This window comes from Alkanindiges illinoisensis (assembly GCF_004377485.1).
GTDB classification, from domain to species: Bacteria; Pseudomonadota; Gammaproteobacteria; order Pseudomonadales; family Moraxellaceae; genus Alkanindiges; species Alkanindiges illinoisensis_A.
In genome coordinates this window covers 1-42,067 of the sequence record NZ_SNTY01000020.1, presented here as the reverse complement: position 1 = coordinate 42,067, position 42,067 = coordinate 1, and the positions used below count along the sequence as shown (strand labels likewise).

General features: G+C 46.2%; 40 protein-coding genes and 1 pseudogene. 32 read left to right on the top strand and 9 right to left on the bottom strand.

The window, feature by feature from the left end:
• The first annotated feature begins 162 nt into the window (after window positions 1-162).
• Window positions 163-867: a riboflavin synthase subunit alpha gene (locus E2B99_RS06550; protein ID WP_134244142.1), complete on the top strand. Its 705-nt coding sequence runs from the start codon at window positions 163-165 to the stop codon at window positions 865-867.
• A 24-nt stretch (window positions 868-891) separates the two neighbouring features.
• Here the strand turns inward: E2B99_RS06550 and E2B99_RS06545 are convergent, their stop codons facing one another.
• From E2B99_RS06545 to E2B99_RS06530, 4 genes are all read right to left on the bottom strand, one after another.
• Entirely contained in the window at window positions 892-1,737 is an 846-nt protein-coding gene (locus E2B99_RS06545) for a carbon-nitrogen hydrolase family protein (protein WP_134244144.1), read from the bottom strand.
• A gap of 36 nt (window positions 1,738-1,773) precedes the next feature.
• Window positions 1,774-2,304 carry an STAS domain-containing protein gene (locus E2B99_RS06540; protein WP_026471819.1) on the bottom strand — a complete coding sequence of 177 codons (531 nt, stop codon included), beginning with the start codon at window positions 2,302-2,304 and terminating at the stop codon, window positions 1,774-1,776.
• Window positions 2,305-2,409: 105 nt separating this feature from the next.
• Window positions 2,410-3,375: a PP2C family protein-serine/threonine phosphatase gene (locus E2B99_RS06535; protein WP_134244141.1), complete on the bottom strand. Its 966-nt coding sequence runs from the start codon at window positions 3,373-3,375 to the stop codon at window positions 2,410-2,412.
• Window positions 3,376-3,408: 33 nt separating this feature from the next.
• On the bottom strand, window positions 3,409-4,542 hold the full coding sequence (locus E2B99_RS06530; protein ID WP_134244140.1) for an MlaA family lipoprotein: 1,134 nt from the start codon (window positions 4,540-4,542) through the stop codon (window positions 3,409-3,411).
• Between the two features lie 271 nt (window positions 4,543-4,813).
• On the opposite strand from E2B99_RS06530, the gene E2B99_RS06525 reads away from it, so the two are divergent.
• The 8 genes from E2B99_RS06525 to hisC all read left to right on the top strand — a co-directional run bounded on the left by E2B99_RS06525 (window position 4,814) and on the right by hisC (window position 13,221).
• Window positions 4,814-6,334, top strand: coding sequence for an RNA polymerase factor sigma-54 (locus E2B99_RS06525; protein ID WP_134244139.1), 1,521 nt, complete (start codon window positions 4,814-4,816; stop codon window positions 6,332-6,334).
• Between the two features lie 233 nt (window positions 6,335-6,567).
• Window positions 6,568-6,888 (top strand): ribosome hibernation-promoting factor, HPF/YfiA family, encoded by a 321-nt coding sequence (gene hpf, locus E2B99_RS06520; protein ID WP_134244138.1) that lies wholly within the window; start codon window positions 6,568-6,570, stop codon window positions 6,886-6,888.
• A 439-nt stretch (window positions 6,889-7,327) separates the two neighbouring features.
• Entirely contained in the window at window positions 7,328-8,173 is an 846-nt protein-coding gene (locus E2B99_RS06515) for a transglutaminase-like domain-containing protein (RefSeq protein WP_134244137.1), read from the top strand.
• A 159-nt stretch (window positions 8,174-8,332) separates the two neighbouring features.
• Window positions 8,333-8,584 (top strand): BolA family iron metabolism protein IbaG, encoded by a 252-nt coding sequence (gene ibaG / locus E2B99_RS06510; RefSeq protein ID WP_026471823.1) that lies wholly within the window; start codon window positions 8,333-8,335, stop codon window positions 8,582-8,584.
• Window positions 8,585-8,591: 7 nt separating this feature from the next.
• Window positions 8,592-9,851, top strand: a complete 1,260-nt coding sequence (murA, locus tag E2B99_RS06505; RefSeq protein ID WP_134244136.1) for a UDP-N-acetylglucosamine 1-carboxyvinyltransferase — start codon at window positions 8,592-8,594, stop codon at window positions 9,849-9,851.
• 62 nt (window positions 9,852-9,913) lie between these two features.
• The gene (hisG, locus tag E2B99_RS06500; RefSeq protein WP_407636779.1) at window positions 9,914-10,576 is read left to right on the top strand and encodes an ATP phosphoribosyltransferase; all 663 of its coding nucleotides are present in this window, start codon (window positions 9,914-9,916) and stop codon (window positions 10,574-10,576) included.
• Between the two features lie 159 nt (window positions 10,577-10,735).
• Window positions 10,736-12,022 (top strand): histidinol dehydrogenase, encoded by a 1,287-nt coding sequence (gene hisD / locus E2B99_RS06495; protein ID WP_134244135.1) that lies wholly within the window; start codon window positions 10,736-10,738, stop codon window positions 12,020-12,022.
• A gap of 98 nt (window positions 12,023-12,120) precedes the next feature.
• Entirely contained in the window at window positions 12,121-13,221 is a 1,101-nt protein-coding gene (gene hisC, locus E2B99_RS06490; protein WP_134244134.1) for a histidinol-phosphate transaminase, read from the top strand.
• Window positions 13,222-13,275: 54 nt separating this feature from the next.
• Here hisC and E2B99_RS06485 read toward each other — a convergent pair whose 3' ends face one another.
• Together E2B99_RS06485 and E2B99_RS06480 are read right to left on the bottom strand one after the other, a co-directional pair.
• Window positions 13,276-13,905: a Uma2 family endonuclease gene (locus E2B99_RS06485; RefSeq protein ID WP_134244133.1), complete on the bottom strand. Its 630-nt coding sequence runs from the start codon at window positions 13,903-13,905 to the stop codon at window positions 13,276-13,278.
• Between the two features lie 35 nt (window positions 13,906-13,940).
• Window positions 13,941-15,260: an anthranilate synthase component I family protein gene (locus E2B99_RS06480; protein ID WP_166738999.1), complete on the bottom strand. Its 1,320-nt coding sequence runs from the start codon at window positions 15,258-15,260 to the stop codon at window positions 13,941-13,943.
• A gap of 373 nt (window positions 15,261-15,633) precedes the next feature.
• Here E2B99_RS06480 and filA point away from each other — a divergent pair, with 373 nt between their 5' ends.
• The 7 genes from filA (at window position 15,634) to filF (ending at window position 25,168) form a co-directional block, all read left to right on the top strand.
• Entirely contained in the window at window positions 15,634-16,623 is a 990-nt protein-coding gene (filA, locus tag E2B99_RS06475) for a putative pilus system protein FilA (protein WP_134244131.1), read from the top strand.
• Between the two features lie 236 nt (window positions 16,624-16,859).
• Window positions 16,860-17,789, top strand: a complete 930-nt coding sequence (locus tag E2B99_RS06470) for a DUF6160 family protein (protein ID WP_134244130.1) — start codon at window positions 16,860-16,862, stop codon at window positions 17,787-17,789.
• Between the two features lie 178 nt (window positions 17,790-17,967).
• A complete protein-coding gene (gene filB / locus E2B99_RS06465; RefSeq protein WP_134244129.1) occupies window positions 17,968-18,804 on the top strand; it encodes a putative pilus system C39 family peptidase FilB in 837 nt (278 codons plus the stop codon).
• Between the two features lie 70 nt (window positions 18,805-18,874).
• Window positions 18,875-20,230, top strand: coding sequence for a transporter (locus tag E2B99_RS06460; RefSeq protein ID WP_430981454.1), 1,356 nt, complete (start codon window positions 18,875-18,877; stop codon window positions 20,228-20,230).
• Window positions 20,231-20,241: 11 nt separating this feature from the next.
• A complete protein-coding gene (gene filD, locus E2B99_RS06455; RefSeq protein ID WP_134244128.1) occupies window positions 20,242-21,906 on the top strand; it encodes a putative pilus system OmpP1/FadL family transporter FilD in 1,665 nt (554 codons plus the stop codon).
• A 12-nt stretch (window positions 21,907-21,918) separates the two neighbouring features.
• Entirely contained in the window at window positions 21,919-23,124 is a 1,206-nt protein-coding gene (filE, locus tag E2B99_RS06450) for a putative pilus assembly protein FilE (protein WP_134244127.1), read from the top strand.
• A gap of 28 nt (window positions 23,125-23,152) precedes the next feature.
• Window positions 23,153-25,168 carry a putative pilus system protein FilF gene (gene filF, locus E2B99_RS06445; RefSeq protein ID WP_134244126.1) on the top strand — a complete coding sequence of 672 codons (2,016 nt, stop codon included), beginning with the start codon at window positions 23,153-23,155 and terminating at the stop codon, window positions 25,166-25,168.
• A gap of 112 nt (window positions 25,169-25,280) precedes the next feature.
• Here filF and E2B99_RS06440 read toward each other — a convergent pair whose 3' ends face one another.
• Window positions 25,281-25,811 carry an NUDIX hydrolase gene (locus E2B99_RS06440; protein ID WP_134244125.1) on the bottom strand — a complete coding sequence of 177 codons (531 nt, stop codon included), beginning with the start codon at window positions 25,809-25,811 and terminating at the stop codon, window positions 25,281-25,283.
• A 110-nt stretch (window positions 25,812-25,921) separates the two neighbouring features.
• On the opposite strand from E2B99_RS06440, the gene E2B99_RS06435 reads away from it, so the two are divergent.
• From E2B99_RS06435 to E2B99_RS06425, 3 genes are all read left to right on the top strand, one after another.
• Window positions 25,922-26,533 (top strand): NUDIX hydrolase, encoded by a 612-nt coding sequence (locus tag E2B99_RS06435; protein ID WP_134244124.1) that lies wholly within the window; start codon window positions 25,922-25,924, stop codon window positions 26,531-26,533.
• 60 nt (window positions 26,534-26,593) lie between these two features.
• Window positions 26,594-27,127, top strand: coding sequence for a gamma carbonic anhydrase family protein (locus E2B99_RS06430; RefSeq protein ID WP_134244123.1), 534 nt, complete (start codon window positions 26,594-26,596; stop codon window positions 27,125-27,127).
• A gap of 141 nt (window positions 27,128-27,268) precedes the next feature.
• Window positions 27,269-27,751: a hypothetical protein gene (locus E2B99_RS06425; protein WP_134244122.1), complete on the top strand. Its 483-nt coding sequence runs from the start codon at window positions 27,269-27,271 to the stop codon at window positions 27,749-27,751.
• 88 nt (window positions 27,752-27,839) lie between these two features.
• On the opposite strand, the gene E2B99_RS06420 is transcribed toward E2B99_RS06425, so the two are convergent.
• Window positions 27,840-28,262, bottom strand: a complete 423-nt coding sequence (locus E2B99_RS06420) for a hypothetical protein (RefSeq protein ID WP_134244121.1) — start codon at window positions 28,260-28,262, stop codon at window positions 27,840-27,842.
• 264 nt (window positions 28,263-28,526) lie between these two features.
• On the opposite strand from E2B99_RS06420, the gene tsaB reads away from it, so the two are divergent.
• The 11 genes and pseudogenes from tsaB to E2B99_RS06365 all read left to right on the top strand — a co-directional run bounded on the left by tsaB (window position 28,527) and on the right by E2B99_RS06365 (window position 39,311).
• The gene (gene tsaB, locus E2B99_RS06415; RefSeq protein WP_134244120.1) at window positions 28,527-29,222 is read left to right on the top strand and encodes a tRNA (adenosine(37)-N6)-threonylcarbamoyltransferase complex dimerization subunit type 1 TsaB; all 696 of its coding nucleotides are present in this window, start codon (window positions 28,527-28,529) and stop codon (window positions 29,220-29,222) included.
• A 54-nt stretch (window positions 29,223-29,276) separates the two neighbouring features.
• Window positions 29,277-30,098: an undecaprenyl-diphosphate phosphatase gene (locus tag E2B99_RS06410; RefSeq protein ID WP_134244119.1), complete on the top strand. Its 822-nt coding sequence runs from the start codon at window positions 29,277-29,279 to the stop codon at window positions 30,096-30,098.
• Window positions 30,092-30,898, top strand: a complete 807-nt coding sequence (locus E2B99_RS06405) for a class I SAM-dependent methyltransferase (protein WP_430981453.1) — start codon at window positions 30,092-30,094, stop codon at window positions 30,896-30,898. Before E2B99_RS06410 ends, E2B99_RS06405 begins: the two co-directional genes overlap by 7 nt.
• Window positions 30,899-31,037: 139 nt before the next feature.
• Window positions 31,038-31,796: a methyltransferase domain-containing protein gene (locus E2B99_RS06400; protein WP_134244117.1), complete on the top strand. Its 759-nt coding sequence runs from the start codon at window positions 31,038-31,040 to the stop codon at window positions 31,794-31,796.
• A gap of 86 nt (window positions 31,797-31,882) precedes the next feature.
• Window positions 31,883-32,608 (top strand): dethiobiotin synthase, encoded by a 726-nt coding sequence (gene bioD, locus E2B99_RS06395; RefSeq protein ID WP_134244116.1) that lies wholly within the window; start codon window positions 31,883-31,885, stop codon window positions 32,606-32,608.
• 129 nt (window positions 32,609-32,737) lie between these two features.
• Window positions 32,738-34,150: a C13 family peptidase gene (locus tag E2B99_RS06390; RefSeq protein ID WP_134244115.1), complete on the top strand. Its 1,413-nt coding sequence runs from the start codon at window positions 32,738-32,740 to the stop codon at window positions 34,148-34,150.
• An 83-nt stretch (window positions 34,151-34,233) separates the two neighbouring features.
• Window positions 34,234-34,350 (top strand): annotated as a pseudogene (locus tag E2B99_RS14860) (S-(hydroxymethyl)glutathione dehydrogenase); the annotation flags it as partial.
• 182 nt (window positions 34,351-34,532) lie between these two features.
• A complete protein-coding gene (locus E2B99_RS06380; RefSeq protein ID WP_430981455.1) occupies window positions 34,533-35,606 on the top strand; it encodes a YjgN family protein in 1,074 nt (357 codons plus the stop codon).
• 13 nt (window positions 35,607-35,619) lie between these two features.
• Window positions 35,620-36,690: a M48 family metallopeptidase gene (locus E2B99_RS06375; protein ID WP_134244113.1), complete on the top strand. Its 1,071-nt coding sequence runs from the start codon at window positions 35,620-35,622 to the stop codon at window positions 36,688-36,690.
• A 137-nt stretch (window positions 36,691-36,827) separates the two neighbouring features.
• Window positions 36,828-37,514, top strand: a complete 687-nt coding sequence (gene rpe, locus E2B99_RS06370) for a ribulose-phosphate 3-epimerase (protein ID WP_134244112.1) — start codon at window positions 36,828-36,830, stop codon at window positions 37,512-37,514.
• 504 nt (window positions 37,515-38,018) lie between these two features.
• Window positions 38,019-39,311, top strand: coding sequence for an O-acetylhomoserine aminocarboxypropyltransferase/cysteine synthase family protein (locus E2B99_RS06365; RefSeq protein ID WP_430981452.1), 1,293 nt, complete (start codon window positions 38,019-38,021; stop codon window positions 39,309-39,311).
• An 84-nt stretch (window positions 39,312-39,395) separates the two neighbouring features.
• Here E2B99_RS06365 and pncB read toward each other — a convergent pair whose 3' ends face one another.
• Window positions 39,396-40,622, bottom strand: coding sequence for a nicotinate phosphoribosyltransferase (gene pncB, locus E2B99_RS06360; protein ID WP_134244110.1), 1,227 nt, complete (start codon window positions 40,620-40,622; stop codon window positions 39,396-39,398).
• A 308-nt stretch (window positions 40,623-40,930) separates the two neighbouring features.
• On the opposite strand from pncB, the gene E2B99_RS06355 reads away from it, so the two are divergent.
• Entirely contained in the window at window positions 40,931-41,422 is a 492-nt protein-coding gene (locus E2B99_RS06355) for a hypothetical protein (RefSeq protein ID WP_134244109.1), read from the top strand.
• A gap of 244 nt (window positions 41,423-41,666) precedes the next feature.
• Window positions 41,667-41,885, top strand: coding sequence for a dodecin family protein (locus E2B99_RS06350; protein ID WP_134244108.1), 219 nt, complete (start codon window positions 41,667-41,669; stop codon window positions 41,883-41,885).
• Window positions 41,886-42,067: the final 182 nt, after the last annotated feature.

Genomic DNA, 42,067 nt, shown 5'->3' with positions numbered 1-42,067 from the left:
GGGCGCACGCCTATGGAAACATTGCTTGATGGAAAACAGATTTGGGCTGAAAAGAATCTAGCTCAAATTTAACCTGACACTCATCATCAAAACGGGTAACTGTCAGATCAGGTTTGAGCTAGTACAGCTTATATCATGAATGAACGAATTTAAGAGAATCTCATGTTTACCGGAATTATCCAAGCGGTTGCCACGATTGAAAATGTCACTGACATTGCAGGGGTTCGCACCTTTATCATCCACTTTCCAGCAGGCTTTTGTCAGGATTTGCAGATCGGCGCCAGTGTGGCCATTGATGGAACTTGCTTAACGGTTACTGAAATTCTCGATGAGCAGACTGCTAGCTTTGATGTGATACTACAAAGCTTGCAAATTACCACACTGGGTGAGTATCAGGTTGGCACGCAGGTCAATGCCGAGCGGGCTGCCAAGGAGGGTGCTGAAATTGGCGGGCATCCACTGTCGGGACATATTGATTTTACCGCAACCATTCTGGACATTAGGCAATATGACAATAATTTTTGCTATCGCATTGGTGTCGCACCGCAATGGATGAAATATATATTTTCCAAGGGTTATATTGCCATTAATGGCACGAGTCTGACGCTGTTTGAGGTGAATAAAACGGAACAGTGGTTTGAAGTCTGGTTAATTCCTGAAACCCGCCGTATGACCGTGTTTGCACAAAAGAAAGCAGGTGACCGTTTAAATGTGGAAATTGAACGCAGCACACAAGTGCTTGTAGATACAATTCATGATGCGCTGGATGAAAAGCTGGGTGCTTTAGCGCCATTACTGGAAAAAATCATGCAGCAACATGGAATGGATTTGGCCAGTAATCTTGTCCAAACATTGCCTAAAGCATGATTTAAGCTTCAGAAAAATTTTAAATTAGAAATCTTTTAGTAAACCCAAACGGCGGTGTTGCATCAGGGGCATGGATTCACGCCGTTTCTGGATAGCGTTTTGATCGAATGTAGCAGTCAAAATGCCCATACCTGCTTCCGTGCGTTCAGCCACAATTTCGCCCGCAGCATTACTGATGGCACTATGACCCCATGTGTGGCGTAAAGGTGGTTGCGTACCGTGGGTTCCCTGCTGTCCGGCACCCAAAACATAACATTGTGTGTCAGCCGCACGGGCACGCAATAATAATTGCCAGTGCAGGCGACCTGTCATTTCAGTAAAGGCAGAGGGCGCAGTGAGAAAATCCGCTTCCTGTTTGCGCAAGGCCAGTGCCAGTTCAGGAAAGCGCAGGTCATAGCAAATCATCATGCCAAGCTGGCCAAAGGGCGTATTGGCAACCACGACTTCATCACCGGGTTCAAAAGTGGCCGATTCCTGATAACTGCCAGTATTGTCACCCACCTGCACATCAAACAAATGAATCTTGTCATAGCGAGCCACTGTTTTGGCTTCCGGGCTAATCAATAAGCTGGTGCTGCGAACACGGCCATCAGGCACAGTTTGTCCATTAGGACGATACGGGCAGGGAATTGAGCCAGCAACCAGCCATAGGTGATATGTTGCAGCCATTTGCTGGAGCTGTTGCTGCAATTCGTCAAAACGCTCAGCTGTTTTTAGCTGTTGTCCCGCTGCAAAACAGGCAAAATTTTCTGGCAATACCAGTAGGGAAGCATGCTGCTCACGTGCCTGCTGCATCAATAGCGCTGTATTGGCAAGATTCTGCGCAATCGAATCCTGCGAATTCATCTGCGCTACTGCAAACACAGGCAATTGATCTTGAGGTGAGCAAGTCATGGGGTAGCAGGATTAATGATACTGCGTTGAGGAAAGTTGCTGGGCGGCTTGCTGCTGGCGTTGTTCTTCTTGTTCGAGTTGTCTTACCAGCGGCTGAAACATATTGTGGTTGGCTTTATTCAGGCACATCAGGGTACGGTGAGCTTCCAGCACGGTATGCAGCATTTCACTGTGATCACCATGCTCTTCTGGTAAAACCTGGGTACAGCAGGCATCTGCCGGACAGTTCAGCATGACAAATACCTGGCTTAAGCCCATGCTGTTGGCCAGCGTGGTGATATCAGGATTGGTGGTAATCATGACTGCTTGAATATTATGGATTTGCTGTAGCTTTAAACCCAGTTTCGCTAAAATGCCCAATACAGTGCTATCAATAAAGGTGGCCTTGGTCAAATCAACCAATGCACCTTTAATGCCAGTTTGCTGTTCTATTTTATCGAGAAGGTGATCAAGACTAATACAAGAGGTGGCTCGGACTTCACCAATAAGTTTGAATACGTGGGTACCATCCAAGCCTGCATATTCAATATGACCAGTTGACATAAACATGCCATTTTCATACGGGAAGTAATAATTATCCCATAGCTCATCCACTTCGGCAAGTAAGCTGGTGGTAATTACCACCTTAAGTATGACTAATAAATAGGCTTATTTGCGTGACAGGCATAAAATGGCGATATCATCGGGCACATGCTCGGGCGGCTTAAGTCCATCAGTTTGCAGGGTTTTTATCAGCTGGCTAAACTGCTCGTTCAAACCACCCTTAAAAGATTCCAGTGCGCCATCCGAACAAAAAATTAATTGTGCACCGGATTTCATGTGTAAATGCTGGGTCTGGATTTTCAGGTCGCTGGTTAAGCCCAGTGGCAGGCTGCTGGTGGTTAAAATGGCAGGTTCCTGTCCGGGTTGTAGCAAAATGGGTGGCGGATAATGGCCAGCACTACACCATTCAATGTCATTGGTTTTAAAGTCCAGCAGGCCACAAACCAGCGTAATGTGTTTTTCGGCATTCTGTGCTACCAGCTTGTTATTGAGCTTGGTCACCAGTTGCATCGGACTATAGGCCCGGCCATGAAAGCCTGCCATCCATGAAGTCAGCAAACTGCTGGTAACGCCATGTCCCGCAACATCCGCCAGATAAAACAGAATTTGCTGGTCATCCACCTGCCAGTAATCAAACCAGTCGCCTGATAAAAACGCAGCAGGTTGAAAAAACTGTTCAATCTGGTAGCCATCAATCTCTAGCGGACGGGGCAACATGCGTTGCTGCAAGCGTGCCGCAGCAGGCAAGTCGCGGCTATCCTGATTGCGCTTATACTGTAAATCCAGCTGCTTGAATACTTCTTCAGGCTGTGCGGGCAGTTCGTTCCAGATCCAGCCTGCCAGTGCGCCTTTTTGCCATGCTTTGGCCAGTAGCGAACCTTGCTCGGCTCTGGCCAGGACAATGGTTGGATTCTTCCATTGCTGGTTTAAAAAGGTTTCAACATCGGAAAAAACCACCAGTGTGTCGTCAATTGTAGGCAGCTCATCAAGCCTGATTTGTTGAAGACTCGGCAATGCCCGTCGCAACTGGGCAATTTCTGCTGACAGGTCAGTTTTATAAATGACAAGCATTGGACTAGGCAACTGAAAGATTAAAGTTAGACATTAAAACGCTGCATCCTGATTTTGTGCAGGCTCAGATCCGACATCAGGTGTAGCCTGCATTTCGGGTGCTGGCGTTGAAGCGGGTTCCGCTGTTGACTCAGTGTCGCCAAAGTTTTGATCCATACTGCTGCTGTTAGTATTATCACTCTCATTTATGTCATCTGGCGCATCACCAAAGCTGGCGTCTTCGTCACCAAAACTGTTGTCCACGCTGGCATTTTGTTCATTACCTGAAATCAGGTGCTGCCGACGCTGCAGGTACAGGTCACGCAGTAAGGCATATTGGTCGCCTTGAACCAGATCTTCTACCCCGACAAATTTGGCACGTGCATCCACGCCTTCAGTGCCAACCAAACCCCAGTAAAGTGAGTTTTGGTTCATATAGTGCACGGGTCGGCCAAAGGTATCAAAAATACGACCTGCACTATCGCGCAAAGTGGATGGTCCTAACACTGGCAGCATTAAAAACGGCCCTGACTTTACGCCCCACTTGCCCAGGGTTTGGCCAAAATCCTCATTGCCCTGTGAGGCAAGACCAAGTTTGGTTGCCGGATCGGCTAGTCCCAGACTGCTAAAAGTATTAACCGTAAAGCGGCCTAAACTCTTATAGGACGAGGTGCCATTACCCTGAAGCAAGTGGTTAACCGCATTCCACGGCTCACGCAGGTTTGAAAAAAAGTTGCCGATACCGGTTTGAACCGGAGCAGGGACTTTATTCTTATAGGCTTTTGCAACTGGCAGTAAAAGATGCTGATCAAGCTTGGAGTTAAACCGGAAAACTTTACGGTTAATGGGCTGAAACGGATCTTTAACCACATCGGGCTGGCTGGCATTGGCATCAACCCGAAGCTGCTTGAGCGTAATGCGGCTCAGTGCATTAAAAGTAAAGGGATCATCATACACATTAATCTGGGAGTCAGTCGTATTGACAGACTGCACAGGTGGCTGAATCACTTCGCTAATGGTTAAGGTTTGATACGGTATATTGATGTTTGCGCTAGTCTGATCAAGCGAAACTGAAGTTCCCTTGCTATTGTTATTGATTGGCAAGGCAGGGTCGATTGCCAGTGCAGGTGTAACAAATGCAGCATTCATGGCAGCAATACTGAACCAGCGGGCAATTGCAGTCGTCATATACCGAATCTTCCTAACTTTATTTCACGGCAGAGTAAGGTACTTTGCGCTTGTTGTAAATTATTCGTCAGCCTGTTATAGCATATTCCCATCTTACTCCCAGATTACTGTTTGATGTATAAATAAATTTTATTTAAGGAGTTGCGTGCAATTATTGTGCTGTGCAGTGGCTTTGATATTGAATATTTTTGCTACGGCATAGAAATTGCTTTCCCTTTTGGTTTCGCCTTGTGGTTATAATAAAAAATCATACTAAAAACAGGACATCAGTATGAAGCTATCCATGGGGATGAAAGTTTCTGCTTCCTTATCCTTGACGCCACAATTGCAGCAGGCCATTAAACTGCTGCAATTGTCTTCGCTTGAGCTGGAGCAGGAAATTCAGGTTCAACTGGATAGTAATCCCTTACTGGAAGTGATTGATCCTAGTGAGGAACACCAGCGCCCTACCGAGGCCACCACCAGCCAAAGCTCTGCTGAGCAGGCTGAAAGGGAAGGAGCTGATTATGAAACCTCGCTCACAGAACAGATGCAGGCCAACCAGCTCAATGACGATTTGCCGGTTGATACCCAGTGGGATGATATTTTTACCCATCAGTCCACAGCACTGGCTACACCGGAATTTGAAGAGCGCGAAGATAACCGCACCAGTCAGGACAGCATCTGGGATTATTTGCGCTGGCAGGTTAATTTTGCTCACTTTAGCCCGATAGACCGCCTGATTGCCGAATGTATTATTGATGGCATTGATGAGCGTGGCTACCTGATGATTAGCCTTGAAGATGTCCTTGAAGCAGCGGTGCAACAATTGCACTCACTGGGCGTGCTTAGTGAGGAGATGGACCCTGCCGAGCTGCTGGAATATGACATTGAGCTTGAAGAAGTTGATGTGGTGCTCAAGCGCATTCAGAATCTGGAACCTGCTGGTGTAGGCGCGCGCAGTTTGCAGGAATGCCTGTTGTTACAGCTAAAAAACCTGCCGGAACATACGCCCTGTCGTCTGGATGCGCTAAAGCTGCTACAGCATCATGAGTTATTGATTGCCAATGATATTAACCGGCTGATGCGGCAAACCCAGCTTGGGCAGGATGCCTTAAAAGAAGCCCTCAACCTGATTAAATGCCTTGATCCTTACCCGGGGCAAAAGTTTGCTGACCCGGAGCGCGACCATCAGGTGCCGGATGTCATTGTGCGCAAAAAAAATAACCGCTGGGAAGTTCAGCTCAATACTGACATTTTACCAAAACTGCGGGTCAATCCGTATTATGCAGGTCTGATTCGCCGTGCAGACAGCAGCAGTGACAATCAATATTTGCGCCTGCACATGCAGGAAGCGCGCAACTTTATTAAAAGTGTAGATGAACGACACAAAACCTTATTAAAGGTATCCACCTGTATCATTGAGCACCAGCGTGACTTTCTTGAACATGGCCCTGAAGCCATGAAACCGCTTATCCTGCGTGATATTGCCGAAGAAACCGATTTGCACGAGTCTACAGTATCGCGGGTTACCACCCAAAAATACATGCTCACCCCGCGCGGATTATTTGAACTGAAATATTTCTTTTCAAGTCATGTTGGCACCAGTAGTGGTGGGGAATGCTCGTCTACCGCAATCCGTGCCATGATTAAAAAAATGATTCAGGAAGAAAATGTACGTAAGCCATTGTCTGATAATGCAATTGCCGAGAAGCTGCAAAGTGAGGGAATTGATGTGGCACGGCGCACGGTTGCCAAGTATCGCGAGTCACTAAACATTCCATCATCCAGTGAACGAAAACGCTTGCTTTAAGCAGTCGAATATGATTATTTAAAGGTGTCACCAGTGTGGTGACATGCACCGTCCGACTCCAGGTTGCTCTTTGATTTTTAACAATAAAATTGCAACCATGAGCCGTATCTCTGCAAGGCGAAGAGTTTGTTCCCATCTGGTTCAAATCGACCTGTTTTTCGCTGGAAAAAAGGCCGCCATTTGCGTATGGGAACGCTCGATTAATTAACGATAGTTAATACGAGGATGGATTTATGCATATCAAAATTAGTGGACATCACATTACTGTAACCCCTGCCATTGAAGCCAGCATTCTTGAAAAATTTGCGCGTGTAGAGCGCCATTTTGACCATATTAATAGCATGCAGGTGGTTTTATCGTTAGATAATCATCATACGGACTGTAGTCATAAAGGCCAGTCCAATCACAAGGCGGAAGCCATTTTGCGTGTACCGGGTGCCGAGCTGTTTGCACAGGCCTGTGCCGATGACATGTATGCTTCGATTGCCATGCTGTCCGAAAAACTGGATCGTCAGGTCAAGCGCCATAAAGAGCGCCAAATGACCCGTTATTAATACCGTTTAAAATGAAGAAGGGCTTATAACAAGCCCTTTTTTTATGTCTGGTGATATTAGCCACTTATTAAATCAAAATAATAAAGCTAATAGACTTCTTTCATAAGTTGTACCAACTCGCCTTCGACCACTTCGACAAGCTCAGTGACCGTAGGCAGCGTTGGTTAATTTTGTCGAAACCAGACTTATGGAGAAGAACTAATAGACACTCTTCTCTGATTAGGGTTTAAAACAAGGCAAGTGCCGATCATCCCATCCTCTGTTAGAACATTTGTTCCGACTGTATTCGCTTATTTAACCAACTCTCAAACTGGTTACGTGAAGCATGTTTTTCTCACACAACCCGGCTTTTGACTGTACAGCTTGTAACCGGTATTCGCCACTTTATGGCCTAGAATTTCAAACACAGATAACGCTATAAAATTTTTAGGTTTTAACCATGTACACGTTTGATATTGATTGCAGTTTTGGCTACGAGGTAAAGCAGCCATCAGAATTTATTTTTCATATTCAGGTCGCCCACCACCCTTGGCAAACGATTCATGAAGAACAGCTTGAAGTTTCATCCCATTTGCATATTCATGAGTATGAAGATGAAAAAGAGCTGAACCGACTGTTCCGGTTTAGTGCCCCAGCAGGGCCAATTGAGTTGCGCTATCGGGCACGGGTGAGTGTGGATATGCCTTATCGCGATCCGGCTTTCCGTGAAATGGACATTGCCGAGTTGCCATCCGAGGTATTGCACTATCTACTGCCCAGCCGCTATTGTGAATCTGATTTGCTCAGTGGCATGGCGCAGCGCACATTTGGCCATATCCCGCGCGGGTTTGACCGGGTAGAAGCCGTGTGTGACTGGATTAAAGCCAATATTGCCTACGAGGTGGGATCTTCACAGGCATCGACCACTGCACGTGATGTACTGGCCAACCGTGCCGGGGTATGCCGAGACTTTGCCCATCTGGGAGTGGCCTTGTGTCGTGCCCTGAATATTCCAGCCCGCTTTGTATTTGGCTATACCGAGTTTGAGGAGCCACCACCAGATTTTCATGCCCTGTTCGAGGCCTATGTCGGCGGCCAGTGGGTACTGTTTGATGCCACCCGTATGGCTTCCATTGATAAAATTGTCCGGATTGGTACAGGTACGGATGCCAAGGATGTGGCCTTTGCCACCATTTATGGCGATGTCGAAATGAAGTATATGAAGCCCCTGATTTGCGATCATGTGGATGGGCAGGAACCCAATTTTGCCCACAAGGATCAGTTTATTGGGCTAAAAACCGCATAACAATGCGATAATATCGGCCAGCGCTATTAAAACCGACAAAAACCTATAGAAATAGTAGCGCACACTGGACGTTTTGGATTGGGCAGAGTAACCTTTCGCCCAATCTTTTATCTATTTTAGAAGCTTTTCCATTACCGTTTCTTCATTTAGGGGTTTGCAATGAATAGCGACCAACTTGCCACGCTGTTACAGGCGGCTTTTCCTCAGGCAGAAGTTCATGTCACCGGACAGGCTGGCAAATTTGATTTACGCATTGTTGATGCCCAGTTTGAAGGCTTGCGTCCGGTTGCGCGCCAGCAAGCGGTTTATGCCCCCATCAATGAGCATATTGCCAGTGGTGCAGTGCATGCGGTGAGCATTCGCGCCATGACGCCAGAAGAATGGCGCAAAGCCAGCCTGTTTGGAGCATAACCCCAGCATGGATCGTTTTTTAATTACTGGCGGCAACCGCCTTGAGGGCGAAGTACGGATTTCCGGTGCCAAAAATGCGGCGCTGCCGTTGCTGGCGGCAACCATTTTGGCCACCACACCCATTACGCTGACCAATGTCCCGCGCCTAAAAGATGTCTCTACCCTGATCAAGCTGATTCAGGGCCTTGGTATCACGGTACATTATGAAGGTGATTCAGTAACCGTAGACACTTCTACTTTAAATAACCAGTTTGCCCCGTATGAACTGGTGAAAACCATGCGTGCCTCGATTCTGGTGCTTGGCCCATTGCTGGCACGCTATGGTGAAGCCAAGGTATCGCTGCCTGGTGGTTGCGCCATTGGCTCGCGTCCGGTTGACCAGCATTTAAAAGCACTGGAAGCCTTGGGTGCCCAGATTGATGTAGAAGCAGGTTATGTGTATGCCAAAAAATCAGGCAAGCTGGACGGTGGGCAAGTCAAGTTTGACATGGTCACCGTGGGCGGCACTGAAAATATCCTGATTGCAGCCAGTATTGCCCAAGGTACCACAGTGATTGAAAATGCCGCACAGGAACCGGAAGTTACTGACCTGGCCAATTTACTGGTTAAAATGGGCGCACAGATTGAAGGCATTGGCACCAGCACCTTAACTGTACATGGTGTTGAAGCCCTGACCGGTTGTAACTATGCCGTGGTGGCAGACCGGATTGAAACCGGCTCTTATCTGGCTGCTGCTGCCATTACCGGTGGGCGTGTGCGTGCAACGCATACTGATCCTAGCTTAATGGAATCCGTGCTGGAAAAATTTGAGGAAATGGGTGCCACTATCAACCGGGGTGCAGACTGGGTTGAGCTGGACATGCACGGCAAGCGCCCCAGGGCAGTGAGTTTTGAAACCCAGCCGCATCCTGAATTTCCAACCGATATGCAGGCTCAGCTGATGGCAGTGAATACCATTGCCGAAGGGACGGGGACCATTTCAGAAACCATTTTTGAAAACCGCTTTATGCATGTGCCTGAATTATCAAGACTTGGTGCAAAAGTGCAGGTGAATGGTTCGGAAGCTGTGGTGACCGGGGTTGAAAGCCTGCAGGCTGCACCTGTTATGGCCACTGATTTACGGGCTTCATTTTCACTGGTGATTGCCGCACTGGCCGCACAGGGTGAAACCTGTATTGACCGGATTTATCATATTGACCGTGGCTATGAGCAACTGGAAGCCAAGTTGCAGGGCTTGGGTGCCAACATCCAGCGTATTAAGGCGTAACAGGCAATTGTTGATCAGCAGTTGCGCTGAATCATGCCAATTTGAACAAGAAGGGTAATGACGTGTCAGATGTACTCGGTAATTTTGATCATGGCTTAACGCTGGCATTAAGCAAGGGCCGTATTTTAAAGGAAACATTGCCACTGCTGGCCAATGCCAACATTGCCTTGCTGGAAGATCCTGAGCATTCCCGCAAGCTGATTTTTCCGACCACTCATCCCAACGTCCGTATTCTAATCCTGCGCGCTAGTGATGTGCCCACCTATGTGGAAAATGGCGCTGCCGATATTGGTGTGGCTGGCAAAGACGTGCTGATGGAACATGGCGCGCATAATGTTTACGAACTGCTGGACCTGAAAATTGCACGTTGCCGCCTGATGACAGCCGGTAAGGTGGGTGCCGTGCGTCCGGCAGGCCGCCTCAAGATTGCCACCAAATATGTCAATCTGACCCGGCAATATTTTGCAAGCCTTGGTGAGCAGGTGGACGTCATTAAGCTCTATGGTTCCATGGAGCTTGCGCCACTGGTAGGGTTGGGCGACTTGATTGTGGATGTGGTAGACACTGGCAACACCTTGCGTGCCAATGGCCTAGAGCCATTAGAAGAAATTTGCAAAGTTTCATCACGCCTGATTGTCAACAAGGCCAGTTTTAAGCGCAAGCAAGCCGTGCTAGGGCCCATTCTGGCACAACTGGAACAAGCGGTTGCTGCCAAGTCTGCTTAATTAGCATGAAATAACCAAACTGCATCGATGTTTTTAATGAATCGGTGCTTTCAATGGTCTGGTGCAGAATTTCCTATCATCACCATTGCTTAAAACTGCCACAAGATCAGCCAAACACGCTAAACTATGCGTTTGCTTATCATTGTGGAAGTGATGACAATGCGTCGTTTGTCAACCCGGGATGCCAGTTTTCAGCAGCAGTTTTCTGCGCTACTGGCTTTTGAAACTGTTAACGATCCTGCGTTAATTCAAACTGTTGACCAGATTATTGCTCAGGTGCGTGAACTGGGTAACGCCCATGTACTGGCCCTGACCCAGCAATTTGACCAGCATCCCGCCCAGCACTTTGATGAGCTAGAATTATCTGCTAGCCAATTGCAGCAGGCTTTTGAGCAGCTTGAACCTACCGTACGCAATGCACTAGAACTGGCCGCTAGCCGGATTCGTGAGTTTCACCAGCGTCAGGTTCAGCCTGACTGGCAATATATTGATGCACTCGGTAATACATTGGGCCAAAAAGTGACGCCACTGGATCGGGTTGGAATTTATGTGCCCGGCGGCAAGGCTTCTTATCCCTCCTCAGTATTGATGAATGCCATTCCTGCGGCAGTTGCTGGCGTACAGGAAATTATCATGGTAGTGCCAGCGCCAAAAGGCGAGTTAAATCCGCTGGTACTGGCTGCCGCGCATCTGGCTGGGGTGCATCGTGTGCTGACGATTGGCGGTGCACAGGCCGTGGCTGCCTTGGCTTATGGCACAGAAACCATTGCCCCCGTGGATAAAATCACTGGCCCCGGTAACCGTTTTGTGGCTGCGGCCAAGCGTGCTGTGTTTGGTCAGGTTGGCATTGACATGATTGCTGGCCCTTCAGAAATTCTGGTGTATGCCGAAGGCCAAAACAACCCGCAATGGCTGGCGATGGATTTGCTGTCACAGGCTGAGCATGATGAGGTCGCGCAGTCCATTTTCATTACGCCGGATGCCGAATTATTAGAGCAGGTTGCAGAGGCCATTGAAGCGCATCTGGTCACATTGCCACGCGCTGAAATTGCCAGAACATCGTTGCAAAACCGCGGTGCGCTAGTGCTGGTTAAGGATCGCGCTGAAGCCGTAAAGTTGATTAATCAGGTTGCCCCGGAACACCTTGAGCTGTGTATGGATGAACCAGAGCAGCTGCTGCCACAAATCCGCCATGCCGGTGCCATCTTTATGGGACGTTATAGCCCGGAAGCCATTGGCGATTATTGTGCCGGGCCTAACCATGTGCTGCCTACCTCGGGTACAGCGCGGTTTTCTTCGCCGCTTGGTGTTTATGACTTTCAAAAGCGTAGCAGCATTATTTATTGCTCGCCAGAAGGTAGTCAGTCATTGGCGCAAGCCGCTGATGTACTGGCACAGCAGGAAGGCCTGGTAGCACATGCGGGTTCAGCTCGTTACCGTAGCTAATTAACATGTTGGAAGTACCTAGCCTCGAATTAAGGGACTAGGGGTTTGAAGCATACTGCTTTAAAGCAATGACTTAAAAATATTTAGAGACAAGAAGCATGACCACCGAGCACATCAGTTCCCATCTGCAACGCCTATGGAGTCCAGAAGTTCGTACGCTGGAACCTTATGTGCCGGGTGAGCAACCCAAAATTGATAACCTGCTCAAGCTCAACACCAATGAAAGCCCTTTTCCGCCTTCACCGAAAGTGGCAGAAGCCATTATTAAAGTGCTCAATGAGCACGCTGAACCGGGTAATAGTTTGCGCCTGTATCCGGATCCGGATGCCAGCGCGCTTAAACAGGCCATTGCAGCCCAGCAACAACTATCGGTTGAACAGGTTTTTGTGGGCAATGGTTCTGATGAAGTGCTGGCACATATTTTTAAGGCATTCTTTATTCAGGATAAGCCCATTTTATATCCGGATATCAGCTATAGTTTCTACCCGGTATATTCACAGTTTTTCAATTTAAAAGTGATTCAAGTACCACTAGCTGATGATTTTTCCCTTGATGTCACGGGTTATCAACAGCCAAATGGCGGCATTATTTTTGCCAACCCCAACGCACCCACAGGGGTATTTTTGCCGCTGGATAAAATTGAAGTAATCTTGCAGCAAAATCCGGACAGTGTGGTGGTGGTAGATGAAGCCTATGTGGATTTTGGCGGACAGTCAGCCACGAGCCTGATTAGCAAATACGATAATTTGGTGGTATGTCAGACCACTTCAAAATCCCGTGCATTGGCAGGATTACGGATAGGTATGGCTTTTGCCCAGCCACATTTAATTGCAGCACTGGAGCGGGTAAAAAATAGTTTTAACTCCTATCCGATGGATCGACTGGCCATTGCAGGTGGAGTGGCTTCTTTTGAAGATCAGGCTTATTTTGAGCAAACTTGTCAGCAAACCATTGATAACCGCGAGCAACTGGTCGCACAGTTAACGGAATTAGGTTTTGAAGTACTCCCTTCCAAGGCCAACTTTATTTTTACGCAGCATCCTCAGTATGCTGCTATGGAAATTGCTGCCAAATTACGTGAAGTGGGCATTATTGTACGGCATTTTAACAAGCCAAAAATCCATAATTTTTTGCGCATTACCATTGGCACCACAGCGCAGCAAAATCGGCTGGTCGCACGTCTAGGAGAAATATGTTGAGATATAGCGTTAGCAAATCAGCCATACCATAAAATATTCAATAAATTAAGCAAGTTATATGGTGTCGCCAGCTTGTGGCTGAGCTTGCTGGGCTTTTTTCTCTAACCATTCCAGCATGTCTACATTTTTAACACGCTGGTAAATTGCTTCAACGGAAACGGTTAGGCCAATGGAATGAAACGTAATGTTATCCCCCAGATAATAAACCTGTTGCTGCCAGTGTTGCGCATTATCACGGAACCAGAGTTCGACCTCGACAAAATCCTGCTCAATCAGTACATATTCTTTTAAACTTTCAATCTGAAAATAGGCATCGCGTTTGAGTGTTTTGTCATGCTGGCGTGTGGACTTGGACAGCACTTCCACAATAATCGTGGGATTTTCGGTGTAATAATCATGTTCTTCATCACTACAATCGACCATCACATCGGGATAAAAATATTTACTACCCACTCTCACTTTCATGTCAGAAATATAAGGCTGACAAGGTTTTCCAGCCAAGTGATTGCTGAGTAAGGTATAAACATTACCACCAATAATGTTATGATGCCGATGCGCCCCCACCATGGCGTACACTTCGCCATCAATATATTCGTGGCGAATATCTGACAATAACTCACCTTGTAAATATTCCTGTTCGGCGATTCTCTGGATAGTTTTCTGGCGGGTCTTGGCAGTATTCATAGATATCCCTTGATGGCATATTCTGGTTAGGGTACTTAATTGTCCTGTGCTTGGCAATCTACCGAAAATCCATTAACGCAGTTTAAGATTGCACCAATTTTATCCAGGCATTCCTGATATTCTTCTTCGCAATTTGAAGCAATCGTAATACCGCCACCTGCCCAGGCCGTTAACGTATTTCCACGTTTTTGCAGACTACGGATCAAAATATTAAAGGTTCCTGTACCGTCATAGTTCAAAAAACCCATGCTGCCACAATAAGCCCCACGGCTTTCTGCCTCCAGTTCATCAATAATCTGCATCGCCCGTATTTTGGGTGCGCCAGTAATTGAACCACCGGGCAGGGCACTAAACAGAACATCCAGTGGCGATGCTTCAGGCTTAAGCCTGGCCCGAACTTCACTCACCAAATGATGCACCTGCGCAAAACTTTCTGGTTTAAACAGCGCAGGCACCCGCACACTGCCAGTCTGGGCATAAACACTCAGATCATTACGCAATAAGTCAACAATCATCAGATTTTCACTGCGGTCTTTTTCTGAGTGCAATAGCTGTTGCTTAAGCGCTTCATCAATTTTAGGATTTGCATGACGAGGACGAGTTCCCTTGATGGGCTTGGTGATCACTTCACCATCGACATTAAATTCAATAAACAATTCTGGTGAGCAACTAAGCAGCTCAAAATCACCATATTTTATAAAACCGCCATAACTGGCCTTGGTCAGGTGCATTAACGCATCAATGGTAGAAACCAGACTACCTTCCATTATTGCTTTAAAAGGCTGGGTTAAATTAACCTGATAACAGTCCCCTTGCTTCAGATAATTCTGGATTTTGTTAAAAGCATATTGGTATTGCTGCAACTGCCAGACAGGTTGAAACGGCAGATTAAGCTGAAAGGCAGGTTCAATCGTATTCCGGGTGTCAATTTCTAATAAAAGTTTCTGGATATGCTGATAGATAGCCTGCAATTCAGGTAAATTAGGCCCATAAAGCTGCCAAACCTTTTTTCCAGTTGTTGAAACTTCCAGTTTCAGAAAAATATCGTATTCTCCCATTATTGCAGCAGGCGAGGCTAAATTTTCCAGCGTTATGGCTTGAGAGGCAGCGAGGTCATACCCAATAAATCCCATTAACCCGCCATAAAAATTCCCATTTGAAGATTCGTTAACATAGGAATGCTTTAACCGAGATCCATTCCAGTACTGATTTAACACAGAAAAAAAATCAGCATCTTGCAAAATGGTAGATTGCTGCAAGCCATGACGCTCTAGTATGACTGTACTGGAAGATGACAAGGAAACAGCTTGCCATTTCGGAAATAGCCCTACAACTTTGGTCGTAGGATAGCTCATCAAGACAAAACCAGCACAATTTTGTAAATATGTGGATAAAGTTTGAATTGAATCACAATTAGTACAGAATTCTTGTCTAACAATCACAGTATGAGTATCCATAGAATTGCTTTAAACATATATTATTTATAAATAAGCAATTGATTTTAAATAAAGATATGTATAATAAAGCTGGGGAGAGTAATTAGAGCTAATATTCTGCCGTTTATCGGATGTTAGACAAAAGTAGTAAAAACCACTTGCACATAAAACATGCATATTGTAATTTTATCGGGCAGGATGAGCTACAGCAATACCAGGTAAGGATGCATTGGATACAAATCACCGTACAGGGTCGTAGCGGCAAAAATACTTATACTCGTAGGAGAGTGCAATGAAGCTTTTTACTAAACTTGCTTTAGTTTCCGCAGTAGCAATCAGCGGTCAAGCAATGGCAATGGAATCAATGGACGACTCGGCTCTGAGTTCGGCTACTGGTCAAGACGGTATTTCTTTAGGCATTGCGCTTGATCATTTAACAATTGAAAATCTATACATTCATGATAATGATGGTTTATCTGATGCTAAAGAAACCAATTTTGGCTATGTAGCTGCTGGAACCAACCCAGTTACACCAGAGGTACTAGGTACTTCACTGGGGGGAACAAAAAAAGCAGGTGCGATTACCATTACTGGAAATGGTATTGCTGGTGATCGTAATGAAACCAACGCTATTGATATTCAAGCAAATGCTGCTGGTGGTTTAGCAAAATTTGGAACTACAAATGTATTGGCAAAATTAGATATTGATTCTGATGCTGGTACTGGTACAAGCGGCGCTTTCTTAAATATCGGTGCTAAGGTTTCTGGGCTGGATATTGCTATTGGTAAAATCGGTGTTGCAAAGAGTAATACCGCTCAAGCTTCTGGTGCACAACGTGGTATAGTCGCTGGTAGTAATAACACTATTATTAGTGGTCTAACCTTAAAAACTGGTTTAACTACAGCTAATATTCAATTAGGTGCTACTCCACAAGGTGCAATGATTTTATTAAATGGTAAAATGCAGGGTGGCTTGGAGATTTCAGATCTTGGTATCGTAGATAATGCTGGTGGTGGTACTATTCAGTTGGGTAAAATTAGTATTGCTGATCATGGTGGTTCTGATTTGACTACTAATGCCAAAGTTAGTGTTGTGCCGGGTGCTCTTAAAATTGAAGCAATGTCTAACGCAACAGATATGTATATCAAGTCGATTAAATTGGGCGAATCTAGCACTTTACCAGCAGGTTATGTGAAGTCAATTGGTGATGTTGAAATTAGCAATATGAATGTGTCACACAGTGGCATTGCTGGCGCTGTAATTCTAGTATCTGGTCACTAATTTAAACGAGGCTTCTGCCTTGGCTTAAATCAAAAAAACGGCGGTTAGCATAATCGCCGTTTTTTTATCTACATGAGTTTATTGTATTTTCAGGTTTATAGACAAAAGATAATTAATGCAAATTAACGAATTTTATTTCTTTGGGCTTATAGTAGTTGTCAGGGAGTTTAACGTTAATTTACATTAATTAAGCTGATTACTGAGAAGTAGGGCAGTCAGGAAACCAGGAAGGTTTTATGAAAAAAGTACTTGTAACATTAAGCATCCTTGCATTATCTCACACTGCCTTTGCGCTAGAACAATTAAATGATCAAGACCTTGCTAGCCAAACTGGTCAAGACGGCATTACCATTAAGGTAGGCATCTCCGAAGTTGCTTTTGACCAAGCAGCATTGGTTGATAGTAATGGCATGACTGGGGCAAGCAATTCTGCAGCTTTAGTCATGGCGCCCAATGCATCGGGTAGTTCCATCGGTATTAACTTTTTAAATGGTGCAGGCGCAGGCGTTAATAATCTGGTTACTGCCACCATTGATAGTGATGCGGGTAATGCAGGTGCATTTGCCAATATTAATTTGGCATTTTCTGAATTGAAAACCATTAAAGTAGATCCATTCTCTATCTATCTAGCCCCAACGCTTAATAACTCCCGCACTATTGGTAGCGTAGGCTCGGTATTTGATGGGGCAGGCCTTAGAGCAGGTGTATCCAAGTTACTACAGGTAGGAGAAGGAGCAGAACAGCTTAATATTAATTTTATTAATCCATTAGCTTTCAATGTTCAATTGGGTAACTCTCCTCAGGGTCATATGGTTAAGTTTTCTGGCTCACTACAAAGTATTAATCTTCCCAAGCTTAAAATTTTCTCTAACAACTCAGGCAATCAAACCAGTGCTTTAAGCCTTGATGCAAGCTTTAAGGCAAATAACAGTACATCAGGTTTTAGTCTGGATGGTTTTTATCTGGATGTTACGCCTGATGGTTTAAATTTTGGCAATCAGGGCACGACTGACAAGTTTGATGTGCTTCTTAATAATGTCGTAGCAGGACAAAGTGGGGCTAGCGAGGCATCTACATTTAACGGCTTAAAAAATGGCTCAATGGGTAATTTTGGTGTCGTAGGTGCAACTGTTTCCAATCTTAAAATGAATGTAAGAGGCATGTAGTTTGGTGCCTGTTTAATTTGTAAAAGTGCAAATTAAACGTTAAAAAAATAGTGTATTTGTGACAAAAACACGGTATCTTGTAAATTACATGGATGACGGCTGATTAACCTAAAGTCGTATTCTTAACAGGACACGGTAGCCCAGTGAACGGGTTATCCAAAATTAGAAAAAGTGCGCTATGTTTATTATCACACTAGGGTCAGCTCTGATTTATCATTTTGCGACCGAAGCTTTACAGATAGCAGACAAACCAGCCGGTTCTGTCTATTACACTGAGGTTGCCGACTCCCGATTTAACTCCTATGGTAAATATCACCAAAATCCGGTGCAGGTTAAGCCTGCCATTGAGCAGCAATTTCGTGGCATTGTAAAGCAGGTCTACGATTATAGCTGTGGTTCTGCTGCACTAACGACACTACTAAATGGCTATATCGGTGAAAAGCTAACTGAGCAAGAGACCATGAATGGTTTGATGCGCTATGGTGAATATGACCGTATTGTAGAGCGTCGTAGCTTTTCTCTCTTGGATATGAAACGCTTTGTAACAGCACTTGGTTATAATAGTGGCGGATTTAAAGGCCAATTCTCTGATTTAACTAAACTGGATAAGCCAGCCATTGTGCCTATTGCTTATGCAGGATTTAAGCACTTTGTTGTTTTCAAAGCTTATCGTGATGGTCGAGTATTTATTGCCGATCCCGCACTGGGTAATTTAAGTTTTAGTGCTGAGCATTTTCAGGAAATCTGGGATAACAATACACTTTTTATCATTGACCCCCCTGTTGGGCGAGAGCTTCCTGGCCTTTTGGCTTTGCAAGAAAGTGATATGCGCATTGTAGAAGATAGTATGATAGATCGTTTTGCATTCGTTGATGTACGTTATCCAACATTAATGATGGAAAAGAATGCGGATCGTGCTGCCACTATGCGACGTGTACTGGATGATGACCCAAAATCTGATAATTATCAGAAGCCGATTGATACCTACATGCGTCTTTATTACAAGCGCAAGTAGTATAGCCAGTAAATGACAAGTTTGGGTATTTGTACAATTTAAGATAACTGTTTCAAGGTAGATTATAGTCATGCAGAAACAATGGATGAATCGGTCAATATTGTCTTTAAGTATTGGTCTGGCAATGATTGGCATAAATGCTTATGCAGCAGAGGATAATGCTACTGATGCTAATAGTCAGGTTACTGCTGCTCCATCAGCTGTAGAAGGCACAACCGATCCTGTCGCTGCCGAAAGCCGTGCGCAGGTTGAAGCGCCGTTAACCAACGACAATAATCCAAATACTGACAGTGCAGTCGTGACCACAATTGCTGAGCGGGCTGACAGTGCTGCTGATGATACTGCTGGCGCTGACAATGTTGTTGGTACTGACAATGCTGCCACTGTTCCGGCTGCTTCCACGCCTGCAGCTGATACCGCTCCTGTAACTGATACCACCACAAACACTGCGTCAGAAACGCCTTCCATGGTGCCGGGAAGTAGTGCAGCCGACGTATTACAGCAAACAGCAGAAGATGTATCGGCCAGAAGTAATCTTGAAGAAGTCTTTACCCGAGCAGAACAACAATACTCACTGTCCAAGCGTGGTTCGTACTCGGCAACTTACGATATTAACTACACCTATTACCGTGATAGCCGCCTTGACCTGGCACTCAGCGATAGCAGCTCTACCTTGACTCGCTTAAGGGTTGAAGAAGATGCACAGCACACGCTTATTAATACCTTCACTTTCCAGTATGGTCTGCGGGATAACTTAACCCTAACTGCTTCGCTACCATTAGTTGCCAAAAGTGACAATCTGAAGGATGAAACCACAACCGGTCTGGGCGATATCAGCCTTGGCGCGCGCTGGGAACCCTTTCCATTACAAACTGGGCGTTTGCCATTAATTCTGTTTGGCAGCCTGTCGACCAAAACCGGTGATAGTCCGTACGAAATTGATGCTACCCGTGGCTTATCTACCGGCAAAGGTTATTACTCCATTGGTGGCGGTGCCAGTACCCGCAAGTTTATAGATCCGGTTGTCCTGTTTGCCTCGGGTTCGGTCAGCTATGGCTTTAAAGAGTCCGGGCTGAACCAGGCCCGGGGTACGCGGATTCTCGATGAGTTTGAACCCGGTATTAGTGGCGGGGTTGCTTTTGGTTTTGCTTATTCATTCAATTATGACGTATCGCTGACCATGTCTTATCAGCAAAGTTTCTCAACCAATAGTGAATTTATTTTTAATACGAATGGTGTCCGTGAAACATCTACACCTGCGGATCAAACCAGTGCATCCATGTCTTTTTCGCTTGGGGTGCGGGTTTCACCAAAAACGATTGTCAATGGTTCAGTGGGTTTTGGTCTGACAGAAGATGCGCCAGACGTTTCTTTGGGACTATCGTTCCCATTGGATTTCCTGGGTTTTGGTCGTGAAACCCGCTGAGGCATGTTGGTATGAAGCTGAATTTACGTTTACAACCTTTAGCCTATGCCATCATACTTTCCAGTATGCCGGTGCTGACTCACGCACAGCTGGGGCAAAACTTATCTGTTGATATCCGTGCCCTGTCTATGGGCAACGCGGTAACTGCAGATCCGCCAGGTATTAGTGCAATTCACTTTAACCCAGCGGGCCTGACCAAGATTGACGGCCTGCAAACTGATGTGCAGGGTTTGTTGGTAGATTTTAATATTCGTCGCGAGTTTGAAGCACCCGCTGGTTATAACGTTTTTGGCTATTCTGACGATCCAATCATTTGTAATGATGTAGCAAATGTTGGTCAAAAAATTTGTAGTGATTTCAAGGACTATGCTGTTAGTAAGGTTGACCATCCCAGCCTTTATGTTCCGGTACTCAAAAAAATAGTGAACTGGCCACAGGGTTTGCCTTTGGCTGCACCACTGGCAGGTGCTGCCTATAAGCCACCGGGCTCAAAAATAACCTATGCTTCTGCATTGTATGCCCCTCTTGTGGCCGGTTTCGGTTCGGCTGATGGTGATCCCGGTAATTTTATGGGTCAACAGGTTGCTATTGAGCGTATTACCTATTTATCGCCTTCTGCTGCCTATAAGGTTAGTGATAATTTGTCATTAGGCGCGTCCATTGGCATGTCTTATCAGGCGATCGGCCTAAAAACTGACCTGCGCTTTCCTAACGAACTAATCGGTGTATTACGCCTGATTGATGAAGATGTCTGTGGTCCATTTCAGGAAAATGGGAACATTGGTAATTTATTGCTATTTGGCTTGTGTAATGCAGAAGAAGGTGTCGGGCCATTCAAGAGCTTTGGTTCAATGGAAGTTGCTCTGGAGCAAACATTATCACCTTCCTACAATCTAGGCTTACTGTGGGAACCCAGTGACGATTTCGGTTTTGGTATGGTTTACCAAAGCAATAGTAAGATGAAGCTTAAAGGCGACTATGCCATTGAAAATGATCGTGGAGGGCAGGAATTAATTCGTGCTTTGGGTTCATCAGTAACCGGTGCAATTCTACAGGCTATCCTGGGCTTCCCATCGTATGTTCCACCCAGTGAGACCGGTAAAGTCTCTATGGATCTGGAATATCCTGCACATTTTCAGGCAGGGGTAAAATATAAAGTACTGCCGGATCTACAGTTTAATTTTGATATTGGCTGGACAGATTATGCAGCATGGGATTACTTCAGGTTCAACTTTGACCGTCAAGTTTCTGCGCTTAAAATTGCAAAATTATTGTCCAATGATGTAACGGCGTCCAGTTTAAACCTGCCTCTAAAATTCCGTAGTCCCTGGAGCTGGGGCGTGGGCATGGAATACAGTGCCACAGATCGCTTAAAATTACGTTTGGGCTATGAACCGCGCAAAAGTGCAATTCCTGATGACCGTCGTAATACCCTCGTGCCAATTAATAATGCACAAATGTTTGGTGCTGGCATGGGATATCGGTTTGATCCGGATACTGATATTGATTTGACTGTAATGCATCTGCGTAGCCGTGATAACATTCCTGCCAATACCAGTGGCCTTGCTAACCAGACTGGGGTTAATAACCTGTTATTAAATCCTTATGCTGGATTAAATGTAAAAACAAATACAAAAGTCACCATTCTTGGTATAGCCTATCGTACTAAATGGTAATTGGTATTTGAAATGGCACGAGTAATCTGGAAACCTGTCGTCGCTGGTACACTGGCTTTATGTTGCCTTAGTGGGGTTAATGCTGCGACAGAGCGTTCCGGTTTTTATACAATTGTAGGTCCAGATGGGCAAATGATTGTAATAGATCGTAATGCTTCTAGCAAAAATGAAAAAAATGCAGAAGTTACCACAGATGCAAATATTAAGAATAAGTCGTCTTCAACCTCAAAATGGTCTTTATTTAACAGGCGTAAGACGGTAAAGGTTGCTGAATTAGTTACACCAATTACTTCAAATCCTCGTGTAGCTGTAGGATCAGTACAACAAAACAATGCTTTGCCTGTTCAGCCATCACTAGTTAATGAGCAGGTTCAGGTGCAAGTTAAGTCTCTTGATACCAAGCAGGCTAGTCAAGTTAAACCTCAAGCTCAGGTTTCTTCTGGATTATCTGAAGAAATTAAACCCCAGAAGATTAATGAGCCACAGTCGCCAGTTGTTCCTGAAACTTTAATCACTAGCCCTGAGAATACCTCTAAAGTGCCTAATACCCATCCTGTCACTGTGATTGATGGGGAGCAATACATTGATAGTGAATACTTGGAACAACGCGAATTTAATCTTGAAGGTAAAAAAAGATTCTATAATTTGCCTGATGGTATAGGTGGCCATGAGGTACTAGAGCGCGAAAAAGGGGTCGATATGACTGTATTTCGCAAACAGAAAATTGACAAGCCTCAAGTAGTTGACCTTTCTAAAAACTATCAGCGTATTCCTCAGGCACAAATTATTGCGCTAACAGGCACTACTTGTTTTAGTGAAAAGCAGCTAAAAGATGCCAAGCTGTTTAGACAGGATGAATATCTGGATTTCTGGCCTAGACCAGGGTTTGAGCCAAAATTTGATTTTGTGGTTGCAAAACTTGCACAACCTATCAATGATATTCAGGTAACCTCCTATGCCAATAATACGAGTAATCCGAAGTTTTATTGGCCATTACCTATTTTTCTGGATGAAAAAGGTTGTGTTATGGAAGGGGTAAATGCGTTTTATCAAAATACGCTTGCAGCAACACCAACTATGCATCAAGCGTTACAAGGTTATTTACACATTCCGCAAAATACCCAGTATATTCTGTTTACGCCACTGGAAGCGGCAGCGGATCTATCACAAACACAATTAACGGACAAAGGACAGGTTCGTTTAACGCCAATTCGTTAGTTATATTTATTTGATTGGACATATTGTAATGCGAAATTTTTATCAGGCCTCAAAACTTCCCTTTGCATTAACCAGCCTCTGCCTATTGCTCAGTGCATGTGGCGGCGGGAGTAATACAATTAATGAAAACCCTTCAACAGGAGGTGGTGGCACGAGTACCGCTGTTGAGTGTGCCAGTTCTGATACGACTTGTGTCGATCTGGTATTTGATGATACGCCGGTAGTCAATTTAAACTATGAATGTGGTAAATATCGTGGCGTCACGAGCAACACTGGCGTGGCACGCTGCCCTGCCGATTCCAACGTTACATTTTATCTCAAGGCCAATGATGGTAAACGCCGGATCGATCTGGGGTCAATTGCGGTCAAGCCGGTTCGTAATTCCATTTCTTCAGAAGTACAGGACACTTCTTTAATTCGCATCACAACTAAGGATCTGGCTGAAAGTGTGTCCAACACGAGTATTTCTAGTTTGGATAATGGGGCTGCAGCAACCATGGCGATTAATATCAGCCGCTTGCTGCAATCTATTGCACGCTCAAACCTGTCTGATCCCAATCAGCCTTATCTGGGCAAAAATGAGCCTTATATTGATGAAGCACCTGTCAACCGGGTTTATATTGATCCTGAAATCAAGGCAGGCATTGAAAAACTGACAGAAAATGTAGTAGCCAAGGATTTTCAGGACAAGACATTCCTGAGTAAAATCCAGCCGTGGCTGGAAGACAAAAAAATTAACCTGATTAGCGAGGCTGAGGCCAAACGGCGTCTTGAAAAAGTGATTCTGGCTAAAAATTCTGGTATTTTTTACGCGTCGCCTTCACTGGATTCTGGTTTGTTTCAAAGCACTGGGGTTGATTTGAAACTGGGGGTATCGGGTACAGATGGCAGTAACAATAACACCGCCAGCGTGGCCATGTTTGCCTTGACCAGTCGCAATGGTGAGAGCACCGGATATGGTCTTGAGTGGTTTGGAAAAGCCTCCGATAATCTGGCCAAATACACCATTTACCTGAAAAACAAATACTCAAAAATGCGGTTAACCGATGATGCCAAGGTATTTGACCCTTATACTAACCGTTTTAGCAATTTCAAATTTACGCTTCAGCCTAAATCCTATACTGAAGGTACCAATGCCAACACATACGCAGGAGATACCTTCCGGTTTGTCAATGGACGTCTGATTCGTGATCTGGCAGTTCTGGGCTCAGCAGATGTCTATAACCTGTATAATGGTGAAAATATTAAGGATATCAGCGAGCTGGGTACCTGGGAGCAAAAAAGCAGCATTGGGGTAACCAGTTTTAGTGGCACAGCCAGTGTTTTCAAACGCGGCGCGGTAAACACCTATCTGGATCCTGCGGTCTGGCGTGTCAAGCAACTGGTGCAAAAAGGCGAGACCTATCAGTTCCCACTGTATGCCACATTAACCATCTCGTATCGTGATGCTTATACCAAGGATTGTGATAGCTGTGCCAAGCAGGAAACCTTGCCAATTGCCATACTGGCTAATGGCGATATTGTAACTGATGGCAACAATCAAACCACCTACACCAACGCTACCGCGATATGTGGTCAGCCTCAGCAGGATCAAAATAACAATTCGGTCGTGGTGAAGCAAAAATTGATTGGTACCGTCCGTGCGGCATATCCAAGTACTAGTGGCAATGACTATTACATTAGCCCAAGCATTGTGCTTTCTGGTAGCGAATTTGGTGCGCTGGACGGTACGCTAATTGGGGTAGGAGATCGTGTCAAGATTAATCTGGCTGGCCTGAGGACGGTCAGTGCTGGTCAGCGTGGTTCAATTAATGCCACCAGTGCTGAACTAGGGGATATTGATACCAATCCTGCTATTTGGGCAAATACCTATAACAGTTTTACCAGTTTGCGGGTGGCGTATGCAACGGCCAACGAGCAAGCCAAAGATCCGGTAAAAGACATTGATCCAATTACTCCGGCAGAAAAACGGGCTGCCAATCAGGATTATGGTACTTTACAAATCAGCACTTCCCAGTGTTACACCGTGCGTCAAAAAGATTAAAACAATCAATAAAAAGTGCTAAAAAAAGGGGCGAAACTTGAGTTTTGCCCCTTTTTTTAGCCGTAAATTTTATATTTCAGCATTTAAGATATTAAATTTTGTTTAAGTAAATTTAGCGGTCAATCGTCTCAAGATGGATGCTAAACTGACCTTGCTTGCGGTCATGAAAATAATGTTTCAACGTGCGCTCGATGCTAGGAAAGGCGAGTTGCTGCCACGGAATTTCATGTTCGCTAAACAATCCGCATTCTAGACTTTCACTGCCTACCCCATATTGTCCATCCTGTAAGTTGCCTTTAAACAGAACATAAATCTGTCCAATACGGGGAATATTGTACATGCAGTAAAGCTGTTCAATATTCACAACGCCTTCTGCTTCTTCCCAGGTTTCACGTGCTGCACCTTCTTCCATGGTTTCATGTAATTCCATAAAACCTGCTGGTAATGTCCATAAGCCATAGCGGGGTTCAATGGCACGTCTGCACAACAGCACTTTGTCCTGATGAATGACTAATGCCCCACAAATAACTTTGGGATTTTCATAATGAATATGACCACAGCTGGAACATACCAGACGCTCGCGCTGGTCACCTTCTGGAATAACAATCTGGCCTTGCTGGCCGCATTTTAGGCAAAAAGACATGAATGGCAGCAGTAAAATCTTGATGAGTTGTTGAGCATAACTGAAAACTTTGTTTATGGCATCTGGTTATCGCCAGTTTAACGCGGTAAGCTACGATGATGCAGCAAACTATGATAACTCCGCGATTTAAAGCTGACTCACTGATTGATCAGTTAAGGCAGGGCATTGGCTTTGCCCCTTCACCACGCCGTGCCGATGCTGCCGTGCTGCTGGCAATTACCCAAGAAGAGCAGCCCAGAGTGTTGCTCACGCGCCGTGCTTCGCATATGCGACATCATGCGGGTGAGGTGTCTTTTCCGGGGGGGCGCAGGGAAGCAGGAGACACCAGTAATATTGTGGTGGCACTGCGTGAGGCTTTTGAAGAAACTGGCTTAAATCCATTTCAGGTAGAGCTTTTGGGAGAGTTGCCCAGTCAGCGTGCCAAAAGTGGCTTGTGGGTTAAACCTATTGTTGGCCTGATTCCACCGGATGTAATCCTTGTTCCGCAACCGGATGAAATCGAGCGGATTTTCTATGTGGAACTCATGCATATTATTAAGGCACAGCCGCTGCCATATCCAGTGCAACTCAACCAGCAGCAATATTATATGCCCAGTTTCCAGCTAGATAATGAAATTATCTGGGGTTTGACCGCACGCATTCTAGTGTCCTTGTTTAGGCGTGGGTTAAGGCACTCCATAGAATGGCCGTTATTAATGAACCAGCCGCAGGACATTATCTAAATTTTAAATCTTGTGGCTTAAATCTGGTAATTTAAACCTTATCAAATAGGAAGGATGATTATGCTGTATTGTCTGGATGACCATTGCCCTACTAGTCTAATAAGTCCTTGGGATGGCTGGGTAGCTGACAATGCAACAGTCATTGGTCAGGTGCAATTGGGCCAGCAGGTTAGTGTTTGGTTTGGTGCAGTTATTCGTGCCGATAACAGCCCGATTATTCTGGGCAATTACAGTAATGTACAGGAAAACGCGGTACTGCATACGGATGCAGGCATTGCACTGACAATTGGTGAATATGTAACGATTGGACATCAGGCCATGCTGCATGGCTGTACCATTGGTGACAATACACTCATTGGCATTAACGCTGTGGTATTGAACAATGCAGTGATTGGCAAGAACTGTATTATTGGCGCCAATGCCCTTATTCCTGAAGGTAAAGTTATTCCGGATAATTCCATTGTGATGGGATCACCCGGTAAGGTCGTTAAGGAATCCAGTGACATGGTGGCACAAATGAACCGCATGAGTGCGTTGCATTATGCCAGCCATTATCAGAAATTTAAAAATGGTTTGCGGCCTCATCAGTTATAAGTGTTAACGCATATTACGCGTCTGGGCAATTGTGTAGCCAGACGATTGCTGGATGCAGATACCGGATTTTGACGTCATTATTTTGATATTATAGTATTTATTGAATGATCTCTTTGCTGTGTTTGACGTAATGAGGTGTGTATGGGTAGTCAGGTAAAAGCGGTTGCAAAACGCAAGCTGATTGCTGCGCTGGTGAGTGATATGGCGCAAACCGTCCGGGATCACCATTCCCTGCAGCAGGTGATGGATTTGCTGGAAAAACAGGTTGAACTGGCTCAAAAGCAGCCTTTTACCAATTTGAGCCGGACGCAAGCCAAGGAGTTGCTGGAGCAATTGCAATCCAAGGTGATGCCACAATTATGCACCAGCCTATGCGCGCAAAGTCCATGGTTTGGCAGTACAGAAAAACGCCTGACTGGACTGGGTGCTGCATCCTTATATTTGCCTGTCAATGCCAGTAGTCTTGCCCAGAAGCATCAGCCTTTTACCGTGCAGCAGCAATGGCAGCGGGTAGGCCAGCAAACGGAGTTACTCAGGGAGCAACTCCAGCGCAAAATTGATCGTTTAACCGGGGTGCGGGCCAAAACTGATGAGTGGGAAACTGTTTTCCCGGAAGATGAGTAGATCTGGCCCCACACTGAGTCTTTTAATCAGTACTTAATGCGTCGTGGGGGCTTTCGAGGTAAATCTTAATTGTTTGGCATTATTTCTTTTAGGTAAAGATCAGCAGAACACACCAGATTAATGCTGCCACCAGCAAGGTTTTGGCAATCAGACGGATCAGTTCACTGGTCGCAGTGCTGGAACCATGATCATCAAGCGCAAAAATTTGTGCATATAGCTCACCCGCTCGCGGACCAAAGCAAAAACCAACCAGCGCGCCCAGTCCAGCAAAGACATAAGCCAGAAACCAGATAAACTGGCCATCTCCGTCCGGCTGAGTAAAAGTGCGGATCAGGGAAGTCAGAAAGTCAAACAGGCCACCCAGCAATAATCCCATCACACCTGAAAAAAAGGCAAACTGTAACCGGTTAACCCAGCCTTTGGTGGGTGCTTTTTCCGGCTTTCTGGAAAGTCGGGCACGCTGACGTTCACGAAGTGCCTGAAACGCCCGGGTACGTGATAAAGAACGCATGATTTCACCCCAAACTATATACTTGACGGTATCTCATTAATTTATAGTAGTTTGTTTCCTGATCTGGTGAATTGCTGTAACTATCCTGTTTGGTTTTTTTGCCAGGATTTGACGATATTCAAACAAAAACAACTTAAGTAATAAATGGTCAACAGTTTTTGTTAATATAGCCCGCTTTAACGATAGGCTTGCAGGCGTTGAGCAGACGTTAAAATCAAGTAACACATCAAGAAACAATACACGGGCTAGGCTTGGGGGTACAGGATGCTTTTGGCACTGGAAACGGCAAATGAATGGTGTTCTGTGGCGTTGTTTGATGGGCAAACTGTGCTGGCTCATCGTGAGGACAACCGTAGCCGTGAGCAAACCCGCCTGATTTTACCCATGATTGATGCGGTATTGGCCGAGCAGGGAATCCAGGTGGCTGCACTGGAAGCCATTGCGTTTAGTCGTGGGCCGGGATCATTTAGTGGTGTGCGAATTAATGCTGCCGTGGCGCAGGCTTTGGCATGGGCGCATGATCTACCGGTTGTCCCGGTGTCGACCCTGCAGGCACTGGCGCAGGCTGCGTATCGACAGCATCAGTTGACGCAGGTATTGGCAGTGCTGGATGCCCGAATGAATGAGGTATATGCCGCGGCTTATCAGTTGGATCAGCAGCAATTGATGCAGCCGCTAACCGATGAATCTGGCATTGAACAGCTGGTTGCCTATGATCAGGTTAAATTGCCTGATCAAGCACAGTGTTATGCACTGGCTGGGAATGGGGGCCCGCTATTGACCCATGCCAGTGAAATGGCTACCTATTCGGATGTACATGCCAATAGTACAGATATTGCCCGGCTGGGTTATGCAGCATTTAAGGCAGGTAAAGCGGTGAGTGCAGATCAGGCGTTGCCAGTTTACTTGCGTGATAATGCCTGGAAAAAAATTGCCGAGCAGGGTTCATCAAAAAATTAAGCTTTTTTAATCATGTCAATGTAGTGTGTTGCTTTTATAGCATTAGGAGTGCGTATGGATATTTGGTTGCTGATTCAGGCGGCAATTATGGGACTGGTGGAAGGGATTACCGAATTTTTGCCTATTTCCAGTACCGGCCATTTGATTCTAACCGCACAGCTACTGGATTTCTGGACGCTGGAAAAGCGTGAGCTTTTTGCCGTGGCCGTACAAATTGGTGCGATTGCAGCTGTTATTTATGAATACTGGGGCAAGCTGTGGGGCGCACTCATTGGGGCATTGACCGGAAAACCCGAAGGCCAGCGCTTAAGCATTAACCTGATTGTGGCATCCATTCCCATTGTGATTATTGGCTTGAGTCTGGGTGATCAGATCAAGGCTTATTTGTTTAATGCCATAACAGTTGCTATTGCATTGATTGTCGGCGGTATCATTATTTTATGGGCAGAAAAGCGACCACATCAGATTGAAGCACAGGAAGTTGAAGACATCAGCTTTAAACATGCCATTCTGATTGGCTTGATTCAGTGTCTGGCGCTAATTCCGGGAACTTCACGCTCTGGTTCTACCATCATTGGTGGCTTGCTGATGGGCGTGTCACGCAAGACTGCCGCCGAGTTTTCGTTTTTTCTGGGCATTCCGGTGCTCATGGGTGCAGGTCTGCTGGATTTATACAAATCGCGTCATGAGTTGCACAGTAATGACATGCTGGTGCTGGGCGTTGGGATGCTGGTGGCTTTTGTGTCAGCGCTTATTGTGATTCGCGCACTGATCCGTTATGTGTCCAAACATGATTTTAGTGTGTTTGCCTATTACCGCATTATCTTTGGTGTGGTGATTTTAGTGACGGCGTGGACAGGCTGGATTCAGTGGTAATGCATCTGACCTTATGGGCCACGCATGAGCAACAGCCGCATGCACTGGACTGTCAGACGCAATTTTTACAACGTGGTGTAGAGACGACGCTGCAAATCGTCGACAAAATAAATCCCAAGTTTTTACGGCAGCATCCTGAGCTGGCACTAGTACTGGATCACAAAGGATTGCATCTGGCTGCTGCCGGTATGCAAATGCAACCCGACTGGATTGGCCAGCTTGCCCGCTTAAAGCGTGCTTCCCATAAAAATGAACTGATTGCGCGGGCCTGCCAAACCGAGCAGCAGCCAACAATCATTGATGCCACCGCAGGCTTGGGCCATGATGGTCTATTACTGGCCTGGCTGGGTGCCCGCGTGACCCTGATTGAACGCCATCCGGTGCTGTTTGCACTCCTACAGGATGCCCATCTGGCAGCTAGCCAACATGCTGAACTGGCGGACACCATGCAGCGCATTCAACTGGTGCATGGTGAAGCCAGAGACTATTTAACGCAATGCCAGCAATCGGGTAGCCGTGTAGATGTAGTTTATCTTGATCCCATGTTTCCCAAAGGGGGACATAAAGACCAGAAAAAGCAGGCGCTGGTGAAAAAAGAAATGCAGATATTGCATCAGTTATTGCCTGACAACGGTACAATGGATTTAGGTGAATATCTGCTGCCATTAGCGCAACACATAGCAGGCCGGGTAATTGTCAAGCGGCCACGGCATGCCCCAACCCTAACAGCAGCTATTCCCCAGCATCAATGGCTTGGAGATGCCTGCCGCTTTGATGGTTATTTCCAGTCCAGGCTATAGTAAGCAAGATAGCGTGCTGTAATCTTGGAACTATCGCTGTTTTGCACCTCAAGCTGCATATAAAAAGCAGGGCAATTGTGCTATTAACCCTTGTGCTATCAGTACATCTAAGTCTTAGGCATTTAAAACGGAAGCTTCAATGGATACGCCCATCTGGCAAAAGTTCAATGCAGCCGCAGGGCAATACGATCAGGTCAGTTTACTCCAGCAGCAATCTGCCCGGCATTTGCTGGATTGGATGGGTCCTGTAGTACCCAACAGCGTATGGCTGGATGCCGGGTGTGGCACAGGCGTGCTGGCCAAAACACTGGCTGCACAGGGTGCACGGGTCTGGGCGATTGACCTTGCACCCAATATGCTAAAGGCACTGGAAAATGATGACCGCATACAAACCATTCTGGCCGATATTAGCCAGTTGCCGTTAGCGGATGACATGCTGGATGGTGCAGTGAGTAATTTTGCCTTGCACTGGCTGGGTTCAGGCATTGTGCCGGAAATCCTGCGTGTCATTCAGCCAGGAGGCGAGGCATGGCTGGCCATTCCAGTGGCGGGTTCACTGTCTGAAGTGGCGTTGCGCTATCCGGGTTTTCCATTATTCCAGTTTGAGCCAGTACAGGCGTGGCTGGAACAAGCAGGTTCTGTTTTAGTGAAATATGAAACCCAGAAATTTAGTCAGGATTTTACCAATTTAAAAGCACTGATTGCAGCAATCCGGCAAATGGGTGGTGACCAGACTGGGCAGACGCAATCTGGTCAGAAAAAATCCAGTCAGGACTTGTCGCGCTGGAAACAATGGCTACAGGATCAGTCACCCATTGCCTTGTCGTTTGAGGTATTGTTTTTGCATCTTAAAAAGCCAGCTTCTGCCCATCCATTAGCCTTTCTCAATACCTATTAATACTTTCATATTTATTTATAAGGGCATAGCAGGATTTGGCAAAGTTAGCAGGTTTTGATTGGTTTTAACTGATTAGGGTTCGTTTTATGAGTATAGCCACCGCCCGTCATGCTTATTTTGTCACCGGAACTGACACGGATGTGGGCAAAACTTTTGTCAGTAGCCTGTTGTTGGCGCGCGCCAGTAGTCAGGGTTATGACTGCTTTGCCATTAAGCCAATTTCCGCAGGGTGTAGTACTGATGCATCAGGGAATCTACACAGTGACGATGCGCAATGTTTGCAACAATATGCCAGTATTAAACTGGTGGAAGAGTTGCTGGCACCGATTAAGTTACCCGCAGCAACCTCACCGCATATTGCAGCAGCACAGGTGGGCGAGCGCTTGCAGGCTGGGCGCGTGGTTGGGCACATCCGGGCTGGACTGTCGACCCGGGCCAGCCGGATTCTGGTGGAAGGTGCAGGTGGCTGGCGTGTGCCCATCAATATGCAGGAATGTATTTCTGACGTGGCCAAGCAATTGCGCCTGCCAGTGATTCTGGTAGTGGGTATCCGGCTAGGCTGCCTGAACCATGCGCTGCTGACGGCTGAGCTGATTATGCGTGATGGTTTGCCGTTAGCGGGCTGGGTGGCCAATTGCCTGCATGCCGAAGAGCCTTTTATGGCAGAGCAAATTGAAACCCTCACAAAAAAACTCAGCGCACCTTGCCTTGGAATCGTGCCTTATGCAGCGAATGGTCAGGTTGCTGATTTGATAGATTCAATCCGGTGGCCCAGTGAACTGGTGAGTCCGGCAGCTGACGACAAAAACTGAATTCTGACATTGCTCTTTGGCTTATTTTTGTAATCTATGTTGTTCATAGACAAGAAAAATACAGTTTAAAATGCTTTTCTTGCTAGGATACACGCATGCAGTTTGGGTGTGATGTGAGCGAATCACTAGATGATTGAACTAAAGCCTTCTCGTAACTTTCTTAGTGATTTGCGTGATAACCAGATTGCCGCGTGGTGGATGCTGATTGGCTCAAGACGCTGCTTTGACTGGGTTACCCCCAATGGCTGGCAGTTCCTGTTCTGGGCGGTGCTGGCTTGTCTGGCCAATACCCTGTTTAGCTGGTTAACAGCAGGTGGGGCAGGGCATTTTAATTTGCAGGGGCTGGTGAGCTACCTGTTGTGGCCTTTTATTGCCTTGATTGCCGGGATTTTTTTGGCACAGCGCAGTGGCCTTGGCCGCTTAATGCTGGTTCCAGCCATGCTATGGCTGATTGCTGATGTTAATGTTGCGCTATTACAAAGCTTTATACAATTTCTAGGACAAATTGACCGCCTGCCGGATGTCAGTTATGAATATCTGCCCACGATTTTTCTGGTGCTGTTTGTCTGGCAAACTGTTGCAGTATTCTGGGTATTTGCCCGCGCACTACACTGGCCGTGGTGGGAGCAGGCCTTAATTCTGGTGGGTATCATTATTACCCTGACCATCTGGCAGTCTTCGGTTAGCAGCCAGCCCATCTGGAAAGTGGAAGAAACTCGCATTACGCTACCAGAAGCTGCGATTTATGCCCAGCCGCGCCTGCTTGATGATGTGCTGTCTCAAATGCAGAGCAGTGTGCCCGGCCAGAGCAACTGGTATTTTATGGGTATTGCCGGGGCAGGCTATCAGGACGTATTTAAATCGGAAGTTGACCGCATTCAGCGCCAGTTCGACACCCGTTTCGGCACCTATGGCCGCTCCATTGGTCTGGTGAATAACAAGGCTACCTTTATCAGTCAGCCTATCGCCACCAAAACCAGCATTGAGCGTAGTCTGGCACGGATTGGTCAGCAAATGAATCCTGACAGCGATGTGCTGTTTTTATACATGACGTCGCATGGCCTGCCCAATGTGTTTGAACTGGCCAATGAGCCGATTGACATGCAATCTATTGACCCACAATGGCTGCGTGAAACCCTGGATCGCTCCGGTATTCGCTGGCGGGTGATTGTCATTTCATCCTGCTATTCCGGCAGTTTTGTGTCGGCCTTGCAATCACCCGATACGCTGGTGATTACTGCATCCTCGGCTGACCGTACCTCATTTGGCTGTACCAATGAAGCCGACTATACCTATTTTGGCCGTGCCTTCTTTGATGAGGCATTACGGGAGCAGCACAGCTTTAAAACAGCATTTGATATGGCCAATGGACGCATCAAGCAATGGGAAAAAGCACAGGGTTTTCCGCATTCACAGCCACAATTCAAGCTCGGGCAAAATATGGCGCTGATGCTGCCACAGTTTGAAAGCCGCCTGTTCCCGCCGGATATGCTGGCTACTCCAGCAACCCGGTCCCATGAAGTAACTCGCATGGCCCACTAAAATTACGTAGGTTTTTTGCCAGTGCGCTGTGAAACCTGACTGCGACACCATTGTTCATGCCTCGTAGCAATAATGAGCTTCAGATGAAAACACGTGCTGCCATTGCCTGGGAAGCCGCCAAGCCATTAAGCATTCATGAGCTTGAGCTGGCGCCACCACGCGCAGGCGAAGTGCTGGTTGAAATCAAGGCCACCGGCATTGAGCAGTATGACTGAGAAAACAGATGTCAAACACAGGAATAAAACCTGTGGAAACATTAGCCAAAAGCGTGCATCAGAATAAGGAAATTTATAACTATGAAATTGATAACTAAGGGGGCTTTATGAATCAATATTCTGCCAGCCCGGACGCCGATGGTGGCCGTGAAATCCATTTTCCACAAGTGCCTGATCCAGCGCCACCAGCACCTCCTATTGATGATAGCACCACATTGCCGCCACCGGGATTTATTGCGCAGCGGCGCTTTGAATTTCATGGCAATGGCAGTGAGTATTTTGGCATCTGGATTTCCAACCTGATCCTGACCATTATTACCATTGGTTTTTATGCACCCTGGGCTAAGGTACGCCGCCTGCGTTATTTTTATGGCCATACCAAGCTGGCCAATCGTGCCTTTGATTTTACCGGGATTCCCACCAAAATTCTGGTGGGCCGCCTGATTGCTGCTGCGGTGTATTTTATCTTTGCTTTTGGCGGGCAGTATTCACCCAAGGTAGCGGTGGCCGGGTTTGTGCTGCTGTTTCTGGTATTGCCGTGGCTATTACGGGCCACATTTCGCTTTAATGCCCGCAACAGCAAATACAGCAATAGCCGCCTATTTTTCTCGGGTTCAACTGCCCAGATTTATAAAACCCTGCTGTTGTGCCTGCTAATTACCGTATTTACGCTTGGCATCATGACACCCTATGCCATCTGGCTTTACAAGCGTTACCAGTTTAATCACCTGCATCTGGGCCAACTGGATTTTAAGCTAAACGTGGATGTGGGCCGTTATTTTAGTGCCATTTATGTGCCGTATTTCTTTGTGCTCGGGGCATTGTTTATTGGGGGAATGTTGCTTGCAGTAACAGGTTTAAATCCGTCCAGTGGACTTTCTGCGGCTGCCATTGGCTTTATGGCGACTTTGTATTTCATGCTATTTTTGATTGTGCCATTGATTCAGGCACGGCTGTACAAGGCCACGTGGAATCATGTATCACTGGCCAAAAACCGCTTTGAGTGCAATATCAATCAGTGGCGCTATAGCTGGATTGTGATTACGAACTGGCTGGCCAGAATTGTGAGCTTTGGTTTGTTGTCGGCTTGGGCTGCCGTGCGTATTTATCGCTACAAGATCGAAAGCCTAAGCGTTCATCTGGTGGATAGCCCCAATGATTTGCTGACGCTGGCACGGCAAGAACCTTCAGCTTTTGCTGAGGAACTCACCGACATTCTAGATATTGATGTATCCCTATAAGAGATAAATGCCCATGTTGCCATCGACTGATAGTGCTGCCAAGAAAAGCGATTCGGATTCTGGTACATCTGTTGACGTCATTTTTTATGATGGCATTGTGTCTAGGCCGCAGCAGGCGCTGCTGAGTCCTCAAGGTGGTATGCAGGGACAAACCCATGTCATCGTAAATACCGATACGCAGCAGTTTTGTTATGCCTATCAGGACATGCAACTGATTGGTGCACTAGGCCAGATTAATCCGGTTATTGAATTGCCGGATGAAGCACGCATTGAGTTTTTGCAGCCGCAATTGCCCGCGTGGCTTCATCTCAAATCAAAAAATCTCAACCAGCGCATTTGGCATCTGGAACGCAGTCCGCTGCTGATTGCCAGTAGTCTGGTCTTAATGGTGGTCATTATTGGGGTTGTGGTCAAGTTTGGCGTGCCATACACGGCCAAGCAACTGGCCTGGCATTTGCCAGCCAATACCTTAAATTCGATTGGTAATCAGGCACAGGAACAGATTGAGCAACTCACTGAAAAAAGCCAATTGCCCGCCGCACGGCAGCAGCAAATCCGTCAGCTTTACAGCCGTTATGTGGCTGGCCAGCAACCGGCAAAACTGGTATTTCGACAGGGTGATGATCTGGGCGCTAATGCACTGGCCTTACCCAACAACACCATTGTGATGACCGATGAACTGGTGCAACTGGCACAGGATGACCGCGAACTGATTGGCGTACTGGCGCACGAACAAGGGCATTTAACCGAGCGCCATACCATGCAGCAGGTGTTGTCGGCGCTGGGCATGACAGTGTTCATTACCTGGATTACCGGCGATGTGTCCGATCTGGTGAGTAATGCACCGTATGCCTTGCTGACGTTAAGCTATTCCCGTGAGTTTGAGCGGCAGGCCGATTTATATGCCATGCAAACCTTAAGCAGCCAGCAGATTCCGGTGAGTTACTTTGGCCGTTTTTTAAAACGTATGGAAAAAGACGATGCCAGTATTGAGTTACTGAGTACTCATCCGGCAACCACTGCCCGCATACAGGCTGTGGAAGTATTTGCCCGTCAGCAAAAGTTAGGGCTCAACGTGCCATAAAGCAGACCACAGTAGCGCCAGCTAGTCATATCATTTTGATAAAGCCAGACTGGCAAATAGCGGCGCTTGGCTTTTTCTGTTAAGGTGGCGCTGTTTAAACCAGCCCGTTCTTGACGCCCCTATTGCGGAGACCAGCCATGTCAAAACCTTACCTGATTGCCCCGTCCATTTTATCTGCCGACTTTGCACGCCTGGGTGAGGAAGTGGACAAGGTACTGGCTGCCGGTGCTGATGTGGTGCATTTTGATGTAATGGACAACCATTATGTACCCAACCTGACCTTTGGTGCAGGCGTGTGCAAGGCGCTTAAAAAATATGGCATTACTGCGCCGATTGATGTGCATTTGATGGTTAGCCCGGTTGATCGCATTATTGGCGATTTTCTGGAAGCAGGTGCCGACATTATTACCTTTCACCCTGAAGCGTCGGACCATATTGACCGCTCGCTGCAACTGATCAAATCCGGTGGAGCAAAAGCAGGGCTGGTATTTAATCCGGCAACCCCGCTGCATTATCTGGACTACGTCTTAGACAAGGTCGACCAGATTTTACTGATGAGCGTTAACCCCGGTTTTGGTGGGCAAAAGTTTATTCCCATGACACTGGAAAAGCTGCGCCAAACCCGCAAGATTATTGATGACAGTGGTTTTGATATCCGGCTAGAAGTGGATGGGGGCGTGTCTGAACAAAACATCCGTGAAATTGCCGAAGCCGGAGCGGATATGTTTGTGGCCGGGTCAGCGATTTTTGGCAAGCCAAACTATAAAACGGTGATTGATGCCATGCGCAGTGAGTTGACCAAAGTTGGCAGCTTTCAAGCTTAAGTCAGTTATTGCATAGTATTGCTGTGGGGATAAACTTAAATTTATTATCAGAAGTTAGCCCCAATTTTTAGGGATAACTCTGTGGATAAAGCTGTGGTTAACTTGTTTTTTGACCAAACAGCCAATCAATATAAAAATTAAGGAATTAAAAAACAATAATTTAAGTTCTATTGCTCTTATAAAACCGTTAATTTGAACCTTTTTTGAAATTTAAAACTGCAAAAATGTGCTATGGGATTTGGGCTGGTTCATGGCTTTAAGCCTATGTGCTTTGGTTTTCAATAATGATCAAGTCCTAGCGATAGGCTAAAACTTGAGTGATCAATTCACTGATATTTTAAACTTTTCCAGTTCCAGTTCCAGTTCCAGTTCCAGTTCCAGTTCCAGTTCCAAAATTTAAATTCATTGTGGTGTTATCTGAATTGGTGCTAATGAATCAAGAAAATAATTAATAAAAAAGATATAGTCCTATGATAGCTTTATAAAAAGCCCAACAATAATTTTATGCAAAACAAAGGATCAACCATGAAAGCAGAAACCATTGCCATTCACGCGGGCTATAGTCCAGAGGCTACTACCAAAGCAGTTGCAGTGCCTATTTATCAAACCACGTCGTATTCGTTTGACAACACCCAGCATGGGGCTGATTTATTTGACCTGAAAGTTGAGGGCAATATTTATACCCGCATTATGAACCCAACCACTGCCGTGCTGGAGCAGCGGGTAGCACAACTGGAGGGCGGTATTGGCGGCGTGGCGCTGGCATCTGGCATGGCGGCCATCACCTATGCCATTCAGACCATTACGGAAGCAGGTGACAATATTGCCTCAGTCTCCACCCTGTATGGCGGCACTTATAACCTATTTGCCCATACTTTACCCAAGCAGGGTATTGAGGTGCGTTTCTTTGATTACCTGCAGCCAGAGCAACTGGAAAATCTGATTGATGCCAAAACCAAGCTGGTGTTTGTCGAATCCATTGGTAATCCGCTAGGTAATATTATTGATATTGAAAGAATCAGTGAAATTGCCCACCGGCATGGCATTCCAGTCATTGTTGACAATACCGTGGCCACGCCAATTTTGCATCGGCCATTTGAGCATGGCGCCGATATCGTGATTCATTCCCTCACCAAATATATTGGTGGGCATGGTACCAGTGTTGGCGGTATCGTAATTGACAGCGGCAAGTTTCCGTGGGGTGAACATGCCGAGCGATTTGCCGTATTGAATACCCCTGATCCGAGCTATCATGGCGTCAATTATGTCGAGGCGTTGGGGTCAGCGGCATATATCGCACGCTTGCGGGTAGTGCCTTTACGCAATACCGGCGCAGCCATTAGTCCATTTAATGCTTTTTTAATCCTGCAAGGGCTGGAAACACTGGCCTTGCGCATAGAGCGGCACAGTGATAATGCCTTGAAAATTGCCCAGTATTTAAATACCCATCCCAAGGTGAAATGGGTAAATTATGCAGGCCTAACCGCTCACCCACAGCATGCGCTGGTGGCCAAATACCTAAGCGGTAAGGCTTCTGGTATATTAACCTTTGGTGTGCAGGATGGCCGTGAAGGTGGCACTCGCTTTATTGATGCGCTGCAATTGTTCACCCGTCTGGTTAATATTGGTGATGCCAAAAGTCTGGCAACCCATCCGGCAACCACTACCCATCGCCAGCTTAGCGATGAAGAGCTGAAACAGGCCGGGGTCAGTGAAGATATGGTGCGGCTGTCGATTGGCATTGAGCATGTGGATGACCTGATTGCGGATCTGGAACAGGCACTGGCTGCGGTATAAAGTTTAAAGTGTATGATGAAGCATGGTCATGTTAGGCCATGCTTTTTATTTTCAGTGCGCTTAACCCTAATTATAACTCTAACATTAGCCTTCGCTAGAGTCGGAAATTTCAAACACCTGTCGCAAATAGGCCAGAAAGGTTTCATCGGTACTCATGGTTTTGCCAGGACTATCCGACAGCTTGGCCACCGACTGGCCATTACATTGCACCAGTTTGAGCACGATATTTAGTGGCACATGGCCCATATCATTGGTCAGGTTGGTGCCAATGCCAAAACTGGTCTGGAAGCGATCCTTAAAATACTGGTACAAGGCCCAGGCTTTCTCCAGATTCAAGCCATCACTAAAGGTCAGCATTTTGGTTTTCGGGTCAATACGTAGCGCCAGATAATGCGCATAGGCTTTATCGCCCCACGCGTAGGGATCACCACTGTCATGCCTCAAGCCATCAAACAGCTTGGCAAAGTACAGGTCAAAATCCCGCAGGAACGCATCCATGCCCACCACATCGGTCAGGGCAATGCCAAGGTCGCCCCGGTATTCATGCACCCAGCTTTCCAGCGCGGCTTTCTGAAAATTGCGTAAGCGTACATTCAGCGCCTGAAAGGCCTGTAAGAATTCATGCGCCATGGTGCCAATCGGACTAATGCCAAGCTGCATGGCCAAATACACATTGCTGGTGCCGCGAAATACTTGTGGTGCTGCGGCATGCAGGGTTTTTACCACATGCTGTTGCCAGACATAGCTATAGCGCCGCCGCGTGCCAAAATCAGAAACCAGAAATGGTGGCTCGCCAGAATTCTGCTGCCGGGCATAGTCCTGAATAAGCGCAACCTTGGCTTGCAGTCGCTGTTCAGCAGTTTGACGTACAACTGGTGTTTCCAGCCGCCGGAAATATAGCTCATTCACGATGGCCAGCACAAAAATTTCAAAGAACATGGCCTGTACCATAGGGCCTTCCACCACAATATCCAGCGAACCCTGATCATCAATATGCGTCTGGATAAAACGGCGCTTCAGCTGAAACAGCTCCAGATAATCCACCAGATCACTTTTAATAAAACGCAAACTGCGCAAGTAATCTAATTCCTCGGGCTTGAACTTAATCTCGCACAGCCGATCCAGCTCAATGTCCAGTTCGTCTTTAATGTCACGCAACGGATAGGCAATTTTATCTTCATTGCGACAACGGAAATGATAAACGCTATGCGTTTCAGGAAACTGGTGCAGCACCACCTGAAGCATGGTGAACTTATAAAGATCTGTATCCAGCAGGGACTGGATAATCGGCGGACGTTGGTTAATGACCATTATTTAAATGATTAATAGCAGACTAATTAAATGTCATTAAACCATGCAAAATGAGCGACTTAACAATTTACCCCTAATACACCCCAAATTGTATAAAAGGGCAGTTCAGGAGCAATCGAAATTTCAACTTATTTTCTGCTGATCACAGGGATTTGCCACTGCTTGTCCTGAGTAAAAAAAATACAAAAATAAATTGTAATCGAATTGTGATTTTATGTAATTAGTGTAAACTGATTCTGGTTTTATGATAATACCGCGACACGGTATAGCACTGTTGCCGTAAAAAATTCAAGGGTGAGTATCAGCATATGCAACATCGTAACCTGCAACTGGCATGGCGAGCCATTACTTTTGTTAGTATTAGTTTATTGTGGTTTGGATTGAGCGCAGTGCTGATGCATTTGTCATTAAATGGCCTATATGCCCCCGAAACCTCACTACAGACTACCGTAACCTGGTATGGTTTTTTATTTCAGGTGTGTCTGTTCTGGTTGAGTCTAATTGCAGCAGGGGTAGGGCTTGCCCATGTGACCGTTACCCGCCAATGGTATCACTCGTTGCGTAATATTATCAGTCTGTGGCAGGGTGTAGTGAGCCAACAATGGCAAATGGTCAGCTTTATTCTGGTATTGAGCTATACCGCCCTGGCGTTTATGGTCTATGTGGTGCAAAAAAATATGGGTCTGGATGGGCAGTTGCTGCTGGCTGTGACCTCAGCCGCACTGGTGATGTTTAGCCGTGAAATCAGCCAGAAGGCACTATATATTGTGGCGCGGGTGGCACCAGATTCCCGTATTTAAATTTTATGTTCACTCGCTTTGCCCACTACACCTAGTGGGCTTTTTTTTGCCTGAATATTTATTATGGCTAAATCTGGGCTTACTTACGGCGCACAGTAGTTGCCAAACCCGTGTATTTTGTTACCAAGCCCAACTGAAAAATATAAGCAGACTGAGTAGGCTTAAACCTCATTGGCGCAGCAAGCCCGTAGCTTTTTATAGGGTTTGCGCTGATATTTGGATTTTAATACTGAGGAGAAAACTCATGTCTGTTGCACGCAATTTTGAAGTGTCCAGTACCTCTAACGTGAGCTTTGAGGATGCCATTAATAAGGGGATTCAGGGCGTTTCTGATAATGTAAACAACATTAAAGGCGCATGGATCAAGGAACAAAAAGTCGATATCAGCAACGGCAAAATTTCTGCCTATAATGTGATGATGATTGTGACCGCTGTTGCCGGTGATGTGGGCAAAACGGGTTAACTTCAAGATGACATAAAAAGCCGGCAGTTGATGTCGGCTTTTTTGTGAGTTGAAATGTACTAGCTCAAACCTGATCTGACAGTTACCCGTTTTGATGATGAGTGTCAGGTTAAATTTGAGCTAGATTCTTTTCAGCCCAAATCTGTTTTCCATCAAGCAATGTTTCCATAGGCGTGCGCCCA

What these genes read in the sequence shown, in the direction of transcription:
- filA (WP_134244131.1), top strand. Translation starts at nt 15,634, where the DNA reads ATGAAGCTTTTTACTAAACTTGCTTTAGTTTCCGCAGTAGCAATCAGC.
- E2B99_RS06350 (WP_134244108.1), top strand. Translation starts at nt 41,667, where the DNA reads ATGTCTGTTGCACGCAATTTTGAAGTGTCCAGTACCTCTAACGTGAGC.
- E2B99_RS06515 (WP_134244137.1), top strand. Translation starts at nt 7,328, where the DNA reads ATGTACACGTTTGATATTGATTGCAGTTTTGGCTACGAGGTAAAGCAG.
- E2B99_RS06390 (WP_134244115.1), top strand. Translation starts at nt 32,738, where the DNA reads ATGATTGAACTAAAGCCTTCTCGTAACTTTCTTAGTGATTTGCGTGAT.
- filD (WP_134244128.1), top strand. Translation starts at nt 20,242, where the DNA reads ATGAAGCTGAATTTACGTTTACAACCTTTAGCCTATGCCATCATACTT.
- E2B99_RS06530 (WP_134244140.1), bottom strand. Translation starts at nt 4,542, where the DNA reads ATGACGACTGCAATTGCCCGCTGGTTCAGTATTGCTGCCATGAATGCT.
- E2B99_RS06410 (WP_134244119.1), top strand. Translation starts at nt 29,277, where the DNA reads ATGGATATTTGGTTGCTGATTCAGGCGGCAATTATGGGACTGGTGGAA.
- E2B99_RS06480 (WP_166738999.1), bottom strand. Translation starts at nt 15,260, where the DNA reads ATGAGCTATCCTACGACCAAAGTTGTAGGGCTATTTCCGAAATGGCAA.
- E2B99_RS06540 (WP_026471819.1), bottom strand. Translation starts at nt 2,304, where the DNA reads ATGTCAACTGGTCATATTGAATATGCAGGCTTGGATGGTACCCACGTA.
- filE (WP_134244127.1), top strand. Translation starts at nt 21,919, where the DNA reads ATGGCACGAGTAATCTGGAAACCTGTCGTCGCTGGTACACTGGCTTTA.
- E2B99_RS06430 (WP_134244123.1), top strand. Translation starts at nt 26,594, where the DNA reads ATGCTGTATTGTCTGGATGACCATTGCCCTACTAGTCTAATAAGTCCT.
- hisD (WP_134244135.1), top strand. Translation starts at nt 10,736, where the DNA reads ATGCGTCGTTTGTCAACCCGGGATGCCAGTTTTCAGCAGCAGTTTTCT.
- E2B99_RS06525 (WP_134244139.1), top strand. Translation starts at nt 4,814, where the DNA reads ATGAAGCTATCCATGGGGATGAAAGTTTCTGCTTCCTTATCCTTGACG.
- bioD (WP_134244116.1), top strand. Translation starts at nt 31,883, where the DNA reads ATGAGTATAGCCACCGCCCGTCATGCTTATTTTGTCACCGGAACTGAC.
- filF (WP_134244126.1), top strand. Translation starts at nt 23,153, where the DNA reads ATGCGAAATTTTTATCAGGCCTCAAAACTTCCCTTTGCATTAACCAGC.
- murA (WP_134244136.1), top strand. Translation starts at nt 8,592, where the DNA reads ATGGATCGTTTTTTAATTACTGGCGGCAACCGCCTTGAGGGCGAAGTA.
- E2B99_RS06470 (WP_134244130.1), top strand. Translation starts at nt 16,860, where the DNA reads ATGAAAAAAGTACTTGTAACATTAAGCATCCTTGCATTATCTCACACT.
- E2B99_RS06435 (WP_134244124.1), top strand. Translation starts at nt 25,922, where the DNA reads ATGATAACTCCGCGATTTAAAGCTGACTCACTGATTGATCAGTTAAGG.
- pncB (WP_134244110.1), bottom strand. Translation starts at nt 40,622, where the DNA reads ATGGTCATTAACCAACGTCCGCCGATTATCCAGTCCCTGCTGGATACA.
- E2B99_RS06550 (WP_134244142.1), top strand. Translation starts at nt 163, where the DNA reads ATGTTTACCGGAATTATCCAAGCGGTTGCCACGATTGAAAATGTCACT.
- E2B99_RS06425 (WP_134244122.1), top strand. Translation starts at nt 27,269, where the DNA reads ATGGGTAGTCAGGTAAAAGCGGTTGCAAAACGCAAGCTGATTGCTGCG.
- E2B99_RS06400 (WP_134244117.1), top strand. Translation starts at nt 31,038, where the DNA reads ATGGATACGCCCATCTGGCAAAAGTTCAATGCAGCCGCAGGGCAATAC.
- E2B99_RS06420 (WP_134244121.1), bottom strand. Translation starts at nt 28,262, where the DNA reads ATGCGTTCTTTATCACGTACCCGGGCGTTTCAGGCACTTCGTGAACGT.
- hisC (WP_134244134.1), top strand. Translation starts at nt 12,121, where the DNA reads ATGACCACCGAGCACATCAGTTCCCATCTGCAACGCCTATGGAGTCCA.
- E2B99_RS06355 (WP_134244109.1), top strand. Translation starts at nt 40,931, where the DNA reads ATGCAACATCGTAACCTGCAACTGGCATGGCGAGCCATTACTTTTGTT.
- E2B99_RS06375 (WP_134244113.1), top strand. Translation starts at nt 35,620, where the DNA reads ATGTTGCCATCGACTGATAGTGCTGCCAAGAAAAGCGATTCGGATTCT.
- hpf (WP_134244138.1), top strand. Translation starts at nt 6,568, where the DNA reads ATGCATATCAAAATTAGTGGACATCACATTACTGTAACCCCTGCCATT.
- E2B99_RS06535 (WP_134244141.1), bottom strand. Translation starts at nt 3,375, where the DNA reads ATGCTTGTCATTTATAAAACTGACCTGTCAGCAGAAATTGCCCAGTTG.
- E2B99_RS06460 (WP_430981454.1), top strand. Translation starts at nt 18,875, where the DNA reads ATGCAGAAACAATGGATGAATCGGTCAATATTGTCTTTAAGTATTGGT.
- E2B99_RS06440 (WP_134244125.1), bottom strand. Translation starts at nt 25,811, where the DNA reads ATGTCTTTTTGCCTAAAATGCGGCCAGCAAGGCCAGATTGTTATTCCA.
- E2B99_RS06365 (WP_430981452.1), top strand. Translation starts at nt 38,019, where the DNA reads ATGCAAAACAAAGGATCAACCATGAAAGCAGAAACCATTGCCATTCAC.
- rpe (WP_134244112.1), top strand. Translation starts at nt 36,828, where the DNA reads ATGTCAAAACCTTACCTGATTGCCCCGTCCATTTTATCTGCCGACTTT.
- ibaG (WP_026471823.1), top strand. Translation starts at nt 8,333, where the DNA reads ATGAATAGCGACCAACTTGCCACGCTGTTACAGGCGGCTTTTCCTCAG.
- E2B99_RS06485 (WP_134244133.1), bottom strand. Translation starts at nt 13,905, where the DNA reads ATGAATACTGCCAAGACCCGCCAGAAAACTATCCAGAGAATCGCCGAA.
- tsaB (WP_134244120.1), top strand. Translation starts at nt 28,527, where the DNA reads ATGCTTTTGGCACTGGAAACGGCAAATGAATGGTGTTCTGTGGCGTTG.
- filB (WP_134244129.1), top strand. Translation starts at nt 17,968, where the DNA reads ATGTTTATTATCACACTAGGGTCAGCTCTGATTTATCATTTTGCGACC.